Here is a 57,671-nt window from a genome sequence, read left to right as displayed (position 1 = left end):
AGCTTTGTTTTATGTATGATGCTAACAGGAAATTTACAAAAGAAAGAAAGATTGCACTTGAGAATTATCCACGAGATAAAAACTATGGTTTTTGTATTGAAAAATGGATAAACAAATGCGATAGCATCCTTTCCAATTCGTCGTCTGATTTGCAAAATGCAATCTATAGCACTATGCTTGATATTTGCTGTGAGGAAATGGGTATACTCGTAATAAGAATCTGCGAGGATGATTTTGATTGGACAGATGATCATGCAATGGAAAAATTGAACGAAATTGTAAGTAATATAAGGAAGGGAGATTTTTGTTAATGAAAGTTATATTAGCAGTAGATAGAAATTTTGCGATAGGAAAAGATGGAGATATGCTTTTTTCAATTCCTGAAGATATGCAAAGATTTAAGGAATTAACAACTGGAAATATCGTTATAATGGGAAGAAAAACATTGGAATCTTTGCCGGATTCAAAACCTCTACCAAATAGAACCAACATAATAATTACAAGTAAGGACTTAGATGGTATGCTTTGCGTAAAAAACGAAGAAGAATTGCTACGCACTCTCAAAGAAATCAACCCAGACCACAAAATGACAGAGTATTTGATAGGTGGAGCAAACACGATTGAATCATTGATACATTTAGTTGATGAATTCGTAATCACTTATGTTGACGCAGAATTTGAATATGATGCAAAAATCAGAAACTTATTTGAAGACCAAGATTATTATGTAGCGGAAGAGTCAGACATCAAAACTTACGAAGATTTGAATTATAGATATATGGTATTTAAAAGAAAATAGAAAATAAAGCAAACAAACTTCATGCACGAATATCTAGACTACAAAAATTGTTGATTTCTGAATCTTAAAATCCTAAAATCGTAAGCACGCTTCGCTTACGCGGTACGATTTTGGACGGATTTTTTCGATTTGAAATCAAAGCAATTTTTTTCGTATGATATTCTTAGCATGAAGATGTGTTACTCTTTTGAAATAAACTGGGGATAATTAACCCAGTTTTTTATTGCCCAAATATTAAGATTTGGCAAAGTTATAATTGAGTATAATGTATTGTGATATAATACGGTTACGGAGGTGAGTAAATGCGTTGTCCTAATTGCAATGAAAAAGTGTTAGATACGGTGAATTTTTGTCACAATTGTGGGTTTAATTTGAAAGAATACCGTGAAAGTTTGAATGAACAAAAGGATATAAAAGAACAACCAGAAAATAATCACGCATCTACAGATAAGGATTATTCATATTCTGACGATGTGATGAATATTTTTAATATAAAAAATCGTGAAAAATCAGCTGAAGAACAAAAGACTGAAGATATCATAAATAAAAATAAAACGGAACACAAGCCTAAAAGGATTGAAGATATTTTTCAAGTGATTAACAAAAACAAATCTCAATATGGAAAGTTCAATCCCGACAAGGAAGTTGAGAAGAAAATAAACCACGAAGATGAAAAAGAACCTGAAGAAAATTACGAAAACACGATTTTTATTACCAAAGGTTATGACGAAAAACAAGAAAAAATTAAAAGAGATGAGTCGATAAGATTCACTTCGGCAAATGAGTTTACTATTCATAAGTTTGAAGACGAAGATGAAGATGATGACCAATTTATGGATACTTTTGAGGTTAAAAGTAAACAAGTTTTTGACAAAATCAATTTGTTCTTTATTAAAATATTGAAGAAAATGATGGGAGGCACACAACCTTACAGGTTCTCAATGAGACTTGCGGTTGTAGTGTTATCTGCGTTGCCGCTTTTATTCTTTTACATGAATTCTACAAATCACTGGACATTTACTCAAAAATCAAAGGCAATCGTAGTTATGGTTTCAGTGTTGGTTTTGGATATTTTCCAAAAACTTTTATCCTATAGTCTGGGACTTAAACTAGCAGGAACGAAATTATATCAACCAATTGATAAGGAGTTGAGAAACAATATCTCAGTTTTACTTTCGGTTATAGAATCTCTCATATTTAGCTTATTTGGAGTGTTAACCGCAGGAGGACTTGTCGGTTTTAGTTCGTCAGTTTTCACGTTTACATTTTTGGGTGCACACGCTTTTATATATCTAATTTCATTAGTAATATTGATATTATTTGCAACGATTATTTTAGTAGATAGATTTGATTACAAAAATTTGTGGAAAGTTTACGGACTTAATGCAGCTGGAATTGTGATAACAAGACTTGTTGTGTTTATGGTCGTTATGACACTTCTTCAAAAAATATTTTTTGGACTTGCTCCGGGATTAATGTAGGTGATTAAATGATTTACACAGTTACTATGAATCCAGCACTTGAATTTGTAAGTGAAGTTTCGGATTTTGAATTTGACAAGAACAATATATCGGATTTTGATTTGATGCTTCCAGCTGGAAAAGGAATCAATGTTTCGAGAGTTTTAAAACAACTTGGACTTCCGACTGTTGCAACTGGATTTGCAGGAGGTTTTACTGGAGAATTTGTAGAAGATTGGCTAAGAAGAGAAGATATCAAATCTGAGTTCATAAGAATTGATGATAATACTAGAATTAATATCAAAATCACAGGCTCTTCGAAAACCGTAATCGAATCAAAAGGACCTAGCATTTCTCATCAAGAACTACAGGAATTGTTATACTATCTATCAAGAGTTAAAGAAGGAGATACTGTGTTTTTGTCCACAGCTTTTCCGAAAAATATAACAGAAACTGTAATCGAAAGAATGATTGCAATTTGCAAAGCCAACAAAGCACACTTCGTACTTGATATAGATGAGTATTATTTGGAGAGATTTGCTAACGAGGGATCATTACTTGAAAAAATAAGTGTAAAATGCTTGGAGCATCTATTTAAAACAAAAATAAATTCAGAATCAGATTTGCTTAAATGGAAAAATGAAATATCTGGTTTGAATTCTAAATTTGTAATAGTGCCCTTTGTAGATAATAAAGTATATTTGTTCCAAAAGAATTCAATATATGCTTTTGACATAGAACAGATGCTAAACCAAAAAAGAGATTTTGTTATTGACTCAATAATCGCGGGATTTATCGCGACATTTATCAGAACTTCAGATTATGAAAAGTCTTTTGAAATGGCGAATGCCTGTGCACTAACTTCGTTGAAGACCAAGGATTTGCCGAAAAAATTCCAAATAGATGATTGCTTTAATGATATTAATATAATAAAAATAAACTAAAATAAAAAAACAAGGTGTTGAATTTAATTCATACCTTGTTTTTTTATGTTGTAATAAATTAAGAAATGGAGATTTAATTGAAAATGAAAAAGTTTTCAATAATTAAATATATTTTACCATTTCAATATAACGAATGCAAGCTTTTTGTTACATTTTTTAAAAATTAATAAATTTGTAAATAGGCTCATGATTATCATTACTTTATCATAATAAAGAGATTGTGTCAAGTCATTTTTATGCAAAAACACAATTTATTTTATTGGCAGGACAAATTTTAAAAATGAATAAAAATAATCTAATTTTATTTTCATAATCAACTCTAAATGGCGGAACTATAACGGGAAAAGAAAATCATAAATTTTATTTTTGTAGCTAAAAAGTGTAATTTAATTCGAAAAAGCATGAAAAAACTGTATTTTATACTGAAATTTTAAATTAAAAAATAAATAATAATTGACAAATGCATTTTATGTCACTATAATGAGATAAAGTATTATTTATTATTCATACATAAATCATACAAAAAATAAACTGAAAGGAGAATAAGATGTCTGCTAATAAGAAAATATTGGAAGTTAATAATATGCATACAGCTTTTAGAATAAAAGACGATTATTATGACGCCGTAGACGATGTTTCATTTGAATTGTATGAAAATGAAGTATTAGCTATGGTTGGCGAATCTGGTTGTGGCAAATCTACACTTGCTACTACAATTATGGGTTTACATAATATGAACTACACTCAAATTAGCGGTGAAGTTATATATAACGGCGAAAATATTTTGAATTATACAGAAGCTCAATTCAATGAGTTGAGAGGTGGAGAAATTGGTATGATATTCCAAGATCCATTGGCATCACTTAACCCATTAATGAGAATTGGCGAACAAATTGAAGAAGCTTTGTTGTATCACACTGATTTGGACAAGAAACAACGTCAAGCAAAAGCTGTTGATCTTCTAAAAAAAGTAGGGATTGAAAATGCTGAAGTTATAGCAAGACAATTTCCTCATCAATTATCAGGAGGTATGAGACAAAGAGTAATTATTGCGATTGCTTTGAGTTGTAAGCCTCATGTTTTGATAGCTGATGAGCCAACTACTGCACTTGATGTTACAATTCAAGCACAAATTCTAGATTTAATAAAAGAATTACAAAATCAAATGAATTCAGGAATTATATTGATAACCCATGATTTAGGAGTTGTAGCACAGACCGCTGATAGAGTTTGCGTAATGTATGCAGGTCAGATCGTTGAGATTGCACCTGTGGATGAGTTGTTCAATAACCCACTTCATCCATATACTAGAAGCTTATTAAATTCCATTCCGCAAGCAGATAATGAATCTGATCAGTTACACGTAATAGAAGGTATGGTTCCTTCATTAAAAGATTTACCAAGAAAAGGATGCAGATTTGCACCTCGTATTCCTTGGATAGAAGATTCAGAACATGAAGAAAACCCAGTATTACATGATGTTGGCAATGGACACTTAGTTCGTTGTACATGCTGGAAGAACTTCCATTTTAAAGACGAATAGGAGGAAAATATGGGATTTTTAGAAGTTAAAAATTTGAAAGTTCATTATCCAATTCGTGGTGGATTTTTTAATACAATTCAAGACTATATCAAAGCTGTTGATGGAGTTGATATGGATATTGAACAAGGAAAAACTTATGGATTGATTGGAGAGTCAGGTTCTGGGAAGTCAACTATCGGAAAAGCTATAGTAGGACTCGAAAAGATTACAGATGGACACATTTTGTATGAAGGAAAAGATGTTACAAGTAGATCTTACAGAAAAAAGATTAACTACAATCAAGATGTTCAAATGATTTTCCAAGACTCAATGAGTTCGCTTGATCCTAAAAAAAGAATTTTGGATATAATCGCTGAACCAATCAGAAATTTTGAAAAACTTACACCTAAAGAAGAAAAAGAAAAGGTGTTTAAATTATTAGACATAGTTGGACTTAACGAAAGTGCAATTTACAAATATCCATTTGAATTCTCAGGTGGTCAAAGACAAAGAATTGGTGTTGCAAGAGCTGTTGCATGTAACCCAAGATTGATAGTTGCAGACGAACCAGTTAGTGCACTTGACTTATCAGTTCAAGCGCAAGTATTAAACTACATGAAGTTGATTCAACAAGAGTTTAATCTAAGCTACATTTTCATCTCTCACGATTTGGGGGTTGTAAGACACATGTGTGATTACATTTATATTATGCATAACGGCAAATTTGTGGAAACTGGTAATCGTGATGAGTTATACTCTGATCCTCAACATATTTACACAAAAAGACTTATCGCAGCGATTCCTCAAATCGAACCAAATAGAAGAAAAGAGCTTAGAGATGCTAGACAAGCTATTGAAAAGAAGTTTGATGAACAAAAAAATGTCTACTACGATGAAAATGGATCGGTGTACGATTTGACAAAATACAAAGATTCTCATTATGTAGCAGCTAGAAAGGGGGAAATATAATATGACTAAAACAATAATCAGAAGATTTTTAATAATGATTCCTCAATTGATAGTGTTAAGTTTATTTATATTCTTTGTAGCTCAAAAGATGCCAGGGGACCCTTTTACAGGGAAAATCACACCAACTACTGGTAACTCAAAGGTTGAAGAAGAACTTAAAATAAAATCTGGATTTTACGATCCATGGTATGTGAAATATAAGAGATGGGTTGGCAATGCACTTCAAGGAGATTTTGGAGTTTCTTACACTCAAAAGCTACCAGTGAAAGACGTTATTGGTCAAAGAGCTAAGAATACATTCTTCTTATCATTGTTCTCATTAATAATAATGTATGCAATTGCTATTCCTCTAGGAATAAACGCAGGTAGATACAGTGGGTCGGCTTTCGATCAGGGGGTTAACTTATATAACTTCTTGGCATTAGCTACCCCAGGGTTCGTATTTTACTTGATAATGCTTTTAATATTCGGATACAAGTTAGGATGGTTTCCAACAAGTGGTATCATAAGTCTTGAAGCATCAGCAAAAGGTGGCATGGCAGCGGTATTAAGTAGATTTTATCATATGCTACTTCCTGCAATATCATATGCACTTCTTACAACTATTGGAACTATTCAATATTTGAGAAATGAAGTTGTAGATGCAAAAAGTCAAGACTACGTAAGAACTGCAAGAGCAAAAGGGGTTCCTATTAAAAAAGTTTATAGTAAACACATTTTTAGAAACTCACTTTTACCAATAGCTGCATTCTTCGGATTCCAAATCACAGGTTTGTTAGCTGGTTCTATCATGATTGAAACAATTTTCGGATATCAAGGAATGGGTTCATTATTCGTTGACTGTATTAACCAAAGGGACTACTCAGTTATGACAGCTCTTGTAATGATTTATGGTTTCTTGACACTTTGCGGTTCATTATTAAGTGATATTATCATGAGTATAGTGGACCCTAGAATAAGGATAGATTAGGAGGTTTTTATGAAAGAAGTAAAAGTAACAGAAGAAAAGCTTGAAGAATATAAAGACCTTGCAAAAGATAATCCTACTGGATTTAAAGTAATTGTTAATGAATTCAAAAAAGATAAACTAGCTATAGTGTCATTGGTGGTATTAGCAGTTTTGTGGATAGGAATTTTCGTAGGAGCGATGTTACTTGATAAGGAACAAGTAATGAAAGTTGACATACTTAATTCATACGTAAGACCTGGAGAAGCTGGACACATACTAGGAACTGACCAAGGTGGTAGGGATTTATTTGGACAATTAATTATTGGAGCGAGAAACTCAATTGTAATAGGAATCGCCGTGACAATACTTACATCTGTAATAGGAATAGTTGTAGGTTTATTGATAGGATATTACGGAGGATGGTTGGACAATATTATAATGAGAATTATAGACTTCATACAAATTCTTCCAACAATGATGATTATTATAGTTTTCGTAACAATTGTTCCAAAATATTCGATGTTTACATTCGTAATGATATTTACGGTGTTCTACTGGACAGGGATGGCAAGACTTGTCAGATCGAAAGCTCTTGCGGAAAGTAAAAAAGACTACGTAAATGCTTCTAAAACAATGGGAACTAGCGATTTGAAGACGATGTTTACAGGAATTTTGCCAAATATTTCTTCAATATTAATTGTAGACATGACATTAAGTTTCGCCGGTAACATCGGTATTGAAACAGGACTTAGCTTTCTAGGTTTCGGGCTTCCACCATCAGATCCATCACTTGGAACTTTGGTATCATTAGCCAGAAAGCCAGAAGTTATTCAAGATAAATTATATGTATGGTTACCTGCATCATTATTGATATTAGTAATGATGTTGTGTATAAATTATATCGGTCAAGCATTAAGAAGAGCTTCCGATGCAAAACAAAGGAAAGGATAAGGGTGAAAATAATGAAAAAGAAGTTTAAATCATTATTGGCAATCTTTTTAGTATTGGCATTCGTACTTACTGGATGTGGAAATTCTAAGAAAGATAGCGGAAAATCGTCAGATTCTGGTTCAAAACAAGAATCTAGTACAGGCAAAAATGAAAACGCAGAAAACAAAGGCAACATAGTCGGAGAACAAATGGGCGGCGGTGTTCTTGTTGAAAATGAAGGCGAACCAATTAAAGGTGGTACATTTAGAGTAGGTATTCCTACAGATTCACCATTTAAAGGTATATTCAATAATACACTACAAGACGATAACATCGACTGGACAATCATTGGACCTACAATGTACGGTTCAGCAAATAATGGAGAAAGTTTGGAATTGAGAGATTCTGGAGCTGAAAAATTTGAATGGGATGAAAAAGCAAAAACTGCTACTATCAAATTATCAGACTCATTCAAATGGAATGATGGGAAACCAGTTACTGCAAAAGACATTATCATCAACTACTTAATCATTGGACACAAGGATTATCCTGGTGTACGTTATGATGATGATATGATGAACATCGTTGGTATGGAAGAATATCACGCTGGAAAAACACAAGACATCGCTGGTGTTAAAGAAATTGATGAAAAAACAGTTCAAATTTCATTTAAAGAATGGAAACCTTCAATTAAATGGGGTGCTGGTATTTGGGCTGAACCAACTAATTATGAACAAGTAAAAGACATAGCTATAAAAGACATAATTTCTTCTGATCCAATCAGAAAGAACCCTAAATCAGCTGGACCTTTCTACATTTCAAATGTAGTTCCAGGACAATCAGTTGAATTTAGTGCTAACGAACACTTCTGGGGTGGAAAACCTAAAATCGATAAAGTTGTAATGGAAGTAGTTCCAACATCACAAATTTTAGCATCATTAAAATCTGGTAAATACGACTATATCGCAGGTGGAGCACCTTCAGATACATTCAAAGAAATATCAGAATTAAAAGGATACAAAGTTGCAAGAATGCAAGACATGGCATACACTTACCTAGGATTTAAATTAGGTAAATGGGATAAAGCCAAGGGAGAAGTTGTGGTAGATTCTAACGCTAAGATGGCAGATGTAAACCTACGTAAAGCAATGGGTTACGCAATCGACAACAACGCAGTTGGTGAAAAATTCTACCTAGGATACAGATCACAAGCAAAATCAGTTGTTATTCCAATCTTCAAAGATTACTTTGACGATAGCCTTAAAGGATACAACTACGATCCAGAAAAAGCTAAACAATTGTTAGACGAAGCTGGATACAAAGACGTAGACAATGATGGAATGAGAGAAGACAAAAATGGTAAACCATTGGTAATCAAATTCGCATCAATGTCAGGTGGAGAAATCGCAGAACCATTATCAGCATATTATATCCAATGTTGGAAAGAAATTGGATTGAATGTTGAATTAACAGGCGGAAGATTAATCGAATTCAACGCATTCTATGACAAACTTAAAAACGACGATCCAGAAATCGACGTATTCCAAGGAGCTTGGGCTGTAGGTACTAACCCAGACCCATCAGGATTATTCAGTAAGAATGCATCATTCAACTACTACAGATATACTAATCCAGAAATGCAACAAGCATTGGATAAGATAGCTGATGGTAAAACATCTGATGAAGAAAGAGCACAAGCTTACAAAGACTTTGCTAAAGTAATGGAAGACAATGTACCATTGATTCCAACACTTTACAGAGAAGCTTTATCTCCAATCAACAAGAGAGTTAAAAAATTTGATTTCAGATACGTTCAAGATCTTAACAAAGACGACTTCAGATGGAATGAAATCGAACTTACAGCAGAACAACCAATGAAAGAATAATAGTTTTTGAAGTTAGTGGGGTGTAAATTAACACTCCACTTTTTTCTGTGTAAAATATGTAAAAATACGTAAAATATAACGTTTTCGTTTATTGACTTATTTTAGCTTATTCATTAGAATATTAGAGAGGTGTAATGAATGAAGCAGAAGAATATTATTGCTGTAGTTTTGATAACTGTAGTAATATTTGTTGGAGCTTTTGTAGGATTAAATATTTTTAATTCTTCTAAGGCAGAAAAATTAGATAAATTGGCTCACCAATGTATAGTAGATGGTAATTACCAAAAAGCTGTAGATTATTATAGTGAATTGTACGATAGAACAAACGATGGATCTTATATAGATAAAAAACGTGAAGCTGTTGAACTTTTGTCTTCTAAAAATAATTACGATTATGGTGTGAATTATTTAAAGGAAATGAAGTATGTCGATGCAGCAAAAAGTTTCTTGAAAGTAAGCAACAAAGATAGCGTCAATTATCAAAAAGCGCAACAAAGATTGCAAGAAAGTACACAAGCTGTGATAATTGCAAGTGATTCATTTGCAGAAGACGACAACTTTGATGCAAGCTTGAATATGTTAAACTCATACGCACGTGTAATGCCACACGAAACTATTGTTATCGACAAGATAAAAGAAGTTGAAAAAGCAAAAAATCAATACAATGAGAAAAAACAAGACGAAGAAAAACAACGTGCATTGTCTGAGAAAAAGGAAAAAGAAGCCAGAGAAAAAGCTGAAAAACTTGCCAATGAATCAGCAGAAGAATTAAAGAAAGAAAAAGAAAGTACAAAAAAACCAGATAAAAAAGATGAAAGCTATGAAACTGATGATAACAAAAGACTTATCGATTTGTGCATTCGTTTAGTTGGCAAAACTTATTTGGTAACTACAGATAATGCCAAAATCTATGAAGAACCAAGCAATAAATCAGAAGTGATTTCCTCAATTCCTATGGGAAGTGAAGTGTACATTTATGAAGCAAAACCAGATTCAGGTCAAAGAGTATGGTGTCATGCGATAATTAAAAGTGCAGATTCACTAAAATCATACGATGCATGGATATCATCAAACAACTTAGAAATTAACGATTAAGCTCTCGATAATGAGGGCTTTTTGCACATTGCAAACCTTCATGCACGAACATCGGACTCAAAAAATTTGTGATTTCTAAATTTCAATCTTCTAAAATCCGTAACTCGCATTCGCTCAAACAGACGGATTTTTCAACGAAGATTTTCAATTTGAAATCAATTAAATTTTTATCGTATGATGTTCTTAGCATTACGGTTTGCAAGTTATAATTGAAACTGCTCTCAATAATGAGAGCTTTTTTAGTAGAAAGGGGTGTGTTATGGATTTAAATTTTTTGCATTTTGATTTGGATGCTTTCTTTGCCTCTTGTGAAATTCTGGATAATCCAAAATTGAAACACGTCCCAATGGTTGTCGGTGGTAAAAGTCAGAGAGGAATAATTACTACTGCGAACTACGAAGCTAGAAAGTACGGATTGCATTCTGCAATGCCAATATTTCAAGCAAAAAAGATCGTTCCAAATCTTGTTATAGTTACTCCAGATTTTGAAAAATACAGAAGAAATAGCGAGAAAGTTTTCAAGGTTTTGTCGGCATTTTCGACTAAAATTCAAAAGATGAGTATAGATGAAGGTTGCATGGATATTTCTCATATAGATATGGATAGGTTGGAACTGGCAAATCTAATACAAGAAAATGTCAGGATAAAAACGGGATTGTCTATTTCTATAGGAATTAGCTACAATATGAGCCTTGCAAAGCTTGCATCAGATTGGAACAAGCCTCATGGAATCAAAATTATCACACAAGATGATATTCCAGATATTTTGATGGACTTAAATGTGGGAAAAATTCAAGGAATTGGTAGAAAATCTGAGGAAAAACTAAATAATATTGGAATAAAAAAAGTATGCGATTTGTATGATTTATCCAGAAATAATTTGAGAGAATTATTTGGTAAATTTGGCGAAGTGATTTACGATAGAATTCGTGGTGTTGACGATAGACAGTTGGATTTGTCAAGAATTAGAAAGTCTATTGGAGTTGAGTACACTTTTGAAAGAGATTTGAAAAATTACAATGAATTACTAAAGAAAGCCAGTGAATTCAGCGAAGAATTGGCAGAAGATCTTCATAAGAAAAATATTAAAGCGAAAACAATTAGGATTAAAATAAAGCTTAGCGATTTTTCGGTGATTACAAAATCAATGACTCTTGATGAATACATTTGTGATGTCAAGGATATTTATAGGATTGTGAAGTATCTTGTGGTTAACACTAAAATTGAAAAGCCTGTCAGACTTTTTGGGATTACTGCTGCAAACCTTAGCGACACGACTTTTGAGCAGTTAAAATTTTTATAGTAAAAAACTTTGCATAATACCTTGCAATATGTACTACTGTGTATTATAATGTAATCAGGAGGTAAGATATGAACACACAATTAAAAAAAGGGATTTTAGAATTATGTGTCTTATCGGTTATATCTAAACAAGACAGCTACGGATACGAAATTATAGATCAGATAAAAGATAAGATACCAATGAGCGAAGGAACAATTTATCCTATGCTTAGAAGATTGAAAAACGACAAATACTTGGAAGATTACACTGAACAATCAGAGTCAGGTCCATCTAGAAAATACTACAAGATAACAGACGAAGGAAAAACTTATTTGCACTCACAACTTGAAGATTATAAAAAATTAGTTGAAAGTGTTAAGGCCTTGTTAGAGGAGGGTTTTTAAATGAATAAAGAACAATTTATGGAACTTTTAGATTATTATTTCAGAAATGTCGACGAAACAACTTACAGAGAAATCAAGAATGATTACGAAGAACATTTTAGAATCGGAGTTGAAAACGGAAAAACTGAAGAAGAGATTTCAACTGAATTAGGTAATCCAAGAGAGATATTCAACGAATGTAAAGAAGCTGGAATCATCAGAGAAAACAACTTATTTGGTATGTTTAACTTGGATAGCATTGGTGATTTCTTTAATTCTAAAATTTTTGACCAATCTAAAGACAAAGACTATGATTTGTCACAACAAACATTGGAATTTGACAATGATTTCCACAGAATTGAAGTTAAATCGAATGCGGACATAGATGTGTCAACTCACGAATTGGATAAAATTATCGTAACTTACACTACAACTGATGAAACACAAAAGTTAGATGTAGATTATATGAATCACGTGTTGAAGCTTGGTAAAGTTAAAATGGAAAAATTCTTCCAAAAAAGTTTTATAAAATCAATTTCTATCAAAATTCCACAAGACAGTGATTTGGGATTAAACATCGCCACAGCAAGTGGAGATGTAAATGTAGATGTTATTAGTAATGATGTTACTTGCAACACTTCAAGTGGTGATGTAAATATCACTACACAATCGAACAATGTAAATGTCAATACTGCAAGTGGAGATGTTCAAGTTTCCAAATGCAAAAAAGAAATTTACGTTAATACTGTAAGCGGTGATGTGAAGGTGGATTCTGAAAACCCAGAAATCACAGTGAACACTGTAAGTGGAGATATCGAAATCGATGTGAACGAAAACAAAGATTTGAATGTGAGAGGTGTATCTAGCGATATTAATATCCATATCAAAGAAAAGAAAGGTTCTATAGAACTTAGAACTGTTAGCGGAGAAATTCAAATCGATAGTTACTACAAAGATAGTTCGAAAAAAATCAGTAAATCTCACGACCAATCATTCTCAAATGATGAAATCGAAATTAGTGCTGCAACAGTTAGTGGAGATATTACTGTAGATTAGAATCTAAATAGACTGCAATGATTTTTCGTTGCAGTTTTTTTATTGTAAATTTACAGTTAAATATTATTATAACGTAAAAAAAACATTGAAAATATGATAAAATAGAAGGTAATATGGAGGAATAATAATTTTGAAAATAATAGTAACTTGCGCATTCGGTTTGGAGAGCTTAGTCAAAAGACAACTTTTGGATATGGGCTATGAGAATTTGAATGTAAACGACGGAAGAATAATGCTTGAAGGCGATGAAAAAGATATCGCAAAATTAAATATAAATTTGAGATGTGCAGATAGAGTTCTAATCGAATTGGGTAATTTTAAGGCTGTATCATTCGAACAACTTTTTAAGGGCGTTGAAAAAATAAATTGGTTAGATATTTTGGAAGCGGATTCCAATTTTATTGTAGAAGGCCGAAGTTACAAATCAAAATTATTTTCTATTAAAGATTGTCAATCGATTACAGAAAAGGCGATTATCAAATCTCTTCAGAAGAAATACAAGGTGGATTGGTTCTCTAAATCAAAGGGAAGATTCAGAATTGAAGTTAGTCTAGTAAAAGATATTTGTTCGATAACTTTGGATACTTCGGGAGATGGACTTCACAAAAGAGGCTACAGGGAAGGCTCAGTTCTTGCACCTATAAGAGAAAACTTAGCAGCAGGAATTATCGATTTGTCATTTGCTAATAGCAACAGACCTCTTGTGGACTTGTTCTGTGGTAGTGGAACTTTTGCGATAGAAGCTGCGAGAAAATTCAGAAATATTGCACCTGGGATTGACAGAGAATTCGATTTTATTAATTTTAATGATAAATTTAACAATGCATACAAACAAGAGCGTACTAAAGCCTTGGAGAGCATTGATTACGATAAGAAGATAGATATTTTCGCAAGTGATGTAGACGGCTCAGCGATTGAAAAAGCGATAGCTAATGCCGAAAATGCTGGGGTCAGGGAGGATATTAGATTCGTGACGAGGGATTTCAGAAATGTTGTGTTAAATGATAATTACTTCGTTCTAATATCTAACCCACCTTATGGAAAAAGGCTTGGCGAAAGACAAGAAGCCGAGAAGATTTATAAGGATTTGGGAATTAAAATGGCAAAATTCAAGACTGCATCACAATATATAATCACGGATTGCGAAGAGTTTGAGAAATTTTACGAAAAAAAAGCATCTAAAAATAGAAAGATGTACAACGGAAATATGAAGTGTTATTTGTATCAATATTTTGGTCCGAGACCTAAATAGGAGGAGATATCCTTGGAGAAGAAATCAAGTGAAGATGTTAGTGATTTCAAAGGATCTGATTACGAAGTTCTAAATTCTATGAAGGATTTAGTTAGAGTAATAGATAAAGATGGGGTAATAATATTTGCCAATACTAGCATGATAAAATCTATGCCTATCAATCCAATAGGAGTGAATTGCTATTTGGATTATAGTGAAGATTTTCCAAAATGTTTGGCAGATAGGAAATACCGTTTGAACAGCACTATCAAAGAAAAAAGAAAAATAAATGGCGTGGATTATTCCATAACTTCTTCTCCAGTTATGGATAAAGATGGAGAAGTGGTAAGCACTGTCGAGGTTTTCAGAGATATTTCAAAAGAGGTCAAAACTCAGATTGATTTGATTAATGCGAACAAGGACATCAAGGATGAAATCATATTCGCCAAGCACATTCAAAGCAAAACTTTGCCTAGTAAGGGTGAGCATGTCGGTTTGGATTTGGATTACAGCTATATTTCATCTAGGGATTTGTCTGGAGATATCATCGATTGCATAGACATTGACGAAAGATTTGTAGGAATTTACATCGCAGATGTTGTGGGCCATGGGATTGCGGCATCTATTCTGACGATGTTTATCAGACAGACAATGAGGTATTTGGTAAGTAGAATTACAGATTCTAGACCAAAAAGAGTGCTGAAGGATTTGAATACAACATTTACTGAACTTAATTTATCGGTAGACAAATATTTTACGATTTTTTATGGGTTATACGATAGAAAACTCAAAATATTTTCATATGCAAATGCTGGCCACAATGGTATTCCATTTTTGATTTCAAATGATAAATTAGAAGAATTAAAAGTTACGGGTCATCCTATCTCTCCAATGTTTGAAGGAGTTGGGTTTGACCAAAGAGATATATTGGTCTCCAGTGGTGATGAATTAATTATGTACACTGATGGGATAACTGAAACTAGAGGATTTGACAACGAATTTTACGGCGAAGAAAGACTAAAAAGAGATTTAATGAAAGTTCCAGATAGAAGAATTGAATACGTGTTAAACGAGGTGAATTCTTTTAGATTTTTGGAACAGGATGACGATATTGTTCTAGTGAGTTTGAAGGTTCTATAGGAGGAAATATGTTCAAGCTAGATTTTTCAAATACGACAAGTCATAATTCTGTGGATACTTTGAGAACAGAATCCGTAAATGCTTTAGAAAAGCTTTTAAATAAATCCTGTGAAGGCAAGGAATTCACAGGATGGATTGATTTGCCTAAAAATTACGACAGAGAAGAATTCGAGAGAATTAAAAAATGTGCTAAGAAGATAAGAGAAAGCTCTGATTGTTTAGTTGTCATTGGAATCGGTGGAAGTTATATGGGAGCTAAGGCGATTGATTATGCGATGAGCGATTATTTTGAGAAATCGGGCATCGAAATCATCTACGCTGGTTTCCAATTGTCTTCTACGTATTTGGCTGAACTTTTGGAATATTTGAAGGACAAGGATTTTTGTGTAAATGTAATTAGCAAATCGGGAACTACTACAGAGCCTGCAATCACTTTTAGATTTATAAAGGAATTAATGGATGAAAAATACACAAAAGAAGAACAAAAGAGCAGAATTTTCGCCACTACTGATAAACAAAAAGGTGCATTGAAAGAATTGTCTGATATCAATGGTTATGAAACTTTTGTAGTGCCAGATGACATAGGTGGAAGATTTTCCGTTCTAACTTCTGTTGGATTGTTGCCACTTTGCGTAAAAGGATTGGACATCGACAAATTAATGATTGGCGCAGCAAATGCAATGGAAGATTTTACAAAACTTGACTATGAGTCAAATTTTGCTTTGCAATACGCTTCATTCAGAAATAACATGTATCGCAATGGAAAAGACATTGAAATACTTATTAATTACGAAATGAGATTAAAATATTTTTCTGAATGGTTCAAGCAATTATTCGCAGAATCGGAAGGAAAAAACAATAAGGGAATATTTCCGATGATGTGTAATTTCACGACTGATTTGCATTCAGTAGGTCAAATGATTCAAGATGGACAAAAAAATGTATTTGAAACTGTGATTTCAGTAGAAAATCCACGCAAAGATTTGTATATAAAATCTGATGCTGATAATTTGGATAATCTGAATTATTTGAGCGGAAAATCAGTGGATTATGTGAATAAGATGGCTATGCAAGGAACGCTTAATGCGCATTTGTCGTCAAATGTTGAAAGTGTCGTCGTGAAAATTGATGAGATTAATGAAGAAAATCTAGGATATATGATTTATTTCTTTGAAATGAGTGTAGCAATTTCAGCACTTGTTTTAGGAGTGAATCCTTTTAATCAACCGGGAGTTGAAGAATACAAGAAGCAAATGTTTAAATTATTAGAAAAGCCGGGTTATTAATATGAAAGAGAATTTAAAGAAAATAGTTTTGTACGAGAAAAGCTACGAAATTTCGAAAATAATATTGATTTTATTGACATCTGTTTTATTTTTGAAATTTGCTAAGGTCGACCACGTTTTTGTTAAATCGTTTTTTATAACGGTATTTTCATTCGTGCCAATAATAGGAGCGGGAGTGTATTTTATTCCAGCAATCATTCTTAATTTATTAGAATCAAATACGCTCTATCTAGCGATGTACGCGTGGTTATTTTTGGCATTAATTAGCATTGATAAAATAATTTACAGCGTGTTTTACGATTTGCCATTTGATTACAGCCCAATATTTTATGTTATTATGGGAATGATTTTGTATTTGATATTTGGCAAATACATATTGATGGTGTTTAGTTTGTTTGTTTACGGAATAAACGTGTACAACAATTACAACAAGTACAAGAAAACAAAAGCTTTTTACAATAAAGCTTTGTTCAATTTCATTGATTTGAAACAAATTATTCAAGAAAATTAGAATGCGGAGGAAATTGTGGAAAAACTATTGATTGCAAGAGGAAACGAAGATATCGAACTTCTTTCAAATAAAGTAAATCAACATGGGCTTATCGTAGGAGCGACTGGAAGCGGAAAGACAGTTACATTAAAAGTATTGTGCGAATATTTCTCAGATTTGGGAGTGCCAACTATTTTGTCAGACGTTAAGGGAGATTTGTCAAACTTGGCATCGGTTGGTGAAATGAACGATAATTTAAAATCTAGACTTGATGAAATGAATATCACAGATTTTAATTTTAAAAACTATCCTGTGAATTTGTGGGATGTATACGGAGAAGCTGGACTTCCATTAAGAGTTTCTGTATCTGAAATGGGCCCGATTTTGTTATCGCAAATTTTGGATTTGAACGATACACAAGCTGGGATTTTGAATATTGCATTTAGGGTTTCAGATGAGGAAGGACTATTGTTGTTGGACATAAAAGATTTGCGTTCTATGCTTAATCATTTGTCTGATAACAGGGAAGTTTATTCAAAAAAATACGGAAATATCACCACTCAAAGTATTAGCGCAATCATGAGAAAATTATTGTACATCGAAGATATGGGTGCAGATAAATTCTTTGGAGAACCAAGTTTGGATATAAGAGATTTGATGATGACAGATTCTGATGGACGTGGATTTGTGAATATAATTTCTGCGGCAAGACTTATCAACGACAAAAACTTGTATTCTATGTTTTTGTTGTGGCTATTATCAGAACTTTTCGAATCACTACCAGAAGTTGGCAATCCAGAAATCCCTAAGCTTGTGTTCTTCTTTGACGAAGCACACTTGTTATTCGACAATGCAAACAAGATGATAATGGATAAAATAGAACAAGTTGTAAGACTTATTCGTTCAAAAGGTGTGGGAATATTCTTCATAACACAAAACCCACTAGACATTCCAGATTCGATTTCTTCGCAATTGGGAAATAGAATTGTGCATCAATTGAGAGCTTTCTCTCCAAAAGAATTGAAGGCTGTGCAAAAAGTTTCTGAAACTTTCAGAGCAAACGAAGATATGAATGTAAAAGATGAAATTATAAACTTACGAACAGGTGAAGCGTTGATTTCGTTTTTGGATGAAAAAGGAGCACCAAGTATAACTAAAAAAGGACTCGTGCTTCCACCACACTCATCGTTTACGCCACTTTCTCAATCAGACGTGGATTATATTGTGAAAAACTCTGATTTGCATCAAAAATATTCACAATCAATCGACAGAGAATCTGCTTATGAAATACTGCAAAAAAAATTGCAAAATCAAATCAAAGAAGATCCGGAAAAACAAACTAAGAAATCCACAAAACAAGAAAAATCACCGATAGAAGATTTCGCAACTAAAAGCATCAACTCCATGCTTGGTAGTTTTACAAGACAAATCGGAAGAGACATCGCGCGTGGAATTTTCGGTTCAATAAAAAAGAGCATAAAATTTTAATAAACCTCCCAAACGGGAGGTTTTTAAATGTGCTAAAGATTATTTTATAGTTTTTCAGCGGCTAATACTAATGGTCTGGAGTTTTCCTTATCAAATTCTGATTTGTTAAATCCTCCGTATATTTTTATATTCTCAAAACCATTCTGTTCTAAAAGTGTTACTAATTCATCAGATGTTATTGGAAATAAATTAACGTCATTTTCAATAGATTTATCACCTGCTGTCATAACTGTGTTAAATCGTATAAAATCACCATTTCTGAAATATTTTCTTACAAATTCCACTTTTTCATTTTTGATAGTAGGAAGATTTCCTAAGTAATCATCATCTACTTGTAAAAATGGATAAAAATTTATGATTTGGAGGACAAGAGATCCGTTTGGGTCTAACTTGTCGTAGCATTTTTTCAAAAATTCATTTATCTTTTCTGTAGAATCCAAGTGTACCAAAGAATTTCCGATGCAATAAATCAAACCGAAATTATCTCTCAATTTGTCGATATCTAGCATATTCATACATTTAGCATCGATTTTATTTTCATTAATCGCTTTGTTCACAAACTTTTCTTCTAAATCAATCCCCATCACATCAAATCCATCATCTTGAAGTCTTTTCGCAACTTTTCCAGTGGCACATGCTACATCCAAGATTTTGCCGTGAGCAAGTTCTTCTAAGAAACTAATTTGCTTATCATTTGGCTGAAAAATATCTTCGTAATTATCTGAAATTGAATCGTAAAATTTACTCATATCATCACCTCTAATGTAATTATACCCAAAAGAATGTTACAATTTTATAAAGTTGTCATAATTTTGTAATAATTTCAAATCCTGTGATATAATTAGATAAATGAGGTGGAAACTTGATACGTAATAATCACGATAGATTTCTAGAAGAAAAAAGAAGACGTGCAGTAAAACGAAGGATTGTGTTTTCTGTATTTCTTCTAGTAATTCTATTTTCAATCATAAAAGTAAAAAACGATAGACAAGAGCATGCAGCTGAACAAAAACAAGCTGAGATAGCTCAGGAGAAAAAAACTTCCGTACAACAAGACTCAAAACCAGAAGAACCAGTGGAAAAAGAGAAAACTGATGAGGAAGTTTTTGAAGAAATCAAAAAAACTGAAAATATTTACCAAAACACATTTAAGAGAAATGAATTGTTGCACAATTTGGAAGTTTACGCTAAGTACAATCCTAATGCAAAATTAGTGATGAAAAACGCTGATGACATTCATCCATCTCTTTTAAAACTTGCTGGTAATAACTACACTGCGGTTAATTTCGTGGCGAAAACAATTGATTCTACAATAAAAAATGACTATTCATATCCAGAAAATGCAAATAATTCAAATGTGCCATTGTATTTGCAGTGGGACAAGAGATGGGGTTATGAAAAATACGGCTACGGAATTATAGGTTTTACTGGATGTGGACCTACAAGTTGTGCTATGGCGATGTCGTATTTGAAAAACGACCCTTCAATCACTCCTGCAAAAATAGCAGAAGAAAGTGATCGCAACGGATATTCGTCATCTGAAGGAACAAGCTGGGGGTTTTATCCTTATATCGCAAGAAAATACGGATTGAAAGCTGTGCAAATGGATGCGAATTATAATGTTATAAAAGAGAATATAAAAAAAGGAAATCCGATTCTAATTTCTGTAAGACCTGGTGATTTCACACAAACGGGACATGTTATGGTAATTTCGGGAATAGATTTAAATGGTAATATTATAATTAACGATCCGAATAGCTTTACTAATTCACAAAAATCATGGAAATATGACAGATTACAACCACAAATCAAAGCGATGTGGGTGTTTAGTAATGGAGTATAAATGAAAAAATACACAAAATACAAAAAAGATCTTGAATATTCTTATACAATGGGACCTTTTCCAACTTATGAACTTATTGAAAATAAGGCTGATATTGTTGATAAGGTCTTAATTTCTGAGGATTTCAATGACACAGAAAAACTGATAAATATATTGAATGATAAGAAAATTCCTTATACGATTTCGAGTAAACAAATAAACAAAATTTCACTAAAAGATAAGGAATACGTGATTGGAGTTTTCAAAAAGGAAAAATCAAAATTACAAGAAAAAAACCACATAATTTTGGACGGAATAGACAACATGGGAAACTTAGGTACTATTATGAGAAGTATGCTTGCATTTGGATATAAGGATTTGGCTTTGATATCAAATACGTGTGATGTTTACAATCCTAAAGTTGTCCGTGCCAGTATGGGAGCTTTTTTCAAATTAAATATCCAAAGATTTGATAATCTACAAGATTACAAGAATAATTTCCCAGAAAATAAGATTTATTCGTTTTTGCTAGATGAAAGTTCAGATGAACTTGGCGATGTGAAGTTCGAACAACCATTTAGCTTGGCGTTTGGAAATGAAGGGGCAGGGCTTCCAAAAGAATACTACAATGAAAATAAGATTTTCATCAATCAATCTAAGGATGTGGATTCCTTGAATTTACCGATAGCTTGTTCCATTGCAATGTATCAATCGAGGGTGATTTAATGAAGAGAGTATTTGTATTTGATTTGGACGGAACGTTGATAGATTCTATTGAAATGATAAATAATTGTTTCAATCATACTACTAAAAAATTTGGGCTTAAACCTGTAGAAAAGGAAAAATTTAATTATTTTCTTGGAGATGGACCTAAAATTTTGGTGGAAAAATCTCTCAATTATTTAATAGAGCGTGATAATTTGGATGAAGCAGTGATTAATTCGAAATTTACTGAAATCTACGACAGCTATATTGAGTATTACAACGGATATGACGATAAGAAAACGCAGTTGTATCCATACATTAGAGAAAGTTTGGATAAATTAAAAGAAATGGGCGCACTTATTTGCGTATGCACGAATAAAACTCTTCCGGCAGCGGAGAAAATTTTGAACAATTTATTTCCACAAGGCTATTTTGATTATGTGTCTGCATTGGAAGATGAAACAAAAAGAAAGCCTAATCCATACTTGCTAGAAAAAATCGTGGAAGATTTGAATATTAAAAAAGAAGAGATTGTATATTTTGGAGACACGGATACAGATATCGAGACGTGTAAAAATGCGGACGTAACAAGTGTCGGTGTTGAATGGGGATTTAGAGAAAGAGAAGAACTTGTAGAATCTGGAGCAGATTTTGTGATTTCCGATCAAAGAAGGATAGTTGATTTTTATGGAGAATTACCAAAAAATATTGGATAAAACAATTGAAAATCTAAATGGAGGAGAAACACTTCTTCTTCACAGTTGTTGTGGGCCTTGTTCCAGTTATGTTTTGGAATATTTGTCACAGTATTTTAAGATAACTATTTTGTTTTACAACCCAAACATTTCTCCGCAATCTGAGTTTGATAAAAGAGTTGTGGAGCAGAAAAAAGTCATCGCAAATACAAAAGCAAAATATCCTATTGATATAATCGTCGACAAATACGATCCAGATGAATTTTACGAAAGAGTTGCTCCTTATAAGGATTTGGGAGAAAAATCACAGCGCTGTTATGAGTGCTACGATTTAAGAATCGACAGAACTTTCGACATTGCAGATGAGATGGGTTTTGATTTTGTAACGACGACGTTATCGGTTAGTCCTCACAAAAACAGCCAATGGATTAATGAAATCGGAGAAAAATTAGAACAAACTCATAAAACTAAATTCTTGCATTCTGATTTCAAAAAGAAAAATGGATACAAGAGGTCGATTGAATTATCGAAGGAATTTGATTTGTATAGACAAGATTACTGCGGATGCGTTTACAGCAAAAAAGAAGCAGAACAACGACATAATAATGATTGATAGAATCGGTGATTTTTATCGCCGATTTTTTTGTGAGAAATTTTCAAAACAAAATTGATAATGGTGTTAAGTATTTGTATCGGCTAAAGTTGTTTGATATAATTAAATAAAGGAGATTTTATGAATTTTGAAAAAAATGTAATGGTTAAGAAATATAACGATGGAGTTATAGAAGAAGTTGAAGATGTTATTTTGAGAGAATTTTTGTTGGATATCAATATTAATTCCAAACCAATTGTTAAGCTTTTGTGTATTGAAAAGGATTTACAAGAACTTGTTACGGGATATCTTATAACAGAAAATATTGTAAGGCCAGAAGATATACGAAATGTAGATATTAAAATTGACGGGAATGTTTGTGATGTTACTTTAAAAGATATCGATAACACTCCAAGTCATGTGACTACTGAAAGTGGAGATTATAAAAACGTCCCGTACAATTTTACTAACAGAGATGAGTCAGTCACTCCGATTGATTGGGATGAAGAAACGCTGTTGAAGATTTCCAATTTTAACTTATCGGGATCGCAGTTATTCAAAGAAACTGGCAATGTGCATTCTGTTGTTTTGGCAAAAAATGGGGAAATAATTTGTCAATGTGATGATATTGGAAGATACAATGCTTTCGACAAGGCTGTGGGTACTGCAGTGTTAAATGGAGAAAAACTATCTAATTTAATTGCATTTACCTCTGGAAGAATTCCTTCATCAATTGTTCAAAAATGTGTCAATTCAGGTATTTCTGTTATAGTTTCTAGAAGTGCACCAACGGATATTTCTTTGGAACTAGCAAGTAAATATAATCTGTCCGTAATCGGCTTTTGTAAACAAAGTCGTTTAAATATTTATAGGGATTTTAGAAAGAAGGATTAGTTATGAAAAAATTAGCGGATTTTTTGTATGCCATTATGGCAGGGGCATTTATTGCTATGGGCGGAGTTGTGTTTTTGAGCCTAAACAATAAAATTGTCGGAGCATTTATGTTCAGCTTGGGACTTTTTGCTGTGTGTACTTTAAAGTATAATTTATTTACGGGAAAAGTTGGATATCTGTTCTGTAATGATGTGAAAACTTATTTGCCATGGTGCTTAATGGTGTGGGTTGGAAATTTAGTTGGTAGTATTATCGTAGCGGAATTGGTTCGTCTTACAAGAGTTGCTCCAGGAATTATCGAAAAATCCACGAAATTGGTTCAAGTAAAAGCAGACGATACTTTGATTAGTTTGTTTGTTTTGGGTATTTTCTGTAATATTATGGTTGTTCATGCTGTGGATCAATACTTAAACAATCCTCACGAAATTGGGAAATATTTGGGAATTATAATGAGTATTATGGTATTTATACTATGCGGATTTGAACACTGTATTGCAGATATGTTTTACATTCAAATGGCAAGAATGTGGAATTCACAAACAATTATCGCTCTAATTGTCATTACTTTGGGTAATGTATTGGGCGGAATTTTGATTCCGACAATGAGAAATATAAACATAAAATTAAAAAACGAATAAGGTTGAATTAATGTTATTACAAGTAGAAAAAGCAAAGGAAATTCTTAGAGAAACACAAAAAAAAGCATCTGATATTGAAGAAATTGATATCGATGATGCTTATAACAGAGTTTTGGCGGAGGATGTGTTGGCGAAGTTCAACAATCCTCATTATCCAAAAAGTGCAATGGATGGATATGCTGTAAGTAGCAAAGATTCTGACAAATTATCGAAAAAGAAAATTATTGGGACGAATTTTGCAGGTGATTGCAATGACTTTGAATACGAAGAAAATACTTGCGTGAGAATAATGACTGGTGCATTTGTACCACGAGGCTACGATGCAATTGTAAAACAAGAAGACTGCGAAGTAGTGGATGGTTTTATTGAAATTAAAAAACCTTACGAGCCTTTTGATTACTATATAAAAGAAGGCGAAGATGTGTCCAAAGGAGAGTTGTTAATTCCTAAAAACACGAGGATTTCTTCAGTTGATTTGTCGATTTTGGCTTCAAATGGTTATGCAAAAGTTAAAGTTTATAGGAAATTAAAAGTAGCGCTATTGTCGACAGGATCTGAATTGTTGTATCCTGGAGATGATTATACTCCAGGTAAAATCTACAGTTCAACTACTTTTACATTGAAATCTATTCTAAAAAATTCAGGCGTTGAAGTTGTCGAACAAAAAAACTGCATGGATGATGAAAAATCAATTATAAAAGAAATAAAAAACCTAACGCAAAAATCAGATATCGTTATAACAACGGGCGGAGTTAGTGTTGGTGACAAAGATTTAATGGAAACCTGCATGAAACAAATCGGAGAAGTTTTGTTTCATAGAATTGCCATGAAGCCTGGAACTCCAGTGATGGCATCAAAAGTAGGTGACACAATTGTGTTGTCGTGTTCAGGAAGTCCGTTTGCAGCTTTTTGTAATTTCGAGGTTTTATTTTGGGATTTGTACAATAAATATTATGGATTAAATGTAAAGCAATTTGAAAAAGGAAAAGTTGTAAAAGGATTGATGAAACCTTCCAAGCTTCAACGATACGTCAGATGTTTTGTAAAAGATTCTGAGATTACGATTTTTGATAAGCACAAAAATTCCATGCTACAAGATCTGACAAATTGCAATGCGCTTTTACTTCAAAAACAAAATGAGAGCTTGGATGTGGGGTCAATCGTAGAATATATTTATTTGGGTGAAATATGAGAGTTTCTGTAGGAATATTGGCTGGTGGGAAAAGTGTGAGAATGGGTCAAGACAAATTTGATTTGAACTTTTACGGTCATACTTTTATAGAAGAATTAATAGATAGGTTCAAAGATTTTGAAGTAATTGTTTCATCTAATACAGCCGATTATTCTCCAATTAAAACTGTAAGGGACACTTATATTGATGCGGGACCTTTGAGTGGAATATTGGAGATATTGAAAAATTCTACAAATGAATATGTATTTGTAACGTCTTGCGATATGATAAATGTGAAATCTGATTTGGTGAATTTTGCAGCATCTATCGCAAGTTTTTCAGATGAAGCTGTAATTTTTGAAACAGATGAGAGATGCTATCCTACTTGCGGGATTTTTTCGAAAAAAATAATTCCTATTTTGGAAGAAATGCTTGAAAGTAAAGATTATCGTGTGATGAATTTGGTTAAGAAAATCGATACGAAATTTGTTAATTTGAAATACACAATTTTTGAGGATGAATTTGTTAATATTAATTATCCAGATGAATTAAAACAAAATACAACACCTTTGATTTGTATCTGCGGCAAAAAAAATAGTGGCAAGACTACTTTTATTAAAAAGCTTGTTGGAGAATTGAAAAATAGGGGCAAAACCTGCTCGGTAATTAAACACGATGGACACGATTTTGAGCTTGATTTCAAAGATACTGACACTTTTTATTACAAAGAGTACGGCGCTTGTCAGACCTTGATTTTTAACGATAAATACTTTAAATTAGATGGTGGGAGTAAAAATATTTATGATTTGATCAAATTATTAGACGATGTTGATTTGATTATTATCGAAGGAATGAAGGATTCAGATTTCATTAAATACGAGTGTACTCTTACAGATGATTTGGTATGTAGCGATGTGAACAAATACGGAATTATCAGCGACAGAAGTTTTGCGGGTTACGATAATTTCGATATCAGTAATCCATCAGAGTTTACAGACTACATTATCCAAAAATTTAAAATTTAGAAGGTATTTATGGAAAATATTTTGTGCAATATGATAAAAATCAATCGTGGAAATGATGTTTTGGTTTTAGATAAAGTAAAAAAATACGGCTGGGAAGGGTTAACTTTTCCAGGAGGTCATGTCGAAAAGGTAGAATCTATAACTGAATCTGTCATTAGAGAAGCGAAAGAAGAAACTAATTTGGATATAGAAAACATAAAATATGTTGGAATGATTAGCTGGTACGACATGGACAACGACGACAGAATTGTTGGATTTTTGTATGAAACTGACGATTTTTCTGGAGAATTGATAAAGGAAAATGTCGAAGGAACGTTGGAATTTATAGATTACGAAGAATTAAAAAATATGGATGGACATAGCGATTCTATGGGTGAAATTTTCGCTATTTACGATGGGAAATATTCTGAAATCGTGCTTTATTATGAAGATAATAAATGCGTAAAAAAGGAGTGTTATAAATAGTGAGAAAAGCTAAAGGAATGATGTTCGCCATAATCTCGGCGTTGATTTTTGGATTTACGCCGATTATGGTGAGGGAAACTCTGAGCAATGGAAGTAACGTAATTATGACTTCTTTTTTGAGGGGATTTTTCGTAATTCCATTTTTGATTATTTCATTGAAAAGCAGAAATGTAAGCCTCAAAGTTACAAACCAAGAATTGAAAAAACTAATTTTGATGTGTAGCATTGGTGGTTGCATCACAATGACAATGCTTTATGCTTCGTATCAATACATTTCCGTCGGGCTTGCAACTTCTATACATTTTATTTTTCCAACGATTGTAACGGTGTATTCGGTTATGTTCCTAAATGAAAAGATGACGAAATACAAATTCATCTCACTAATCGCATCTATAATCGGAGTTATTTTACTAGCAAATAATGTCGGTGGAAGCAGTAATTTTCCATTGGGAATGTTTTTGGCTGTGGCATCTGGTTGTACTTATTCTTTTTATTTGATTTATATGGATGTTTCCGGGCTTAAAAACATGGACAGTGTCAAAGTTACATTTTACAATTGCACAATTAACTCAACGATGCTTTTGGTATTTGGGCTTATTACTGGAGATTTTACATTGTCTTTATCAAGATATGCGTGGATTATTGCATTCGTGATTTCGATATTGGTTTCAGTTTTTGGAACGCTATTCATTCAACTATCCATTGTGAATGCAGGTGTCAGCACGTACACGATTTTTTCTACTTTGGAACCAATTACATCTGTAATATTAGGAATTATTTTATTTAACGAAACTACAGATCCAAGAAGATTGCTTGGCTGTTTTATGATATTTTTGTCGGTGATGATACTGGCAGTTTCAACTAGATTTCAAGAAAGAAGAGCAAAGGGAAGTGTAAATAATGGATGATGTTGAAAGATTAAAACAAATTGTAGAACAAAGTGACAAAATCGTGTTTTTCGGTGGAGCAGGAGTGTCCACTGCATCTGGAATTCCAGATTTTAGGTCGGCGACAGGCTTGTACAACAAGAAAAACGACAGCGATTTTTCACCGGAATATATGTTAAGTCACGAATTTTTCGTGACACGTCCCGATTTATTCCAAAATTATGTATTGGAAAATTTGATTATCGATGGAGTAAAACCAAACAAAGCTCATTTGTCTCTGACAAAGTTAGAAAAAGCTAACAAATTACTTGGAGTAGTCACTCAAAACATCGACAGCTTAGACAAAATGGCAGGAACGAAAAATATCGCAGAAATTCACGGCAATTTGAGAGATTATTATTGTGTAAATTGTGGTGCAAAATACGATTTGGATTATTACAAACAACAAAGACCATGCAAATGTGAAAAATGTGGAGGTGTTGTTCGTCCAGATGTTACATTGTACGGAGAAGTTCCACCACAAAGTGAATTTGCAAAAGCTATCAGTTGGATTAACAAGGCAGACACGATGATTGTAGCTGGAAGTTCACTTGTCGTGTATCCTGCAAGTGGTCTTATCAATTATTTTAGAGGAGATACTTTGATACTAATTAATCTAGATCGTACAAGCTACGATAATATGGCAAATATCGTGATTCACGACGATATCGCAAAAACTTTAGAATATGTAACGAGGGATATAGATGAAAGATAAAATCAAGAATTATTTGCAAAAAGTGTACGGAGTTGATTTTTTGTCGAAGACTATGATAGTAGTCGCTCTGATACTTTCTTTGATTAATTTAAAATTTAAAAATAGAGTTATAGAAATCATTACGATGATTTTGATTGTGTATTTCGGAATTTTCAGAGTTTTTTCTGTTAATAAATATCAACGAATGATTGAGAATCAAAAATTCTCAAAGGCTGTAAAACCTATGACTGATTTTTTTGAAAAATACAAAATCAGAGCCGCAAATTCCAAGGACAAGAAGTATATTAAATGTCCTAACTGCAAAAAAGAAATGAAAATTCCAAGAAATAAAGGAAAAATCAAAGTAACTTGTCCTCATTGTGGGCATAAATTTGTGAAAAAAAGTTAATTATTTTGAAAAAATAAATATGTTAATAATGCTGCAAATCTACTACGGAAAAAGTAGTAGATTTTTTATTGCTATAAATGAGGATTATAGTCTTATCAATTGCGACTTTATTTAAAAAAAACAATTTCACGAACGTTTCATAAAACTATCGTAATATAATATCAGATTACACGAATGCGTGTTATCTAAATATGAACTTAGATATTTTATGGAGGAAATTATGAGAAAAAATGTATTAAAAGGAACTACTTTGCTACTAGCTTTGTGTTTTAGCGTTGGAGCGGTAGGTTGCCAAAAATCTAGTGGAAATACGGGAAAAGAAACTAAAGTGGTAAGCCCAAAAGAAGCGGGAATGAAAAACGATAAAAACCGTGAAAACGAAAAATTCAAACCTTCTGATTATTCATTACAACCAAAAGATGAATTTGTATATGAGTTTTTGGGATTGAAGTTCAAGCTATCAGAACAAGTTAAAAAAGATATGAAAGACAAGAAGATTGCGATGTTGGATGAACAAAGTCCTATCGACAAGGAATTGAAATACGCTATGCTTACTTTCAGCAAATTAACTGAAGAACAAAAAAATGCAGTAGTGGATAAAATGGGTGATGGATACGAAAAATGGCAAAAAGAACTTGAAAGAGTGGGTTCTATTGGAATGTTTGACAAAAATATGCCTGAAGCTGAAATCGCCAAAATCACAAAATGCGACAATAACAAAAATATCGGCGAATCAAAAGATGGTAAGTTCACTTACTACATAAGTTCAAAAGGTAAAATGGATGAAGGTTTTGCAAAAGAATTTGCTAAAACTCAAATTGATATTATAGACAAAAAACCACGTCCTGAAAATGGATTTGTACTATCTGAAAAAACTGATTTGGAAAACACAGAAGCATTCGACAAAAAATCGGTTAAGGGTTTGAGCAATTTATCCACAAAAGACATCAATGGCAAAGATTTCTCAAGCAAAGATTTTTCAAAATACGACCTTACAATGGTAAATGTATTTGCCACTTGGTGTAGTGCTTGTGTGAATGAAATTCCTGATTTGAGTGAAGTTCAAAAAGAAATGAAGAACAAAGGCGTAAACATCGTCGGAGTTGTCACAGATACTGTGGACGATAATGGTACTAATAATGAAGCATTGCAAAAGGCAAAACTAATTCAAGAAAAAACAAAAGCTTCATATCCATTTTTAATGCCAGATAAATCAAACTTCAACGGCAGATTAAACGGAATTCAAGCAATGCCAGAAACTTTCTTTGTCGATAAAAATGGAAATATTGTAGGAGAAACTTATTCTGGTGCAAAATCAAAAGAAGAATGGAAACAAGTTATCGAAAAAGAATTAGCTAATTTGAAAAATAAATAAAATTAGGTGATTTAAATGTACAAAAAATTTATTCATAGCCGTATATTTTCAGTTACGATTTTATTTCTGTCTGTTGGGATGATTTATTACGGTTACAACAACGGCGAAGTAAAAGTTGTGTTGGATAAGGCTATAAGAATTTGCATGGAGTGTATTGGAATTGGATAAGATTAAAGATTTACTAAGGTTTGGAACGAAGAAAAACAGATATAAAATAATGGATAATTTCAGACACGCTTTCCAATCGCTGTGGTTTTTGATTACAAATTCTTATGTAGAAGGTTTTAAAACCGGAAAGATTTACGGTGGAAACCTCAAGAAAATTTGCGTTCCGGGGATGAATTGCTATTCTTGCCCCGGAGCCAAAGGCTCTTGCCCGATTGGTTCATTACAAGCTGTAATTGGAAACTCTAATTTTAAATTTAGCTATTACATAGTAGGATTTTTGTTTTTCATTGGAGCTTTGATGGGAAGATTTGTGTGTGGATGGTTGTGTCCGTTTGGATTGATTCAAGATTTGTTATACAAAATCTCTTTCTTCAAAAAGATAAAAACTTTTAAATACGATAAACATTTGAGAAAATTAAAATATTTTATTTTGCTAATTTTTGTAATAATTTTACCGATGTTTGTGGTGGATATTTTGGGACAAGGCTCTCCGTATTTTTGCAAACTGATTTGCCCGATAGGAATGCTTGAAGGAGGAATTCCTCTCGTATTACTCAACAAAAGTATGAGAGGAGCGATTGGATTTTTGTATTATTGGAAGGGAACTATTCTGATACTTACGATTTTACTTTCAATAATGATTTACAGACCTTTCTGCAAATATATTTGTCCTTTGGGTGCTATTTATTCATTTTTCAATCCGATTTCTATTTTTAAATATAGATTGGACAAAGACAAATGTATTAGTTGTGGAAAGTGCAAGAAAGTTTGCCAAATGAACGTAGATCCTACGAAAAATTGCAATCATAAGGAATGTATTAGATGTGCAAGATGCAAAAATGCCTGCCCTGTTGATGCGATAAGCTGTGGAATAAAAGATGAAAATTAATACTCAAAATCATTTATAGAAAATTTCAATAAATGAATCTTGGAATTTGTTGTGTGTGTATGATACAATGTTATCGAAAAGATTTTTAGGAGGAATTTATAGTGAAAAAACTTTTATTAACATTAGCTTTAGTATCAGCTTTAACTGTTACTGGATGTTCAAATAATTCAGATAAACCAGCTGACAATAATACTAAAACAGAACAAAATGCTGAAAAACCAGCAGAAAAGACTGAAGAAAAAACTGAAGAAAAAGCAGCCATAAAAGAAATGAAAGGCGCTGATCTTGAAGCAATCGAACAAGACAAGAAGAAAAAAGAAACTGTATTGGTTGTTGACGTTAGAAGCAAAGAAGAATACGACCAAGGTCACGTTAAATGGGCTATTAACATGCCAATCGACACTTTCGAACAAGAAGTTTCTAAGTTAGATGCTTACAAGGACAAAGCTGTAATTACAATTTGCAACAGCGGTAAAAAGAGCCAACAAGCTGCTGAAATTTTAGTTAACAATGGATTCAAAGATGTTACAAACGCAGAAGGCGTTAAGAAATTTGAATACAAATTAGTTAAATTTGCTAACATTTTACCAGAAGATTTAGTAAAAGCATCTGAAGATACTAACAACGTTATAGTTGATGTTAGAGATAAAAAAGATTATGATGCAGGTCATATCAAAAATGCTATCAGCATGCCTTTAGATGAAGCTGATGCAAGATTATCAGAAATTCCTACAGATAAACCAGTTTACACTTATTGCTATTCTGGAAATAAATCTGGTCAATTAGCACAAAAACTAATCGACAGAGGAAACAAAGACGTATTCAACTCTTTGGATGGAACTAAAGAACACGATTACGAATTAGTAAAATAGTTTTTAAAATTAATGCGGCTCATAATTTGGGCCGCTTTTTTTACAGGAGATTGAATGAACGCAGTAATTTTAATGACTAAAATTCCAAATAAAAATTCTAAAACTAGATTGTCGACTCTTTTATCAGAAAATGAAAGAATAAAATTCAGCGGCAATTTGATTGAAAAAAACGTAAATATTATCAAAAATTACAGAGTTTTCTTATCTCTAACGCCAGATGAATTATTTGAGGATTACACTAAGAATTCTCCTTATGATTGTATCAGACAAACTGGAGATGATATTGGTCAAAGGATGAACAACTCTATAAAAGAAGTTTTGTCACGAGGATATTCCAAGGTTATTTTAATTGGATCAGATATTATTGATTTTGATGGTGAGATTTTCGATGAAGCTTTTGACAAATTAGACACCAATGATGTTGTGTTCAGCCCAACTGAAGATGGTGGATACAGTTTGATTGGAATGAAAAAATCACACGATGTTTTGTTTGAGAACAAAAAATACTCCAATCCAAATGTAGAAAACGATTTGGAAAATAGTTTAATTGAACATGATTTAACTTATTATAAATTGAAAGAAACGCACGATATTGACACAGATATTGATTTAGTAAAATACATATCCCAATCTGAAAATGTGAAATTACTTGGTAAAGGCGAGTACAATTCGAATTATCTGATAGATGATGATTATTTGATAAGAATTGCGCGTGGATCGCAAATGCATTTGGATAATCAAATTGAATACGAATACAATGCCCTCAAATTTTTAGAAAAATCAAATGTAACTGCCAAGGTTTACGATTTGAAAAAGGATAAATTATCAGGGATTTCTTATCTTACGGAAGAATATTTAATAGGAAGGGATTTGGATTATCATACTGATTTAAAAATCGCAGCATATTTGCTTTCACAAATTCACTCATTAGATGTGACAGGACAAGATTTTATAAAAGCAGGCAGTCCTTTTAATATGATGTTCGACGAATTTACACAGATGTTTTCTCATTATCAAAAATGGGATAAGAAAAACAATGCAACTGAAGAAAAGATTTCGAATATGCTAAAATACATCAAAAATTTAGGACTTGATTCTACACTTGAAAATCCATGTCTTATCAACACTGAACTCAACAATAAAAATTTCATCATAGGAGATAAATCTTACGTTATAGACTGGGAAAAGCCAATTATAGGAGAGCGTGAACAAGATTTGGCGCACTTTTTGGCACCGACTACGACTTTTTGGAAAACGGATGTAATTTTTGACAACGACATAATGGATGATTTCTTAGATGAATACGACAACTTATCAAAAACAAAAGTTGATAGAAAAAAATTCGTAAAATATTTGTTGTTCACATGTCTCAGAGGAATAACTTGGTGCTCAATGGCATACACTCAATATGTTGATGAAAACAGGGATAATGGATTTACTTTTGAGAAGATAAAAGCGTATTTGTCGGATGGATTTTTGGATAATATTTGGGAGTTTATAAAAGCGAATGATTTCAGTAATAGTGCCGGTGTATAACGAATCTGACAACATCGACAAGTTCATCGATCGTCTGGATGTTTTTGATGATGAGTTCGAGGTGATTTTCAGCGTAAGTGGAGATGACGACACGTTTGAAAAAATCAGAGACAGAGGATATAATCCAATTAGAAGCATCAAGGGTCGTGGCAATCAAATTATAAATGGAATTGCAAATTCAACAGGGGAAATAATTCTGATTCTTCACGCGGATACTTTCTTCAAAGAAAATCCAAAAGAAGAAATCAAATCAATTTTACAAAATTATAAAATGGGTTGTTTCAGCATTTCGTTTGTTCCAAAACAGTTCATAATGCAAATTGTCGCATTTAATTCCAGCAATCGTGTCAGACAAAGAAACATTGCTTTTGGTGATCAGGGGATGTTTTTTACGAGAGAGTTTTACGACGAGATGGGTGGATTCAAAAACATAGATTTAATGGAAGATTACGATTTTTCGATTAGGGTAAAGGAAAAAGGATACAAAATCTTCCTATCAAAAATGAAGATATATTCTTCATCGCGTAGATTTCAAGAAAATGGTCCTTTTAGGACTATGTGGATGATGCAAAAATGCCAATATATGTATCGCAAGGGGGAAAGCGTAGATGATATCAAACAAAAGTACAAATGATTACTTACAAGAAGTAAAAGACAAGTGTATTGAATGTGGTAAATGCACGAAATGTTGTCCATTTTTGACAAAGTACAAGATTAATTTGAAAGATTTTGCAGACAGACAAGACTTGGCATTTTCTTGTTTCTTGTGTCAAAAATGCAAAGCGGTGTGTCCGGTTGATTTGGATGGAAAAAAGATTTCTCTTATTTTAAGAAAACAAAATCCTAAATTCGAATCTGTGAAAAAACAAAAAGAAAATTATTTCTTCAAAAACAAATCTAAAAGAAAAACAAAAGATTTGTTGTATTTGGGCTGTAATTTCCCAGCATTTTATCCAGATACTACAAAATATTTAATGGAATTGTTCAACAAAGAAGGATTTGATTATTCAATTGATTGTTGCAATCTTCCAAGTGATTATACGGGATTTGAAAATAATTATATGGAAAGATTTGAAAAAGAACTCAAAGATAAAGAAGTGGAAAGAATTGTGTGCGTTTGTCCAAATTGTTTCCACAAATTTTACAAAAATTTGTCGGTTGAAGTTATTACGATTTTCAAATGGCTTGAAGAAAGAGATATGATACAAGACATTGATGAGGAAGTAAATGTGTTCTTCCCATGCTCTGACAGATATAATCACATAATTTTTGAAGAAATCAAAAGACATATCAAAGGATTTAACAATAAATACATAAGTACAAACTGCTGTGGAGCAGGTGGAATTGCAGGAAAAAGCGAAAAAGACATCGCAACTCAAATGCAAAACTCCATTAAAAACGAAAAAATGTATACTTATTGTGCGACTTGTTCATCCAAGTTTGTGGCACATAATGAAGTGCACCATTTTGTAAGTAAAATGGTTGGTATAGATGAAAAATGCGATCCAAGCTTTTTCAAAAATGCATTAAAAGGAAAATTTAGGGGGAGAAAATGAGATTCGAAGATAGAATTTCTGAAAAATATAAAACAACTGGCGATATCACAACACTACAATTAAACATTACTGAAAAATGTAATTTGCGTTGTAAACACTGCCACGTTATGAAGAACAGCGAAAACTTAGAAATGAGCAAAGAAACTATGGAAGATTGCTTGAAGTTTTTGGATAACCACAAGATGAAAACTGTGGATATAACAGGGGGAGAGCCAACAACACATCCAGAAATCGTGTGGTTTATGAAGGAATGTTTGAAAAGAGCGGACGAACTTATTATTAGAACGAACGCAACAGATATCGAAAAAAACAAGGAATTAATGGATTTGTTTGATAAAGAAAAAATCAAAATTGTCGTATCTCTTCCTTGCTACACACAAGACAATGTAGATAGCCAAAGAGGAGATGGCGTATACGACAAAGTCATTGCTAACTTAAAGAAACTTAATGAAATGGGCTATGGAACTGAAAAAGAATTGGACTTGGTTTATAATCCGCTTGGAGGATTCTTGCCACCAGAACAATCCAATCTTCAATCTGATTATGAACGCGAATTGAAAAAGAAAAATGTTGTATTCAATAATTTGTTCACTATTACAAATATGCCTATTGGATATTTCAAAGATTTTTTAATTGAAAAAGGCGAATACGAAGATTACATGAAATTGTTGGAAGATAATTACAATGAAGAAACTTGTGAAAATATAATGTGCAGATTCCAAATTTCTGTAGATAGTTTGGGAAATCTTCACGATTGCGACTTCCATTTAGCAGAAAAAGTCCCAATGAAAGACTACACAAACATCAAAGATTTAATCGATGTTAAGGATTTGTCCAGAGAAATTGTGTGTAAAGATTACTGCTACGGATGTACTGCAGGTAGTGGATCAAGTTGTGGAGGTGCATTGGATGAGTAAATTAACTAACGAAGAAATCTGGCAACAATTTACAGAAGGAATAGATTGTGCGCAAGTAGTTTTGAGATATTTCGCAGATGATTTGGGAGTGGACAAGGAACTTGTTACAAAAATCGCATCACCATTTACAGGTGGAATGTACAAAGGAATGACTTGTGGAGCAGTAACTGGTGCCTACATGGTTTTAGGAATCAAATACGGACATTCAAAGCCGAATGAAGGCGAAAAAAAAGTTGAATTAGTAAAAAAAATGTTCGAATTCGATACCAAATTCAAAGAAAAACAATCTACGATAATTTGTGAAGAAATATTGGGAGATAATATAGCAGAAAATCTTGAAAAAATCGAACAAGAAAACACGATGCAAAGAAAATGTCCACAAGCTGTGAACGATGCGATAGATATATTAGAGGAAATGTTTGAAGAAAAATAAAATGAGAGCTGTCTACTTCGGTAGGCAGCTTTTTAGGTGTGGATTTAAAAATCCTAATGCTAAGAATATCATACGGAAAAAATTGGCTTGATTTCAAATCGAAAAAATCCGGCTAAAATCGCACTGTTTGAGCGAAGGCGAGTTTGCGATTTTAGGATTTTGAGATTTAGAAATCTACAATTTTTGTAGTCTAGATATTCGTGCATTAGATTTTTTAAATCATTATGCTTTGCCAATAAATAATTCTATTTAAATAATGATATAATACAAGTAGTAAATGAAAGAGAGAAAAATATGATTATTATTAGAAATATAAAATTAAAAAATGACGACGAAAGCGAATTGAAGAAAAAAATCTCTAAAATGATTGGAATGAAAAACTTCAATTATGAAATCTACAGAAAATCAATTGATGCTAGAAGGGGAATTCTGCTTAATTACCAAGTTATCGTGGATGTTGATTTGTCTGATAAAAAAATAAAATCAATCAAAAATTGCGAAAGATATCATGAAGAAGATTTTAACCTAGAAGATGTCGATAATTCGAAAAGCGTCACAGTTGTTGGAAGTGGTCCTGCGGGATTGTTTTGTGCGTATTTATTAGCGAAAAAAGGAGCTAAGGTGAAAGTTATTGAACGAGGAAGCGAGGTATCCAAAAGAGTTGAAGATATCAACAAATTCCTGGATACTGGTAAGCTTAACACAAACAGTAACGTGCAATTTGGAGAAGGTGGAGCTGGAACTTTTTCTGACGGCAAATTAACTGCACGTTCCAAAGACAAAAGAGTCAGGGAAGTTTTGAAGACTTTTGTGGACTACGGCGCTCCTAGTGAAATTATGTATGACTCCAAGCCTCACATAGGAACCGATGAATTGCAAAAAGTAATTGTGAATATGAGAAATGACCTTATCAAAATGGGTTGTGAATTTGAATTCGATACATTAATCGACGATGTCGAAATTGAAAATGAAAAATGTGTGGGAATAAAATCACAGAATAAAAAATTTGAATCTGACTGTTACGTTTTGGCTCTTGGAAATAGTTCTAGAGACACGGTGATGATGTTAGCCGACAAAATTAAAATGACGAACAAACCTTTTGCGGTTGGTTTTAGAATTGAGCATCCACAAAAAATGATTGATTTTACACAATATAAATGCGACAGAGATCTTCCAAGTGCGACTTATCAGCTTTCTTATTCTGAAGAAAACAAAAGAGGAGTGTACACTTTCTGTATGTGTCCAGGCGGATATGTAATCAATGCTTCTAGTGAAGAAAATGAATTGTGCGTCAATGGTATGAGTTTTCACAAAAGAGACGGCAAAAACGCAAATAGTGCGATTGTGTGTGGTATAGATGAAGATACTTATGGACATAATTTATTAGACGGGATTAGATTTCAACAAGAAATCGAACGCAAAGCTTTTGAATTGGGAGGAGCGAACTACAATGCTCCAGTTCAGTTGGTAAAAGATTTTATGGATGATAAAAAATCTGAAAAAATCGGAGAAGTTGAACCTACTGTAAAACCGGGATATGTTTTAAGCAATTTGAATGATATTTACCCAGAGCATGTTACAAATTACATTAAAACTGCGATTAAAATGATGGACAATAAGCTTCACGGATTTTCAATGGATGATGCTATACTTACAGGAGTTGAAACGAGAACATCGTGTGCAGTGAGAATGGATAGAGATGATTTGTTAAGAAGCGAAAATGTTGATAATCTGTATGTGATTGGCGAAGGTAGTGGATATTCTGGAGGAATCGTGTCAAGTGCTATCGACGGATTGAAGGCTGCTGAGGTTATCCTTACATCCAAATTATCCAAATAATTTAAAAAGCTAAATTATTGGGTATATTTAATAAAAGCTAAATTTTTAATTAATTTGAAGAGGAGAATAAAATGATACTTTGTATAACTGCGAATCCTGCTATTGATGTGATTTACGAAATGGATGAGCTGGATACTAATGGAGTAAATGTTGTTGATGATGCGTACAAAACGCCTGGAGGCAAAGGGATAAATGTGTCCAAAGTTTTGGATTTGTTGAGGGCAGATTTCATGGTTACAGGCTTTATTGGAGGAAGTAATGGAGATTATGTAATCGACAAGTTAGACGATGTGAATATCAAGCACGACTTTATTTTTACAAATGTCGACACAAGAAACTGCATTAGAGTAATTCATGGCGATAAGCAATTTGAAATCTTTGAAAAAACTAACAAAATTGATTCTAGATTTGAAAGAACTTTTATGTCACTTATTAAAGAAATCGGAAAAAATTACAATATAGCAGTAATCAGTGGAAGTTTGATGAACGGTTTATCCGAAGATTTTGTCGAAGAAACTATGGATATTCTAAAAGCTAATAGCAAGATTATTTTGGATACAAATGGACAAGTGACTAAAAAAGTGTTGGAAAATAATTATAAACCATTTGCTATCAAGCCTAATTTCTACGAATTTAAGGAAATCATTGGTTTAACAGAAGATATTTCTTCAGAAGATTTCATAAACAAAGATTCTGAGTATTTGAAGAACATCTTTGAAAACGAGTTGCTAGATGATATTGAAATAGTTTTGGTTACCAATGGAAAATACGGAGCAATTTTAAAATACAAAGATAATTTGTACAGGATTTCTGTTCCTCAATACAAAATTCAAAGAACTGTCGGAAGTGGAGACGCTACTGTGGCTGGATTGGCGAAATTCTTGGATGATGAAGAAGGCGTAATGGAAACTGTTTTGAAGGCTTTATCTCTTGGAGTTTTAAATGCGAGAGTTTCAGAAGTTGAAAAATTGGACGCAGATAAAATAAACGAAGTAGCAGAACAAATAAATGTAGAATTATTATAGAAGATTTACGCATCAAAAGTTTTTTTGGTGCTTTTTTCTTGCTCAAAAATTTGTATTTCTGATATAATAACTGTAAAGAAAATAAAAGGAATAAATTTGCTTGACTTGTGATCATTTGTATGGTAAATTTATTCTCAACATTAAAAATTTTTAACAAAGTTTTTATTTATTTTATGAGGAGGGTATTATGCAATTTATCGGCGAAGGATTAACATTTGATGATGTACTTCTAGTACCAGGTCCATCAGAAGTGTTACCTAATGAAACTATCTTGAAAACAAGATTAACTAAAAAAATTGAATTGAACATTCCTATGATGTCAGCAGGAATGGATACTGTAACTGAGTCAAAAATGGCTATCGCTATGGCGAGACAAGGCGGGATCGGAATTATTCACAAGAACATGACTATTGAAGAACAAGCAAGAGAAGTAGATAGAGTTAAACGTTCAGAAAATGGAATAATTACTGATCCTTTTTACTTATCTGCAGATGACAAAATCGTTGATGCTTTGAAATTGATGAGTCACTACAGAATTAGCGGTGTACCTATAGTTAATGATGATATGACTTTAGTCGGGATCCTAACTAACAGAGATGTTAGATTCGTAAAAGATGAACAACTTCCAATTGGTGATGTTATGACTAAAGAAGGATTGATTACAGGTCACGAAAACATATCAATGGATGAAGCCTTGGAAAAAATGATGAATGCTAAGATTGAAAAACTTCCAATTGTAGATGAAAACTTCAAATTAAAAGGTCTTATCACTACAAAAGATGTTGAAAAAACAATTCAATATCCAAATTCAGCTAGAGACTCACAAGGAAGACTATTAGTAGGTGCAGCAGTTGGTATTACTAATGATATGATCGAAAGATGCCAAGCTTTGGTAGATGCAAAAGTTGACGTAGTGACAATTGATACAGCTCACGGTCATTCAAGAGGAGTTTTGAATGCTGTTAGAAAATTAAAAGAAGCTTTCCCAGATCTTCAAATTATCGCGGGTAACGTTGCAACAGCAGATGCTACAAGAGATTTGATAGAAGCTGGAGCAGATTGCGTTAAAGTTGGTATTGGACCTGGATCTATTTGTACGACAAGAGTTGTAACAGGTATCGGTGTTCCTCAAATGACAGCTATAATTGAATGTGCAAAAGAAGCTGATAAACACGGTATTCCAATCATCGCCGATGGTGGTATTAAATATTCAGGAGATATTACAAAAGCATTAGCAGCAGGTGCATCTGTTATCATGGCAGGTAGCTTGTTCGCTGGTACTGAAGAAAGCCCTGGAGAATTAGTTGTATTAGAAGGTAGACAATACAAAGAATACAGAGGAATGGGTTCGCTTGGAGCTATGAAAGCTGGAAGTGGAGACAGATATTTCCAAAATAACACTAAAAAATACGTTCCAGAAGGAGTAGAAGGTAGAGTTGCTTACAAAGGATCTGTAGCAGAAGTTGTTTATCAATTGGTTGGTGGACTTCGTTCAGGTATGGGTTATGTAGGAAGCAAAGACTTAGTTGAATTAAAAGAAAAATCAAAATTCGTGAAGATTTCTCCAGCAACACTTGTAGAAAATCATCCACATGATATTACAATCACTAGAGAATCTCCAAACTATACAAAAAAATAGGAGTAAACAATGGATATTAGATTAATAATGGGAAGCAGTTCAGATATTGAAGTTGCAAAAAAAGTTACTAAAATGTTGAAAAAATTTGATCTATCTTATGAAGTATCAGTTATTTCAGCACACAGAGCATTGGATGTTTTAAAAGAAACTGTTGAAAAAGACGACTGCAAAGTTTACATCACAATCGCTGGCAAAGCAGCACACTTAGGTGGAGTAACAGCAGGAATGACAACAAAACCAGTTATAGGAATTCCTGTAAAAGGATCTGCACTTGCTGGAATGGATGCTTTGTATTCAATAGTTCAAATGCCTAAAGGAGTTCCAGTTGCAACTGTAGCAATCGATGGTGGAGAAAATGCAGCTATCTTAGCAGCTCAAATGATTGCTTTGTCTGACGAAAAACTAGCTCAAAAATTAAAAGATTACAAAGAAGAAATGAAACAAGGTGTCATTGATTCTGACAGGGAGTTACAAGAAATATAATGGGATTAACTTACAAAGATTCTGGTGTAGATAAAGAAAAAGGCTACGAAGAAGTTCAAATTATAAAAGAAATCGTAAAGAAAACTCATGGAAAAGAAGTTCTAACAGGTATCGGTGGATTTGCTGGTTTATTTAAACCAGAAATCTCCGATATGAAAGAACCTGTATTGGTTAGTGGAACTGATGGCGTTGGAACAAAAATCAAATTAGCCATGGAACTAGACAAACACGATACAGTTGGTATTGATTTGGTTGCAATGTGTGTTAATGATGTTTTGTGCCAAGGGGCAAAGCCATTGTTTTTCTTGGATTACATCGCTACTGGAAGTTTAAAACCAGAAAAAATGGCGGATTTGGTTCGTGGTGTAGCGGAAGGTTGCACTCAATCAGAATGTGCATTAATTGGCGGAGAAACTGCCGAAATGCCAGGGTTATACAAAGAAAATGATTATGATTTGGCGGGATTTGCAGTTGGAATCGTAGACCGCGAAAAAATAATTGACGGAAGTAGCATTAAAGAAGGCGATGTTGCAATATCTTTGTCTTCAAGCGGAGTCCACAGCAATGGATTTTCACTTGTAAGAGCGGCATTAGATATGGCAAATGTGAAATTATCCGACAAATTTGAAGACACTACAGTTGGAGAAAGACTTTTGGTTCCTACGAGAATTTACGAAAAAGAAATCTCAGCTTTATTAAAAGAAGTTCAAATCAAAGGAATTGCTCACATCACAGGTGGTGGATTGTACGAAAACGTGCCTAGAATGTTGCCTGAAAATATAGGAATAGAATTTGACTTAAAAGAATCAGAGATTGATCCTGTGTTCAAAGCTATTCAAGAATGGGGAAATGTCGAAACAAAAGAAATGTTCTCCACATTTAATATGGGAATTGGAATGGTAGTTGTAGTAGATGCAAAAGATGTGGATAAATCTCTTGAAATATTACAAAAAATTGATCCAAAAGCAAAAAAATGCGGAGTTTGCATGCAAACAGAAACAAAAGTTGCGATTAATCTGGACTAATGTAGGAATTAATCAAAATTTTCAAAAATAATTCTGGGTCAAAAAAGTGAGGGAGAATATGTCGAAAAAATTTATTTCATTTGTTGATGAAGGTCTTTTGAATATGACTTATACTTCCAGGTTACAATCATACTTGGAAGGAAATGTCGTGGATGTAAATCCTTTCGATCTTTTTGATGTGGAGACTCCACTGGCTATAAATTCCGGATATTCCAAGAAAGATATTTTAAATGATTTTGGGTTGTACACTGATATGGTTCATTTGAAAAAATCGTTGTATGGAATTGATTACATGTATATAGGAATGGATCAAAAAGGAATTGGAAGTATTTTAGGAAGTGAAACCAAGATGACTGAAAAAGGAGATTCATTGACATCGGTGTATGCGCTTGATGATTACAAAGATTTTTCTAAAATGGAAAATATCGATATAAAATCTAGCGAAACTGTGGTAAATTTTATTGAAAAAGCTAAAAAAACAAAAGAAGCAATGAGAGGAATCACCATATTTGGTGCTGTGACAGGACCTCTTACGACAGCATCAGGAGTTAGACCTGTGGAAAAACTTCTTCGTGATACTCGAAAAAATAAGGAAGAAATCAAAAGACTGTTGGAAATGTGCACAGATTATACTATAGAATTTGTAAAGATTTTTACAGAAGAAGTAGGTGGATGTTTTTTCAAAATTGCTGATCCAGTTTCTTCGTTGAATGTCATCAGTAGGAAACAATACGATGAATTCACTCAACCTTACATGGAAAAATTATCAGATAGTGTGTACGAAATCACTGGAATTAAGCCTATGGTTCATATCTGCGGCAAAACAGATAAAGTGTGGGAAAATTTCAGGGACAGTAGTTTTTCAAGATTTTCTGTTGACAATATCGAAGATATTGAACAACTTAAAAACAGCCTCGGTGACAATATGATAATCGAAGGAAATATTGCGCCTATGGATATACTATTGAATTCGAATCCAGAGACTGTGAGAAACGAAGTCAAAACACTTTTGCAAAAGGCGTCAGACAGTCCAAAAGGATACATTCTAAATGCAGGATGTACTGTTTGCGACAATACTCCAATTGAAAACATCGAAAGCTACATCAGAGCTGTGTGTGAATTCGGAAAAGATGCTTCGATTGGAAATTTACCAAAAGGATTGACCAATATATAAATTTATAAAATTAACAACCATTTATTTTTCGAAATTAAATGGTTGTTTTTGAATTGAAAAATTTATCAAATATTGTGATATCAAGACTTGATAATATTTTTATGGTATAATATGTGAGTATTGGAGGGATTTAGATGTTAACAGTTAACAATTTAAGTGTCATATTCCCCGATAAAAAATTATTTGAGGATGTTAACCTAATTTTTAATCCAGGTAACTGTTACGGAGTTATTGGTGCGAATGGTGCTGGGAAATCTACATTCCTCAAAATTTTATCCGGAGAAAAAGAGCCTACAAAAGGCAATGTCACGATAGATAAGAACACAAGATTATCAAAACTTAATCAGGATCACTACGCTTTTGAAGAAAACAGCGTGATGGATACAGTTTTGATGGGAAACAAAAAACTTTACGATATCCAAAAAGAAAAAGATGCTATATACATGAAGCCAGATTTCAGCGATGAAGATGGAATGAGAGCAGCGGAATTAGAAGCAGAATTCCAAGAACTTGGAGGATATGAAGCAGAAGCGGAAAGTTCATCTTTGCTGCAAGGTTTGGGAATAACGACACAACAACATTTTATGTTGATGAAAGATTTGAAAGAATCTGACAAGGTAAAGGTGTTATTGGCACAAGCTTTGTTCGGAAATCCGGGAATATTGCTACTAGACGAACCTACAAATGGTTTGGATTTGAAGGCAATATTGTGGCTACAAGATTTTCTGATGGATTTTCCAGGAATTGTAATCATAGTATCTCACGATAGATATTTCTTAAATGAAGTGTGTACTCATATGGTCGATGTCGACTACGGAAAGATTAATATGTTCGTTGGTAACTACGATTTCTGGTATGAATCAAGCCAACTTGCACTTCGAATGCAAAAAGAGCAAAACAAGAAAAAAGAAGACAAAATCAAAGAACTTCAAGATTTCATTCAAAGATTTTCTGCCAATAAATCAAAATCCAAGCAAGCTACAAGTAGGAAGAAACTTCTCGATAAAATCACATTAGATGACATTAAACCATCTAGTAGACGTTATCCATTCGTTGGATTCGAGCTTTCAAGAGAAGTTGGTAATGAAATTTTGAATGTAGAAAACTTGACTGTAGAACAAAATGGCAACAAGCTTATCGATAATTTGAGCTTCAGAGTAAACAAAGGAGATAAGATTGGATTCATCGGAAACGAAATCGCCATCACGAAATTCTTCGAAATAATCAACGGAAACGATGATGATTATACAGGAGAATACAAATGGGGACAAACTATAACTCACACGTATTTTCCAAAAGATAATACTAGGTTCTTCGAAGATTGCGATTTGAATTTGATTGATTGGTTGAGACAATTCAGCGAAGAAAAATCTGAAATTCACATCAGAGGATTTTTGGGAAAGATGCTTTTTTCAGGTGATGAAGCTTTGAAGAAAGCCAACGTTCTTAGCGGGGGCGAAAAAGTCAGAATGATGTTTTCCAAAATGATGGTAACACCGGCGAATGTCTTGGTGTTCGATCAACCTACAAACCATTTGGATTTGGAAAGTATCGAATCTGTAAATAACGGTTTGATTACATTCAAATCAAACATTTTGTTCACATCACTCGATCACCAATTTGTATCTTCTGTTGCAAATAGAATTATTGAAATATTTGATGACGGAACTTATCGTGACGTATCAATGAATTACGAAGACTATATAGAAAAATATTTAACTAATAATTAGGAGTAGAAATGAAACATCAATTAGTTATTGTAGTAGATTTTGGAGGACAATATAATCAACTAATCGCTCGCCGCGTTAGAGATTTGAACGTGTACTGCGAAGTTGTTCCTTACAAAAAAGCATTGGATGTTATCAAAGAAAAACAACCAATCGGGATAATCTTTACAGGTGGACCAAATAGCGTTTACGAAGAAAATTCTCCACAAATCGACAAAGAAATTTTTGAATTAAATATTCCTATTTTGGGAATGTGCTACGGAATGCAACTTATCTCCAAAGATTTTGGTGGAGTTGTTGAAAAAGCAAAAAATCGTGAATTTGGTAAAACTAATGCCAAAATTGCAAATCAAAGTCCTATCTTAAAAGATATGAGCGACGAAAGCATCGTGTGGATGAGTCACACTGATTTCGTATCAGAAAAACCAGAAGGATTTGACATCATTCAAATAACGGATTCTTGCCCAGTAGCAGCAATTGCAAATGAAGACAAGAAAATCTACGCTGTTCAATATCACCCAGAAGTTAACCATACAGTTGAAGGTAAAATACTTATCAAAAACTTCCTTTATGAAATCTGTAAAGCTGATGGAGATTGGACAATGGAAAACTTCTTGGAAGAACAAATCCAAAAAATCAGAAAAACTGTCGGAGACAAAAAAGTTTTGTTGGCATTATCAGGTGGGGTAGACAGTTCCGTATGTGCATCACTTTTATCAAAAGCTATCGGCAAAAACTTGACATGTGTATTCGTTGACCATGGTTTGATGAGAAAAAATGAAGGCGACGAAGTTGAAGCCGCATTCAAAAATGACGAATTGAACTTCGTAAGAGTAGATGCAAAAGACAGATTCTTAAATAAATTAAAAGGCGTATCAGATCCGGAACAAAAGAGAAAAATCATCGGAGAAGAATTCATCAGAGTATTTGAAGATGAAGCAAAGAAAATCGGATCTGTAGATTTCCTAGCGCAAGGGACAATCTATCCCGATGTAATAGAATCTGGACAAGGCGATGCATCAGTAATCAAATCTCACCACAACGTTGGAGGACTTCCAGATGTAGTTGATTTCAAAGATTTAATCGAACCACTTCGCGATTTATTCAAAGACGAAGTCAGAAGATTGGGATTAGAATTAGAAATGCCAGAATATTTGGTATATCGTCAACCATTCCCAGGACCAGGACTAGGAATCAGAGTTATGGGAGAAATCACTGAAGAAAAATTAGAAGTGTTGCGTGAAGCAGACTATATATTCAGAGACGAAGTTGCAAAAGCAGGAATAGACAAAGACATCAACCAATACTTTGCAGTAATCACTAACAATAGAACAGTCGGAGTAATGGGGGATTTTAGAACTTACGATTACACATTGGCACTAAGAGCCGTAACAACAACAGACTTCATGACAGCCGATTGGGCAAGAATCCCATACGAAGTATTAGATAAAACTTCAGTAAGAATAATCAACGAAGTAGACCACATCAATAGAATAGTTTACGATATTACAAGTAAACCACCAGCAACAATTGAATGGGAATAGTAGCAAAAAAATTAAAAGCTTTGTAAAGTCAACGGTTACAGAAGATAAAAAACTGTAACTGGGATTAAAATGGGAACATTTGTTAAAAAGAATAAATTGAATAATAGTTCCAAGTGGTTTACATTCGGACAAAAAATAAGACCGTAGTTAAAAGCTGCGGTCTTTTTTTAAGAATAATTACGTTAAACATACTACTTGACACGTAGTATGTTTGGTGATATACTTTAGGTAATTAGATACGGGGGTGTTGATAATGGGTGATAATTTAGAGAAAAATATTCCTTTGACGGAAACAATGTTTTTAGTTTTACTAACAATGCTAGAAGAAAACTATGGCTATAAAGTTTCACAAGAGGTCGAAGAAATAACTGGAGGAAGGATTGTTTTAGGTCCAGGTACACTGTATGGTGCGATAAACAATCTTAGCAAAAAAGGCTGGATCAAGTTAGTTGATAAAGATAAGGAGAGTGGAAAAAAAGTATATATAGCAACTGACATTGGAAAAAAATTAGTCTTATTAGAGATTGATAGGATGAGATCTTTAGTCTTAGAGGGGGAAAAGAAATTAAAGAAGGAGGGAAATTATGAATAAAATAAGAGTTTTTATGAATCCAATAGAAGGCAGAGAAAAATACCTTAATCAAATTGCAAGTGAAGGGTATCGTCTTGTAAAAAGTGGATCAATCTTACATGAATTTGAAAAAACTAATTCAGATTATAAGTATTCAGTACAGTATGTTGGATATATGAGTAATACAGAAAGAAAAAAATATTCTGATTTTTTAAAGGAAATGAATTTAAAAGTTTTTACTGCTCCACTTAATATTGGAAAGTTTAGTTTAGGCAACGTGAAATTAAGACCTTATAACTCACCCAAAGGTATGATAGCTACTTATCCTGGAATGATTAATAAAGAGATCTTGATAATTGAATCAGATGGAAATAAAGAAATTCCAGTTTTTTCAGATAGGGAGAGTAAGAATTTAGATATTAATAGGAGAAAAGCACCATATTATTATCTTATCGCTACCTCTGTTCTTTTGATGGTCTTAGGTTTATTTAAGGTAATTGATTATAAATCAATAATTTTAGGAACAATTTTATTTATATTAGCAAGTCATGGCTTATATAAATTGTTCTCAATTAAAGAAAAGTAAAGGAGACAATTATGAGTGAATTTTATGAAATGATTAGACCGATACTACCTGTTTATATAGGAGGATTGACAGTATATTTAGTGCTTGTAATATATTGTATTTTAAGTATCGTAAGAAACCCAAAATTTGATGTCAAGAAAAAAGTTATCTGGACACTTGTTGTAGTGCTTGTGCAGATAATTGGTCCTATAGCATATTTAGCAGTAGGTAGAAAGAAATATTGATGGAAAATTTATTAGAAATTTTAAATCTAACAAAAACGTATGGTCACGAAAAGATACTAAGTGACTTAAATTTATCTATTCCTAAAAATTCTATAATTGGATTGATAGGAGAAAATGGCAGCGGTAAGACTACGTTAATGAAATGTATATCTGATATTATCCCATATGATGGGACTGTAAAATGGCAGTTTCATTATACGGGAAAAACTTCTTATATACCAGATGTACCTATGTTTTACCCTTATATGACTGGATTAGAATTTTTAATTTTTTGCTCTCAAGTTTCTAAAAAATCGAAAAAAATATGTCCAGAAGACATTTTATATAAAATAGGTCTTTCAAAAGATGATGGAAATAAATTAATTTCAAATTATTCTAGAGGCATGAAGCAAAAATTAGCTATAGGTTTATCTCTTATTTCAGAAACTGACTTGATGTTATTAGACGAACCGACATCAGCACTAGATCCATTAGCTAAAATTGAATTATTAAAGCTTATAAAGAAACAAAAAGGAAATTTTTCAACTCTTATAAGTAGCCATGATGTTGATTCTATAATGGATATCGTTGACTATATATCTTTTATTGATGGCGGAAAAATAATATATATGGATACATCAAGTAATTTCAATAAGCTTTGTGAAGGGAGTCTTGAAATTCATTTAATAAAAAATATTGAAAAAAAGGAAATAACAAATATATTTTCAGAGTTTTTAGATGGAAAGAATATTGAAGTAAAAGATTCTACTTTAACAATAAATAAAAATTTAAATGAAGAGGAACTAATCCATTTGCAAAATTTATTATATGATAAGCAAGTATATTTTTATAGCTTTGATAAGAAAAAAAGCATTAGTAACTTTATAGAAAAAGTGAAAGGTACAGAAAATGTACTCCCCATTAAATCCAGACAAGAAATTAAGAGGATACTTTAATGAAAAAAGAGTGGATTGAAATTAATAGAGAGAATAAATTATTAATATTGATGCTATCTTTTATAAGTATCTCATTTTTTTCTATTTTATTGACTAGATATACTCCAGAAATAATGAAAGCTTTATTTCCTGAAAATATGGGCGAAGCAAAGGCTATTCTTGACCACTATACTAAAAATATATCGGCTAAAAACTATATAGATCAATTTAGTAAGTACATTTCACAATTAGGATTTTTGATAACTGCCATTATCTTTAGCGATTATATTGTTAAAGAAGTTTCAGAAGGTAGAATTTATAATTTGCTATCGCTAGGTGTTCAAAGAAAGAAAATTTTATTAACTAAAAGCTTAATGATGAATATAGTTTGTATCTTATGCATGATAACATCTCTAATAATCTTACGGTTAGGCCTATTGTTTTATGATGTATATATATCAATCAATTTATATGCTTCAGTTAGTTTAGTATTGATATTGAAATATCTGTTATTAATAAATATAATGACACTAATCTCTACCCTAGTAAAAAATACATGGGTTAATCTTATTATAAGCCTTTCCATATATGCCATATTGAGCGTAGGAAGATACTTACCTGTATTTAACTTCTTTACCCCATTTTTCTATATATATAATTTTGCGATCACAGGATCTCTATACAGCAGTATCATTGCCTTATTAACGACAACATTTTTTATAATTATAATTTATATATTTGCAATTAGAATATTTAATAAAAAAGAAATGTAAAAAAATTAGACCGTAGTTTCAAGCTACGGTCTTTTGAGTACATATTTTTATTTTAAAAATCTTGATTTTTTAGGGTAAGATAGCTTCCAATCTTCAAACTCTTCGTCTGTTATTTCATCATTGTAATGCTTTTTTCTCATCTCATTCCATTCTATAAGAAAATTATTGAAGTCTACATCATTTGATAAAAGCCCTGTGATTTCTCCATCGCCTGCTAAGGGTCTAAACTTCATGTCTTTTTCATAATCAAAAATTATATGCATTATTTCAAAAATAGAATTAGGTTCATGATCGATTAATGCTGATATATCACAATCAAGTGCTTCGGATATTTTTTGTAATTGTTCTTTACTTGGAGATCTATTTCCAAGCTCGTAATTTCTTATAGCAGCATCTGTCAAACCAGACTTAATGGCAAGTTCTTTTTGAGTTAAGTTTCTCATAAGTCTTAACTTTTTTAATTTTTCTCCAGAAATCAAACTAACTCCTCCTTATTTCACGATAACTATAAATATTTTATCACAAAACGAACAAAAGCTCAACAAAACTGTTCTGTTGTAAATATTTGTAAGTATCTGAATATTTTAGAAAAAAATAAATAGAAAAAACTTGACAGAACAAATATGAACTGTTATTATATATACATACCGTTCGATATTGAACGGAAATTGTAAGACATATAAATTAATGCTCGCCTTTTTTGAGGATGTAGAACCTTACAAACTATAAAAGGAGGACATTATGAAAGGTATTTTTATGAATGCAAAAGATGTACAAGAATTTCTTGATGTAAGTAGGACAACAGCATATCAGATAATAAACGATATGAATCAAGACTTACTTAAATTAGGTTATCGTGTACAAAGAGGAAAGGTAAATAGAGAATACTTTATGGAAAAGTATTGCTATAAACCAACAAATACAAAGGAGGTTTAAAGTGCCAGCATACAGAGATGAGAGTGGAAATAAAACTTGGTATTGCAGGTTTTATTACACCAACTGGAAAGGAGAAAAATTAACTAAGAAAAAACGTGGATTTTCAACAAAAAAAGAAGCATTAAAATGGGAACAAGAATTCTTAAATCAACATTCTGAATCAATTGATATGAGTTTTAGGGAGTTTTTTGAACTTTACAAGAGGGATAGAAAACCAAGAATAAGAGAAAATACTTGGAGGACAAAAGAAGCAATTGTAAATCAAAAAATACTTCCCTATATTGGTGATCTAATGCTTAATGAGATTAATAATGTAACCATCATTCAATGGCAAAATGAGCTTATGAAGATTAAGGATAAGAATGGGAAAAACTACTCTCCTACTTATTTGAGAACTATTCATGCCCAGTTATCTAGTATCTTAAATCATGCTTGTAGGTACTACAATTTAAAAACTAATGTTGCTCGTGATGTTGGATCTATGGGAGAAAAAGAAGCTGATGAAATGCTCTTTTGGACTCAAGATGAATATGAAAGATTTGTAGAAGCTATTAAAGATAAACCTGAATCATTCTATGCCTTCGAACTTTTATACTGGTGTGGTCTTAGAATGGGAGAATTATTAGCCTTAACAAAAGAGAAATTTGATTTTGAAAGGCATACATTAAAAATTGATGAATCTTTACAAAGGATTGATGGGAAAAATGTAATAACAGCCCCTAAGACTAAAAAAAGCATAAGGACAATAGTTATGCCTGAATTTTTAACTGATGAGATTAAAGAATATATAGATAGTTTTTATAAGTTAAAACCAAAAGACTTAATATTTAATTTCTCTAAGAGCTACCTGCACCATGAAATGGATAGGGGATCTAAGAAATCTCAAGTAAAGAGAATTAGAATACATGATTTAAGGCATTCTCACGTTTCACTCTTGATTGAACTTGGATTTTCTGCAACTGCAATAGCTGATAGGGTTGGACATGAATCGATTGATATAACCTATAGGTATGCCCATCTCTTCCCTAGCAAACAAAAAGAAATGGCTCTGTCTTTAACGCAAGTAAGAAATAATAAGGCAAATGACTGGAAAGATTTATTAGAAGAGGACGATCAAGATGTTTAGAAAACATTCATTAGATGAAATTTCACAAAAAACTAGAAATAAAGAGAAAAATAGAAAAAGAAATCGAATTTTAAATTTTAGAGTCTCTGAGGAAGAATATGATCTAATAAACAAAAAGATTGAAATAAGTGGACTTAAAAAACAAGATTATTTTTTACAAATGCTATTAAATCACGAGGTTAAGTTAGTAAGTGATTACAGACTTTCTGATAATATAGCCAAGGAAATATTTCAACTAGCAAAAGTTATTAAAAAGTTCGGCAAACTTAATGACGATGAAACTGATATTTTAATCTATATTTTAGAAATATATGAAGAAATAAAAAAAGAAAAAAGCCCCTACTACAAAGAGTAAAGGCATACACTCCTGTGAGAAGTGTTCTCTAGACAAGTTCATTTTACCACAGGAGTCTTATTTATACCAGACAGGAGAATAAAATGGAGAATAAATATAAAACAATAAAGAGAATAGATGATTGTAAAAAGAAAAGGAGTGAGGCTTATGACAGATATTAAATTAAAATTCCCAGAAATAGATCAGACTTACGCCTTTTTAGACTTGCAAACTACAGATAAGGGGACGGTTAGACAAATTACTGGAAATATTGTGACAGCTATTTTGAATCCCAAATATTGTCAAAATCAAAAAATCATTGATGGACAAATATTCTTTGACAAATTTACCAATGAAATAAAATTCCAGGGGAAAATTATCGGAGAAAGAAATATAAAGGAAAATCAAATACGACTTTGGGATGATTCTTTAAATAATAGACTAGGCTTAGAGATAGAAAAACACTTTGGAATTAATTATAATGCCAATAAAATGTGGGAAGCTATTCGTTTTGTAGCTCACCAATATGAAGTGAGCCCGCCAAAGCAATATCTTCAAAATTTAAAATGGAATGGAGATAAAAATACCATTAGAAAACTTTTACCAAGGTATTTGGGAGCGGATGATACAGATCTTAATAATTGGATAATGGAACATATGATATTGGGTATGATAAAAAGAATTTTCAATCCAGGATCTAAGTTTGATGAAATGATTGTTTTAGTTGGTGGGCAAGGTATAGGTAAATCGACTTTTGCAAGATACTTGTCCATAACAGATGATTGGTTTTGTACAATAGAAAACATTCAAGGCAAGGATGCTATCATGAATCTTATGGGTAAAACTGTCGTTGAAATCGAAGAATTCGTTGCTTTAAGAAATGCTAAATCGGCTAATGAAGCTAAATCTTTTTTATCAAAACTAAGCGATAGAATAAGAATACCCTACGAAAAATATGCAACAGACGTGCCAAGAACTTGCATCTTTATAGGGACATTAAACGAAAGAACTTTTCTTAATGACCATACTGGAGAAAGAAGATATTTACCTGTTGAATGTAACCCAAATAAAAGAGCAAGAACTATATATCCAGATAAAAATAACAATGACAAACTTTCAGACAAAGAATATATGTCACGTATAAGAGAAGATTTTAATCAGGCTCTAGCTTTAGGATATGAAATCTTTAAAAACAAGACTCACGCATGGACTATACCAAAAAATCTTTTAAAAGACTTGCATAAGGAGCAAGAAAAGTTCAAATATCTAAACCCAGATGTGGAAGACATTAGGTATTTCTTAGAAGAATATAAGCCGAAAAGTGCAGATCCAAATATAACTTGTTTCAAAGAACTAACCATGCAAGGCTACCAAATAAAATCAAAGTCTTTTTCAGAGATTATGGATAATTATTTCCAAGAATGGATTCCAGTTAGGTCATCAAAGACCAAAAGAATATCGCCAAGCGGAGTCTCAATCCCAGTAAAACTATATTATGAAAAGAAAACAGAAAACGAAACTGACTTTATAGAAGTTGACAATAATTTGTTGCCAAAAGAATGGCAAAAAGAAAATCAATTAGAAATAGATACAACTAATCAAGTGAAAATACAGATGTAACTTTGTAACCTGTAACCTACCGTTATAAATCTTCTTAAATTAGGATTACATAAATTAATGGCTTGATAATAATGGGTTGACACAGACTCTTAAAACAAGCTTACCTAATTTTGGAAGTTTTTATTTTGTAAGTTACAGTTACACTTAATATCATTCATTTTAAAAATTCTTAGAAAATAAATTAAAGACTTGTTAATAATAGCAAGCACAGTAAGTGAGTACCCACTTACGAAAAAATCAAAAAATCAATAGCTTATAAGGCTATATAATTTTATGATTTTACCTTGTTAGGGAGAACCCTAAGACCCCAAAATATAAGAACAAAGGAGAAATATATGGATAATAGAAAAAGAAAAAATCAACTAAAAATATATTTAACAGATGAAGAAAAAGAAATTTTTGAAAAGAAAATGAAACTTGCAAACTGCAAAACTATGTCCCACTTTCTTAGGAAATGTGTATTAGAAAAAGAAATTTATATTGTAGACCTAGAACCATTTAGAAACCTACAATGGCTACTTTCAAATGCAACAAATAATATAAACCAGATTGCAAAAGCTACTAATACGACAGGTGTTATTTACAAGAAAGATATTGATTATATGAGAGAAAAAATAGAAAAATTGGCAAAAGAGATATGGGATATACATTCCCTACTTCTTAATAAATCAAAAGAAAGTTATGGTATTTAGTATGGCAATTACAAAAATATATCCTATAAAATCAACTCTAAATTTGGCAATAGATTATATAACTAAGAGTGAAAAAACTGATGAAAAATTTTAGTATCTTCATTCAAATGTCATCCATCTATTGACCATATTCAGTTTATAAAAACACGAGAAGCTAATGATACTAAAGGTACAGTTTTGGCTAGGAATCTAATACAATCTTTTATTTTCGGGAAGTTTGGTGCTATAAAAAAGGCTATGAGTTTAATGCTCACAGCCTTTTTCTTATATGCTCTTGAAAGTATTATCTGAGTTTTCATTTATTGTTTTAAAACCACTTTTTATTGCAAATAAAACTCCTGCAATCATAAATACAAATACTATTATTAGAGGGATATAATTCATATTTATTATCAGACCTTTTATCGCAAATGCTAATTCATAGTTACTTCTATAGGCTCTCAATGCAATTCCAATAATGAACATAAAGATATAGGCTAAGAAAATATTTTTAAACAATATTTTCCCCTCTCCGAAGACCATCTTTTCCATTTGTTTTTCTGTCATACCTGCTGTTGATAGAAGTTTAAAGTCATTGGATCTTGCCCTAAGGTTGCCTTTAAAACTATTATAGGCATTGGAAAGAGCAATCGTTATAAGAATGATTTGGATAGCTAGATTTAGAAGTCTTTCATTCCTTATTACTTCTTTATCCATAGCCGCTTTTAGAATTTCTGTGGAAGTTCCATGGTCAGATTTTGGAACATAGGTCGAAATTACTTTTTCCGCATCTTCAAATACTTTTTCTTTATTATTATCGGCTTTGATTTTTACAAAGTAGTAATAAACTGGGTTGCCTTCATCTATTCCATATTCATCAATAAATTTTTTCATAGAACTTTCACTTGTAAAGATAGATATTTGATTGTCATTATAAGCTTCTAGATTATAAGGCATTTCATCAATACTTGAATCTATTTTTATAGGCATGGACTTACCATTTGCATTATATTTTAAAGTTACTTTTCCTGTATCCTTATCAGAAATTTTTACATATTCATTAAAAGTATAAGGACTTCCACTATCTTTTGGAATTTTATTTAGTAGTAAATACTTTGCATCCGAAATATTATTTTCTTTTAAAAGTTTTTCGAAATCCTCATCTGTTAAGGCATATATATTGGAATATAATTTATCTTCCGGTATTTTACCGCTATTTAAAGCTTCATTTAAATCTTTAGAAATAAAGTCCTTATTATCACCAAGGTAAAATTTTGTATCAACTCTTTGGTATACATGCAATTGGTCTATGCCTTCAACTTCTTCTATATCATGAACAAAGTTTTTATCCAAAAAATCACCTATATAAATACTAGAGTCAAAATTGTAAGGACTTTGGTAGTTATTATATTTTTCCTCTAAACTTCCATATGCCCGACTTACTAAAACATTAGTCAGTACCAAGGCAGACAGAGCCATGGAAATTACAATAATTCGATAGGTTGAGCGATAAGACCTGTAATAATCTTTTGCTAAAGTCTTTTCTATAGATCCATTTATTTTTGATTTTCCTAATTTAATATTTTTTCTGTAATACCATTTAAACCTTCGATAACATTTATCTTCGCACTTTTCTTGGCAGGGATCAATGCTGAAAAATAAACCATTATCAAGGATAACAAAATAATTATTAAAATAGATATAGGGCTTGGAAATATGAAATGGAAATCCATAGATTTTACACTTTGACCTAAAATATTTGATATGTTTTGATAAGATTTTGTATTATTAAGCCACATCAAATATAAGAGCAGATTTGCAGAAGCCAAAGATAAGATTGTTCCCAAGGCTATTGGTAAGGTTGAAAGTTTAAATGCTTTCTTTCGAATTAATTGCTTTACCTGCTTATCTGTCATCCCAGTGCTTTTTAATAGAGCAATTTCCTTTAAATCCCTATTGTTCCATACATTAAAAGCCCCATAAATGATAAATGCAAAAAGTAGACAAAGAAAGAAGGCTGCTCCATATTGTTCTAAAGCTGAGTTTACAACACTTTTTGGTGGAATGATTCCTTTTGGATAGACCATTTTATATTCTAAGATATCTTTATTATAAAATACTCTACCAATATCTAGGGCATGGTTCTCATCAATATTCATTTCTGATAAAATTTCCCTAGTCTTTGTATAGGTATCTCTTATATTTTTATACCAAATTTCTGCTTCGGTACCAACATTTTTTTCAAACAAGACTTTTTTATCATCACTTTTAGATAAACCTACAAGCATAGCCTCTTCAAATGAATAGCTAAAATCTTCATAAGTACCAACTATTTTATAAGTTTTATCACGAACAGTTATTTCAGAACCCAAATCATATTCTTTATTTTTTATCAAAAATATCTCTGGAACTAAAAGTTCATTTGCTTTTTCTGGCTTTTTTCCTTCCTTAATATCATAACGTAAAAGGCTTGCAGGATCTCCATTTTCATATATAACTGCATTTAAGTCTGTTTTTATTACTTTATTGAAAGAAACTTTTTCTATATCTTTATCGTTTTTTAATTTATCATAAAAACCTTGGTCAATTCCACTTATATTCACATGATAATCTCCAAAAGTTTTCTTTACATACTCATACTTGTCAGTTTTTAACGAGTTGAAGATAAAAATTACAGTTCCTAGTAAAATTACTGCCAAAAGTATGGAAATTTTAATAGCAAAACTGTCTTTCTTATTATTTTTTACAGCTCCATCAGCTAGGTCATT

The 57,671-nt window shown here is 32.3% G+C and carries 59 protein-coding genes and 2 pseudogenes (1 of these 61 running past the window's edge); 58 read left to right on the top strand and 3 right to left on the bottom strand.

Annotated features, from left to right (window positions below):
• The 18 genes from DES33_RS04185 to DES33_RS04100 all read left to right on the top strand — a co-directional run.
• On the top strand, positions 1-311 hold the 3' portion of the coding sequence (locus DES33_RS04185) for a hypothetical protein (protein ID WP_110058157.1). The gene continues 244 nt to the left of window position 1, outside the view; the window shows 311 of its 555 coding nt (coding positions 245-555); its start codon lies beyond the left edge, outside the window; the stop codon is at positions 309-311.
• Entirely contained in the window at positions 311-799 is a 489-nt protein-coding gene (locus DES33_RS04180; protein ID WP_227930617.1) for a dihydrofolate reductase, read from the top strand. Before DES33_RS04185 ends, DES33_RS04180 begins: the two co-directional genes overlap by 1 nt.
• Positions 800-1,101: 302 nt before the next feature.
• Entirely contained in the window at positions 1,102-2,280 is a 1,179-nt protein-coding gene (locus DES33_RS04175; protein ID WP_110058156.1) for a zinc ribbon domain-containing protein, read from the top strand.
• Between the two features lie 8 nt (positions 2,281-2,288).
• Positions 2,289-3,203: a 1-phosphofructokinase family hexose kinase gene (locus DES33_RS04170; RefSeq protein WP_110058155.1), complete on the top strand. Its 915-nt coding sequence runs from the start codon at positions 2,289-2,291 to the stop codon at positions 3,201-3,203.
• A 547-nt stretch (positions 3,204-3,750) separates the two neighbouring features.
• A complete protein-coding gene (locus tag DES33_RS04165) occupies positions 3,751-4,746 on the top strand; it encodes an ABC transporter ATP-binding protein (RefSeq protein ID WP_110058154.1) in 996 nt (331 codons plus the stop codon).
• Positions 4,747-4,755: 9 nt separating this feature from the next.
• Positions 4,756-5,694, top strand: a complete 939-nt coding sequence (locus DES33_RS04160; protein WP_002835640.1) for an ATP-binding cassette domain-containing protein — start codon at positions 4,756-4,758, stop codon at positions 5,692-5,694.
• A 1-nt stretch (position 5,695) separates the two neighbouring features.
• A complete protein-coding gene (locus DES33_RS04155) occupies positions 5,696-6,664 on the top strand; it encodes an ABC transporter permease (protein ID WP_110058153.1) in 969 nt (322 codons plus the stop codon).
• A 9-nt stretch (positions 6,665-6,673) separates the two neighbouring features.
• Positions 6,674-7,594, top strand: coding sequence for an ABC transporter permease (locus DES33_RS04150; RefSeq protein WP_094210215.1), 921 nt, complete (start codon positions 6,674-6,676; stop codon positions 7,592-7,594).
• An 11-nt stretch (positions 7,595-7,605) separates the two neighbouring features.
• Complete coding sequence (locus tag DES33_RS04145; protein ID WP_227930618.1) at positions 7,606-9,459, top strand: oligopeptide ABC transporter substrate-binding protein; 1,854 nt, start codon at positions 7,606-7,608, stop codon at positions 9,457-9,459.
• Positions 9,460-9,597: 138 nt separating this feature from the next.
• Positions 9,598-10,554 carry an SH3 domain-containing protein gene (locus DES33_RS04140; protein WP_094224326.1) on the top strand — a complete coding sequence of 319 codons (957 nt, stop codon included), beginning with the start codon at positions 9,598-9,600 and terminating at the stop codon, positions 10,552-10,554.
• Positions 10,555-10,813: 259 nt separating this feature from the next.
• Complete coding sequence (locus DES33_RS04135) at positions 10,814-11,857, top strand: DNA polymerase IV (protein ID WP_110058151.1); 1,044 nt, start codon at positions 10,814-10,816, stop codon at positions 11,855-11,857.
• A gap of 68 nt (positions 11,858-11,925) precedes the next feature.
• Positions 11,926-12,240: a PadR family transcriptional regulator gene (locus DES33_RS04130; protein WP_002835632.1), complete on the top strand. Its 315-nt coding sequence runs from the start codon at positions 11,926-11,928 to the stop codon at positions 12,238-12,240.
• On the top strand, positions 12,241-13,275 hold the full coding sequence (locus DES33_RS04125) for a DUF4097 family beta strand repeat-containing protein (protein ID WP_110058150.1): 1,035 nt from the start codon (positions 12,241-12,243) through the stop codon (positions 13,273-13,275).
• Positions 13,276-13,405: 130 nt separating this feature from the next.
• Positions 13,406-14,527 carry a THUMP domain-containing class I SAM-dependent RNA methyltransferase gene (locus DES33_RS04120; RefSeq protein WP_110058149.1) on the top strand — a complete coding sequence of 374 codons (1,122 nt, stop codon included), beginning with the start codon at positions 13,406-13,408 and terminating at the stop codon, positions 14,525-14,527.
• Positions 14,528-14,539: 12 nt separating this feature from the next.
• A complete protein-coding gene (locus tag DES33_RS04115) occupies positions 14,540-15,646 on the top strand; it encodes a PP2C family protein-serine/threonine phosphatase (RefSeq protein WP_110058148.1) in 1,107 nt (368 codons plus the stop codon).
• 8 nt (positions 15,647-15,654) lie between these two features.
• On the top strand, positions 15,655-16,932 hold the full coding sequence (locus tag DES33_RS04110; RefSeq protein ID WP_110058147.1) for a glucose-6-phosphate isomerase: 1,278 nt from the start codon (positions 15,655-15,657) through the stop codon (positions 16,930-16,932).
• Position 16,933: 1 nt separating this feature from the next.
• Complete coding sequence (locus DES33_RS04105) at positions 16,934-17,443, top strand: hypothetical protein (RefSeq protein ID WP_110058146.1); 510 nt, start codon at positions 16,934-16,936, stop codon at positions 17,441-17,443.
• A gap of 15 nt (positions 17,444-17,458) precedes the next feature.
• Positions 17,459-18,910, top strand: a complete 1,452-nt coding sequence (locus DES33_RS04100; RefSeq protein ID WP_110058145.1) for a helicase HerA-like domain-containing protein — start codon at positions 17,459-17,461, stop codon at positions 18,908-18,910.
• A gap of 44 nt (positions 18,911-18,954) precedes the next feature.
• Here the strand turns inward: DES33_RS04100 and DES33_RS04095 are convergent, their stop codons facing one another.
• Positions 18,955-19,659 carry a class I SAM-dependent methyltransferase gene (locus tag DES33_RS04095; protein ID WP_110058144.1) on the bottom strand — a complete coding sequence of 235 codons (705 nt, stop codon included), beginning with the start codon at positions 19,657-19,659 and terminating at the stop codon, positions 18,955-18,957.
• Positions 19,660-19,772: 113 nt separating this feature from the next.
• On the opposite strand from DES33_RS04095, the gene DES33_RS04090 reads away from it, so the two are divergent.
• The 34 genes from DES33_RS04090 to DES33_RS03930 all read left to right on the top strand — a co-directional run bounded on the left by DES33_RS04090 (position 19,773) and on the right by DES33_RS03930 (position 50,216).
• Positions 19,773-20,753: a C39 family peptidase gene (locus DES33_RS04090; RefSeq protein ID WP_110058143.1), complete on the top strand. Its 981-nt coding sequence runs from the start codon at positions 19,773-19,775 to the stop codon at positions 20,751-20,753.
• Positions 20,754-21,458: a TrmH family RNA methyltransferase gene (locus tag DES33_RS04085; protein ID WP_110058142.1), complete on the top strand. Its 705-nt coding sequence runs from the start codon at positions 20,754-20,756 to the stop codon at positions 21,456-21,458. It abuts the gene before it with no gap.
• Positions 21,458-22,153 (top strand): HAD family hydrolase, encoded by a 696-nt coding sequence (locus tag DES33_RS04080; protein WP_110058141.1) that lies wholly within the window; start codon positions 21,458-21,460, stop codon positions 22,151-22,153. Before DES33_RS04085 ends, DES33_RS04080 begins: the two co-directional genes overlap by 1 nt.
• Positions 22,125-22,745, top strand: a complete 621-nt coding sequence (locus tag DES33_RS04075; RefSeq protein WP_094224338.1) for an epoxyqueuosine reductase QueH — start codon at positions 22,125-22,127, stop codon at positions 22,743-22,745. Before DES33_RS04080 ends, DES33_RS04075 begins: the two co-directional genes overlap by 29 nt.
• Positions 22,746-22,865: 120 nt before the next feature.
• Positions 22,866-23,618, top strand: a complete 753-nt coding sequence (gene fdhD / locus DES33_RS04070) for a formate dehydrogenase accessory sulfurtransferase FdhD (RefSeq protein ID WP_110058140.1) — start codon at positions 22,866-22,868, stop codon at positions 23,616-23,618.
• A 2-nt stretch (positions 23,619-23,620) separates the two neighbouring features.
• On the top strand, positions 23,621-24,256 hold the full coding sequence (locus DES33_RS04065) for a formate/nitrite transporter family protein (protein ID WP_110058139.1): 636 nt from the start codon (positions 23,621-23,623) through the stop codon (positions 24,254-24,256).
• A gap of 10 nt (positions 24,257-24,266) precedes the next feature.
• Positions 24,267-25,448 (top strand): molybdopterin molybdotransferase MoeA, encoded by a 1,182-nt coding sequence (locus DES33_RS04060; protein WP_094224341.1) that lies wholly within the window; start codon positions 24,267-24,269, stop codon positions 25,446-25,448.
• Positions 25,445-26,452 (top strand): molybdopterin-guanine dinucleotide biosynthesis protein B, encoded by a 1,008-nt coding sequence (mobB, locus tag DES33_RS04055; RefSeq protein ID WP_094224342.1) that lies wholly within the window; start codon positions 25,445-25,447, stop codon positions 26,450-26,452. Before DES33_RS04060 ends, mobB begins: the two co-directional genes overlap by 4 nt.
• A 9-nt stretch (positions 26,453-26,461) precedes the next feature.
• Entirely contained in the window at positions 26,462-26,917 is a 456-nt protein-coding gene (locus tag DES33_RS04050; protein WP_110058138.1) for an 8-oxo-dGTP diphosphatase, read from the top strand.
• Positions 26,917-27,825: a DMT family transporter gene (locus DES33_RS04045; protein ID WP_110058137.1), complete on the top strand. Its 909-nt coding sequence runs from the start codon at positions 26,917-26,919 to the stop codon at positions 27,823-27,825. The genes DES33_RS04050 and DES33_RS04045 overlap by 1 nt, the downstream gene beginning before the upstream one ends.
• On the top strand, positions 27,818-28,558 hold the full coding sequence (locus DES33_RS04040) for an NAD-dependent protein deacylase (protein WP_110058136.1): 741 nt from the start codon (positions 27,818-27,820) through the stop codon (positions 28,556-28,558). The genes DES33_RS04045 and DES33_RS04040 overlap by 8 nt, the downstream gene beginning before the upstream one ends.
• Positions 28,548-28,946 (top strand): zinc ribbon domain-containing protein, encoded by a 399-nt coding sequence (locus tag DES33_RS04035; protein WP_094207552.1) that lies wholly within the window; start codon positions 28,548-28,550, stop codon positions 28,944-28,946. The genes DES33_RS04040 and DES33_RS04035 overlap by 11 nt, the downstream gene beginning before the upstream one ends.
• 220 nt (positions 28,947-29,166) lie before the next feature.
• A complete protein-coding gene (locus DES33_RS04030; protein ID WP_110058135.1) occupies positions 29,167-30,321 on the top strand; it encodes a TlpA family protein disulfide reductase in 1,155 nt (384 codons plus the stop codon).
• 15 nt (positions 30,322-30,336) lie between these two features.
• Entirely contained in the window at positions 30,337-30,489 is a 153-nt protein-coding gene (locus DES33_RS09620) for a CD1871A family CXXC motif-containing protein (RefSeq protein WP_002835608.1), read from the top strand.
• The gene (locus DES33_RS04025; protein ID WP_110058180.1) at positions 30,482-31,378 is read left to right on the top strand and encodes a 4Fe-4S binding protein; all 897 of its coding nucleotides are present in this window, start codon (positions 30,482-30,484) and stop codon (positions 31,376-31,378) included. The genes DES33_RS09620 and DES33_RS04025 overlap by 8 nt, the downstream gene beginning before the upstream one ends.
• Before the next feature lie 101 nt (positions 31,379-31,479).
• Positions 31,480-32,250 carry a rhodanese-like domain-containing protein gene (locus DES33_RS04020; protein WP_110058134.1) on the top strand — a complete coding sequence of 257 codons (771 nt, stop codon included), beginning with the start codon at positions 31,480-31,482 and terminating at the stop codon, positions 32,248-32,250.
• A gap of 54 nt (positions 32,251-32,304) precedes the next feature.
• Positions 32,305-33,786 (top strand): TIGR04282 family arsenosugar biosynthesis glycosyltransferase, encoded by a 1,482-nt coding sequence (locus DES33_RS04015; protein WP_110058133.1) that lies wholly within the window; start codon positions 32,305-32,307, stop codon positions 33,784-33,786.
• A complete protein-coding gene (locus tag DES33_RS04010) occupies positions 33,758-34,420 on the top strand; it encodes a TIGR04283 family arsenosugar biosynthesis glycosyltransferase (protein ID WP_110058132.1) in 663 nt (220 codons plus the stop codon). The genes DES33_RS04015 and DES33_RS04010 overlap by 29 nt, the downstream gene beginning before the upstream one ends.
• Positions 34,395-35,342, top strand: a complete 948-nt coding sequence (locus DES33_RS04005; protein ID WP_110058131.1) for a heterodisulfide reductase-related iron-sulfur binding cluster — start codon at positions 34,395-34,397, stop codon at positions 35,340-35,342. Before DES33_RS04010 ends, DES33_RS04005 begins: the two co-directional genes overlap by 26 nt.
• Positions 35,339-36,259 (top strand): arsenosugar biosynthesis radical SAM (seleno)protein ArsS, encoded by a 921-nt coding sequence (gene arsS / locus DES33_RS04000; RefSeq protein ID WP_110058130.1) that lies wholly within the window; start codon positions 35,339-35,341, stop codon positions 36,257-36,259. Before DES33_RS04005 ends, arsS begins: the two co-directional genes overlap by 4 nt.
• Positions 36,252-36,692: a C-GCAxxG-C-C family protein gene (locus DES33_RS03995; RefSeq protein ID WP_094204092.1), complete on the top strand. Its 441-nt coding sequence runs from the start codon at positions 36,252-36,254 to the stop codon at positions 36,690-36,692. Before arsS ends, DES33_RS03995 begins: the two co-directional genes overlap by 8 nt.
• Before the next feature lie 294 nt (positions 36,693-36,986).
• Complete coding sequence (locus tag DES33_RS03990; RefSeq protein ID WP_110058129.1) at positions 36,987-38,531, top strand: NAD(P)/FAD-dependent oxidoreductase; 1,545 nt, start codon at positions 36,987-36,989, stop codon at positions 38,529-38,531.
• 71 nt (positions 38,532-38,602) lie between these two features.
• The gene (locus tag DES33_RS03985; RefSeq protein ID WP_094205265.1) at positions 38,603-39,556 is read left to right on the top strand and encodes a 1-phosphofructokinase family hexose kinase; all 954 of its coding nucleotides are present in this window, start codon (positions 38,603-38,605) and stop codon (positions 39,554-39,556) included.
• Between the two features lie 187 nt (positions 39,557-39,743).
• Entirely contained in the window at positions 39,744-41,195 is a 1,452-nt protein-coding gene (gene guaB / locus DES33_RS03980) for an IMP dehydrogenase (protein WP_094207541.1), read from the top strand.
• A gap of 9 nt (positions 41,196-41,204) precedes the next feature.
• Positions 41,205-41,678 carry a 5-(carboxyamino)imidazole ribonucleotide mutase gene (gene purE / locus DES33_RS03975; protein ID WP_110058128.1) on the top strand — a complete coding sequence of 158 codons (474 nt, stop codon included), beginning with the start codon at positions 41,205-41,207 and terminating at the stop codon, positions 41,676-41,678.
• Positions 41,678-42,703, top strand: a complete 1,026-nt coding sequence (gene purM, locus DES33_RS03970; RefSeq protein WP_094207540.1) for a phosphoribosylformylglycinamidine cyclo-ligase — start codon at positions 41,678-41,680, stop codon at positions 42,701-42,703. Before purE ends, purM begins: the two co-directional genes overlap by 1 nt.
• Positions 42,704-42,761: 58 nt before the next feature.
• Positions 42,762-43,877, top strand: coding sequence for a uroporphyrinogen decarboxylase family protein (locus DES33_RS03965; protein WP_110058127.1), 1,116 nt, complete (start codon positions 42,762-42,764; stop codon positions 43,875-43,877).
• A 134-nt stretch (positions 43,878-44,011) separates the two neighbouring features.
• A complete protein-coding gene (locus DES33_RS03960; RefSeq protein ID WP_110058126.1) occupies positions 44,012-45,607 on the top strand; it encodes an ABC-F family ATP-binding cassette domain-containing protein in 1,596 nt (531 codons plus the stop codon).
• 8 nt (positions 45,608-45,615) lie between these two features.
• Complete coding sequence (gene guaA, locus DES33_RS03955; protein WP_110058125.1) at positions 45,616-47,148, top strand: glutamine-hydrolyzing GMP synthase; 1,533 nt, start codon at positions 45,616-45,618, stop codon at positions 47,146-47,148.
• Positions 47,149-47,401: 253 nt separating this feature from the next.
• Positions 47,402-47,740, top strand: a complete 339-nt coding sequence (locus DES33_RS03950) for a PadR family transcriptional regulator (protein WP_110058124.1) — start codon at positions 47,402-47,404, stop codon at positions 47,738-47,740.
• Positions 47,733-48,305 (top strand): DUF2812 domain-containing protein, encoded by a 573-nt coding sequence (locus DES33_RS03945; RefSeq protein WP_110058123.1) that lies wholly within the window; start codon positions 47,733-47,735, stop codon positions 48,303-48,305. The genes DES33_RS03950 and DES33_RS03945 overlap by 8 nt, the downstream gene beginning before the upstream one ends.
• An 11-nt stretch (positions 48,306-48,316) precedes the next feature.
• Positions 48,317-48,529, top strand: coding sequence for a PLD nuclease N-terminal domain-containing protein (locus DES33_RS03940; protein ID WP_110058122.1), 213 nt, complete (start codon positions 48,317-48,319; stop codon positions 48,527-48,529).
• Positions 48,529-49,464 carry an ABC transporter ATP-binding protein gene (locus tag DES33_RS03935; protein WP_110058121.1) on the top strand — a complete coding sequence of 312 codons (936 nt, stop codon included), beginning with the start codon at positions 48,529-48,531 and terminating at the stop codon, positions 49,462-49,464. Before DES33_RS03940 ends, DES33_RS03935 begins: the two co-directional genes overlap by 1 nt.
• A complete protein-coding gene (locus tag DES33_RS03930) occupies positions 49,464-50,216 on the top strand; it encodes an ABC-2 transporter permease (RefSeq protein WP_110058120.1) in 753 nt (250 codons plus the stop codon). Before DES33_RS03935 ends, DES33_RS03930 begins: the two co-directional genes overlap by 1 nt.
• 47 nt (positions 50,217-50,263) lie before the next feature.
• Here the strand turns inward: DES33_RS03930 and DES33_RS03925 are convergent, their stop codons facing one another.
• A complete protein-coding gene (locus tag DES33_RS03925) occupies positions 50,264-50,695 on the bottom strand; it encodes a helix-turn-helix domain-containing protein (protein WP_004837508.1) in 432 nt (143 codons plus the stop codon).
• Positions 50,696-50,957: 262 nt separating this feature from the next.
• Between DES33_RS03925 and DES33_RS03920 the strand changes: the two genes are divergently transcribed.
• The 6 genes and pseudogenes from DES33_RS03920 to DES33_RS03895 form a co-directional block, all read left to right on the top strand.
• Positions 50,958-51,152 (top strand): hypothetical protein, encoded by a 195-nt coding sequence (locus DES33_RS03920; protein ID WP_004835545.1) that lies wholly within the window; start codon positions 50,958-50,960, stop codon positions 51,150-51,152.
• 1 nt (position 51,153) lies between these two features.
• Positions 51,154-52,278 carry a site-specific integrase gene (locus DES33_RS03915; protein ID WP_110058119.1) on the top strand — a complete coding sequence of 375 codons (1,125 nt, stop codon included), beginning with the start codon at positions 51,154-51,156 and terminating at the stop codon, positions 52,276-52,278.
• Positions 52,271-52,633, top strand: a complete 363-nt coding sequence (locus tag DES33_RS03910) for a plasmid mobilization protein (RefSeq protein ID WP_110058118.1) — start codon at positions 52,271-52,273, stop codon at positions 52,631-52,633. Before DES33_RS03915 ends, DES33_RS03910 begins: the two co-directional genes overlap by 8 nt.
• Before the next feature lie 117 nt (positions 52,634-52,750).
• Positions 52,751-54,232, top strand: coding sequence for a VapE domain-containing protein (locus DES33_RS03905; RefSeq protein WP_110058117.1), 1,482 nt, complete (start codon positions 52,751-52,753; stop codon positions 54,230-54,232).
• Between the two features lie 335 nt (positions 54,233-54,567).
• Entirely contained in the window at positions 54,568-54,924 is a 357-nt protein-coding gene (locus DES33_RS03900) for a plasmid mobilization protein (RefSeq protein ID WP_110058116.1), read from the top strand.
• A 1-nt stretch (position 54,925) separates the two neighbouring features.
• Positions 54,926-55,155, top strand: a pseudogene (locus DES33_RS03895) (relaxase/mobilization nuclease domain-containing protein); the annotation flags it as partial.
• A gap of 33 nt (positions 55,156-55,188) precedes the next feature.
• Here DES33_RS03895 and DES33_RS09915 read toward each other — a convergent pair.
• A pseudogene (locus tag DES33_RS09915) lies at positions 55,189-57,671 on the bottom strand (FtsX-like permease family protein); the annotation flags it as partial.

This window comes from Finegoldia magna (assembly GCF_003182075.1).
In the GTDB taxonomy this organism is placed as follows: domain Bacteria; phylum Bacillota; class Clostridia; order Tissierellales; family Peptoniphilaceae; genus Finegoldia; species Finegoldia magna.
The sequence above is the reverse complement of the archived record's forward strand: the minus strand, read 5'-3'. Positions and strand labels throughout refer to the sequence as shown.

What these genes read in the sequence shown, in the direction of transcription:
- DES33_RS03995 (WP_094204092.1), top strand. Translation starts at nt 36,252, where the DNA reads ATGAGTAAATTAACTAACGAAGAAATCTGGCAACAATTTACAGAAGGA.
- DES33_RS04080 (WP_110058141.1), top strand. Translation starts at nt 21,458, where the DNA reads ATGAAGAGAGTATTTGTATTTGATTTGGACGGAACGTTGATAGATTCT.
- DES33_RS04155 (WP_110058153.1), top strand. Translation starts at nt 5,696, where the DNA reads ATGACTAAAACAATAATCAGAAGATTTTTAATAATGATTCCTCAATTG.
- DES33_RS04110 (WP_110058147.1), top strand. Translation starts at nt 15,655, where the DNA reads ATGTTCAAGCTAGATTTTTCAAATACGACAAGTCATAATTCTGTGGAT.
- DES33_RS03905 (WP_110058117.1), top strand. Translation starts at nt 52,751, where the DNA reads ATGATTGTAAAAAGAAAAGGAGTGAGGCTTATGACAGATATTAAATTA.
- DES33_RS04050 (WP_110058138.1), top strand. Translation starts at nt 26,462, where the DNA reads ATGGAAAATATTTTGTGCAATATGATAAAAATCAATCGTGGAAATGAT.
- DES33_RS03960 (WP_110058126.1), top strand. Translation starts at nt 44,012, where the DNA reads ATGTTAACAGTTAACAATTTAAGTGTCATATTCCCCGATAAAAAATTA.
- DES33_RS04005 (WP_110058131.1), top strand. Translation starts at nt 34,395, where the DNA reads ATGATATCAAACAAAAGTACAAATGATTACTTACAAGAAGTAAAAGAC.
- DES33_RS03945 (WP_110058123.1), top strand. Translation starts at nt 47,733, where the DNA reads ATGAATAAAATAAGAGTTTTTATGAATCCAATAGAAGGCAGAGAAAAA.
- DES33_RS04040 (WP_110058136.1), top strand. Translation starts at nt 27,818, where the DNA reads ATGGATGATGTTGAAAGATTAAAACAAATTGTAGAACAAAGTGACAAA.
- purM (WP_094207540.1), top strand. Translation starts at nt 41,678, where the DNA reads ATGGGATTAACTTACAAAGATTCTGGTGTAGATAAAGAAAAAGGCTAC.
- DES33_RS04180 (WP_227930617.1), top strand. Translation starts at nt 311, where the DNA reads ATGAAAGTTATATTAGCAGTAGATAGAAATTTTGCGATAGGAAAAGAT.
- mobB (WP_094224342.1), top strand. Translation starts at nt 25,445, where the DNA reads ATGAGAGTTTCTGTAGGAATATTGGCTGGTGGGAAAAGTGTGAGAATG.
- DES33_RS04030 (WP_110058135.1), top strand. Translation starts at nt 29,167, where the DNA reads ATGAGAAAAAATGTATTAAAAGGAACTACTTTGCTACTAGCTTTGTGT.
- DES33_RS04160 (WP_002835640.1), top strand. Translation starts at nt 4,756, where the DNA reads ATGGGATTTTTAGAAGTTAAAAATTTGAAAGTTCATTATCCAATTCGT.
- DES33_RS03950 (WP_110058124.1), top strand. Translation starts at nt 47,402, where the DNA reads ATGGGTGATAATTTAGAGAAAAATATTCCTTTGACGGAAACAATGTTT.
- DES33_RS04105 (WP_110058146.1), top strand. Translation starts at nt 16,934, where the DNA reads ATGAAAGAGAATTTAAAGAAAATAGTTTTGTACGAGAAAAGCTACGAA.
- DES33_RS04175 (WP_110058156.1), top strand. Translation starts at nt 1,102, where the DNA reads ATGCGTTGTCCTAATTGCAATGAAAAAGTGTTAGATACGGTGAATTTT.
- fdhD (WP_110058140.1), top strand. Translation starts at nt 22,866, where the DNA reads ATGAATTTTGAAAAAAATGTAATGGTTAAGAAATATAACGATGGAGTT.
- DES33_RS04165 (WP_110058154.1), top strand. Translation starts at nt 3,751, where the DNA reads ATGTCTGCTAATAAGAAAATATTGGAAGTTAATAATATGCATACAGCT.
- DES33_RS03900 (WP_110058116.1), top strand. Translation starts at nt 54,568, where the DNA reads ATGGATAATAGAAAAAGAAAAAATCAACTAAAAATATATTTAACAGAT.
- DES33_RS04140 (WP_094224326.1), top strand. Translation starts at nt 9,598, where the DNA reads ATGAAGCAGAAGAATATTATTGCTGTAGTTTTGATAACTGTAGTAATA.
- DES33_RS04085 (WP_110058142.1), top strand. Translation starts at nt 20,754, where the DNA reads ATGAAAAAATACACAAAATACAAAAAAGATCTTGAATATTCTTATACA.
- DES33_RS03940 (WP_110058122.1), top strand. Translation starts at nt 48,317, where the DNA reads ATGAGTGAATTTTATGAAATGATTAGACCGATACTACCTGTTTATATA.
- DES33_RS04095 (WP_110058144.1), bottom strand. Translation starts at nt 19,659, where the DNA reads ATGAGTAAATTTTACGATTCAATTTCAGATAATTACGAAGATATTTTT.
- purE (WP_110058128.1), top strand. Translation starts at nt 41,205, where the DNA reads ATGGATATTAGATTAATAATGGGAAGCAGTTCAGATATTGAAGTTGCA.
- DES33_RS09620 (WP_002835608.1), top strand. Translation starts at nt 30,337, where the DNA reads ATGTACAAAAAATTTATTCATAGCCGTATATTTTCAGTTACGATTTTA.
- arsS (WP_110058130.1), top strand. Translation starts at nt 35,339, where the DNA reads ATGAGATTCGAAGATAGAATTTCTGAAAAATATAAAACAACTGGCGAT.
- DES33_RS03935 (WP_110058121.1), top strand. Translation starts at nt 48,529, where the DNA reads ATGGAAAATTTATTAGAAATTTTAAATCTAACAAAAACGTATGGTCAC.
- DES33_RS03985 (WP_094205265.1), top strand. Translation starts at nt 38,603, where the DNA reads ATGATACTTTGTATAACTGCGAATCCTGCTATTGATGTGATTTACGAA.
- DES33_RS04065 (WP_110058139.1), top strand. Translation starts at nt 23,621, where the DNA reads ATGAAAAAATTAGCGGATTTTTTGTATGCCATTATGGCAGGGGCATTT.
- DES33_RS04035 (WP_094207552.1), top strand. Translation starts at nt 28,548, where the DNA reads ATGAAAGATAAAATCAAGAATTATTTGCAAAAAGTGTACGGAGTTGAT.
- DES33_RS03930 (WP_110058120.1), top strand. Translation starts at nt 49,464, where the DNA reads ATGAAAAAAGAGTGGATTGAAATTAATAGAGAGAATAAATTATTAATA.
- DES33_RS03920 (WP_004835545.1), top strand. Translation starts at nt 50,958, where the DNA reads ATGAAAGGTATTTTTATGAATGCAAAAGATGTACAAGAATTTCTTGAT.
- DES33_RS03990 (WP_110058129.1), top strand. Translation starts at nt 36,987, where the DNA reads ATGATTATTATTAGAAATATAAAATTAAAAAATGACGACGAAAGCGAA.
- DES33_RS04170 (WP_110058155.1), top strand. Translation starts at nt 2,289, where the DNA reads ATGATTTACACAGTTACTATGAATCCAGCACTTGAATTTGTAAGTGAA.
- DES33_RS04060 (WP_094224341.1), top strand. Translation starts at nt 24,267, where the DNA reads ATGTTATTACAAGTAGAAAAAGCAAAGGAAATTCTTAGAGAAACACAA.
- DES33_RS04130 (WP_002835632.1), top strand. Translation starts at nt 11,926, where the DNA reads ATGAACACACAATTAAAAAAAGGGATTTTAGAATTATGTGTCTTATCG.
- DES33_RS04145 (WP_227930618.1), top strand. Translation starts at nt 7,606, where the DNA reads ATGAAAAAGAAGTTTAAATCATTATTGGCAATCTTTTTAGTATTGGCA.
- DES33_RS03965 (WP_110058127.1), top strand. Translation starts at nt 42,762, where the DNA reads ATGTCGAAAAAATTTATTTCATTTGTTGATGAAGGTCTTTTGAATATG.
- DES33_RS04015 (WP_110058133.1), top strand. Translation starts at nt 32,305, where the DNA reads ATGAACGCAGTAATTTTAATGACTAAAATTCCAAATAAAAATTCTAAA.
- guaB (WP_094207541.1), top strand. Translation starts at nt 39,744, where the DNA reads ATGCAATTTATCGGCGAAGGATTAACATTTGATGATGTACTTCTAGTA.
- DES33_RS04135 (WP_110058151.1), top strand. Translation starts at nt 10,814, where the DNA reads ATGGATTTAAATTTTTTGCATTTTGATTTGGATGCTTTCTTTGCCTCT.
- guaA (WP_110058125.1), top strand. Translation starts at nt 45,616, where the DNA reads ATGAAACATCAATTAGTTATTGTAGTAGATTTTGGAGGACAATATAAT.
- DES33_RS03910 (WP_110058118.1), top strand. Translation starts at nt 52,271, where the DNA reads ATGTTTAGAAAACATTCATTAGATGAAATTTCACAAAAAACTAGAAAT.
- DES33_RS04150 (WP_094210215.1), top strand. Translation starts at nt 6,674, where the DNA reads ATGAAAGAAGTAAAAGTAACAGAAGAAAAGCTTGAAGAATATAAAGAC.
- DES33_RS04075 (WP_094224338.1), top strand. Translation starts at nt 22,125, where the DNA reads ATGGAGAATTACCAAAAAATATTGGATAAAACAATTGAAAATCTAAAT.
- DES33_RS04010 (WP_110058132.1), top strand. Translation starts at nt 33,758, where the DNA reads ATGATTTCAGTAATAGTGCCGGTGTATAACGAATCTGACAACATCGAC.
- DES33_RS04125 (WP_110058150.1), top strand. Translation starts at nt 12,241, where the DNA reads ATGAATAAAGAACAATTTATGGAACTTTTAGATTATTATTTCAGAAAT.